This window comes from Actinacidiphila bryophytorum, from assembly GCF_016916835.1.
Lineage (GTDB): Bacteria > Actinomycetota > Actinomycetes > Streptomycetales > Streptomycetaceae > Actinacidiphila > Actinacidiphila bryophytorum.
The window spans coordinates 1-56,246 of sequence record NZ_JAFFIX010000024.1; the positions used below are offsets into that span (position 1 = coordinate 1).

At 73.9% G+C, this 56,246-nt stretch carries 53 protein-coding genes and 1 riboswitch; of the genes, 32 read left to right on the forward strand and 21 right to left on the reverse strand.

Annotated elements, in window-relative coordinates:
• From JT723_RS27540 to JT723_RS27555, 4 genes are all read right to left on the reverse strand, one after another.
• On the reverse strand, positions 1–448 hold a 448-nt coding region (locus tag JT723_RS27540; protein WP_205047518.1), incomplete at its 3' end, for an alcohol dehydrogenase catalytic domain-containing protein.
• A 354-nt stretch (positions 449–802) separates the two neighbouring features.
• Positions 803–1,594, reverse strand: coding sequence for a TetR family transcriptional regulator (locus JT723_RS27545; protein WP_205047519.1), 792 nt, complete (start codon positions 1,592–1,594; stop codon positions 803–805).
• A 91-nt stretch (positions 1,595–1,685) separates the two neighbouring features.
• Complete coding sequence (locus JT723_RS27550; protein WP_205047520.1) at positions 1,686–3,536, reverse strand: 3-hydroxyacyl-CoA dehydrogenase family protein; 1,851 nt, start codon at positions 3,534–3,536, stop codon at positions 1,686–1,688.
• 459 nt (positions 3,537–3,995) lie between these two features.
• Positions 3,996–5,060 carry an Rv2578c family radical SAM protein gene (locus JT723_RS27555; protein ID WP_205047521.1) on the reverse strand — a complete coding sequence of 355 codons (1,065 nt, stop codon included), beginning with the start codon at positions 5,058–5,060 and terminating at the stop codon, positions 3,996–3,998.
• Between the two features lie 125 nt (positions 5,061–5,185).
• Here JT723_RS27555 and JT723_RS27560 point away from each other — a divergent pair, with 125 nt between their 5' ends.
• Positions 5,186–5,644, forward strand: a complete 459-nt coding sequence (locus JT723_RS27560; RefSeq protein WP_205047522.1) for an SRPBCC family protein — start codon at positions 5,186–5,188, stop codon at positions 5,642–5,644.
• Positions 5,645–5,790: 146 nt separating this feature from the next.
• Complete coding sequence (locus tag JT723_RS27565; protein WP_205047523.1) at positions 5,791–8,277, forward strand: MFS transporter; 2,487 nt, start codon at positions 5,791–5,793, stop codon at positions 8,275–8,277.
• 306 nt (positions 8,278–8,583) lie between these two features.
• Here JT723_RS27565 and JT723_RS27570 read toward each other — a convergent pair whose 3' ends face one another.
• Positions 8,584–10,182: a DUF8823 domain-containing protein gene (locus JT723_RS27570; RefSeq protein ID WP_205047524.1), complete on the reverse strand. Its 1,599-nt coding sequence runs from the start codon at positions 10,180–10,182 to the stop codon at positions 8,584–8,586.
• A gap of 359 nt (positions 10,183–10,541) precedes the next feature.
• Here JT723_RS27570 and JT723_RS27575 point away from each other — a divergent pair, with 359 nt between their 5' ends.
• The 7 genes from JT723_RS27575 to JT723_RS27605 all read left to right on the forward strand — a co-directional run bounded on the left by JT723_RS27575 (position 10,542) and on the right by JT723_RS27605 (position 20,054).
• Positions 10,542–13,019 carry a SpoIIE family protein phosphatase gene (locus tag JT723_RS27575; RefSeq protein ID WP_205047525.1) on the forward strand — a complete coding sequence of 826 codons (2,478 nt, stop codon included), beginning with the start codon at positions 10,542–10,544 and terminating at the stop codon, positions 13,017–13,019.
• 79 nt (positions 13,020–13,098) lie between these two features.
• Positions 13,099–13,821, forward strand: coding sequence for a class I SAM-dependent methyltransferase (locus JT723_RS27580; RefSeq protein ID WP_205047526.1), 723 nt, complete (start codon positions 13,099–13,101; stop codon positions 13,819–13,821).
• Between the two features lie 11 nt (positions 13,822–13,832).
• Positions 13,833–14,669: a M55 family metallopeptidase gene (locus JT723_RS27585; protein WP_205047527.1), complete on the forward strand. Its 837-nt coding sequence runs from the start codon at positions 13,833–13,835 to the stop codon at positions 14,667–14,669.
• Entirely contained in the window at positions 14,662–16,020 is a 1,359-nt protein-coding gene (locus JT723_RS27590) for a M20/M25/M40 family metallo-hydrolase (protein WP_205047528.1), read from the forward strand. Before JT723_RS27585 ends, JT723_RS27590 begins: the two co-directional genes overlap by 8 nt.
• Complete coding sequence (locus JT723_RS27595) at positions 16,017–18,011, forward strand: prolyl oligopeptidase family serine peptidase (RefSeq protein ID WP_205047529.1); 1,995 nt, start codon at positions 16,017–16,019, stop codon at positions 18,009–18,011. Before JT723_RS27590 ends, JT723_RS27595 begins: the two co-directional genes overlap by 4 nt.
• Positions 18,008–18,943: a S66 peptidase family protein gene (locus JT723_RS27600; RefSeq protein ID WP_251513484.1), complete on the forward strand. Its 936-nt coding sequence runs from the start codon at positions 18,008–18,010 to the stop codon at positions 18,941–18,943. Before JT723_RS27595 ends, JT723_RS27600 begins: the two co-directional genes overlap by 4 nt.
• Positions 18,944–19,013: 70 nt before the next feature.
• Positions 19,014–20,054, forward strand: a complete 1,041-nt coding sequence (locus tag JT723_RS27605; protein ID WP_205047530.1) for an NAD-dependent epimerase/dehydratase family protein — start codon at positions 19,014–19,016, stop codon at positions 20,052–20,054.
• 620 nt (positions 20,055–20,674) lie between these two features.
• On the opposite strand, the gene JT723_RS27610 is transcribed toward JT723_RS27605, so the two are convergent.
• Together JT723_RS27610 and JT723_RS27615 are read right to left on the reverse strand one after the other, a co-directional pair.
• On the reverse strand, positions 20,675–21,808 hold the full coding sequence (locus JT723_RS27610) for a sensor histidine kinase (RefSeq protein ID WP_205047531.1): 1,134 nt from the start codon (positions 21,806–21,808) through the stop codon (positions 20,675–20,677).
• Complete coding sequence (locus JT723_RS27615) at positions 21,801–22,535, reverse strand: response regulator transcription factor (protein ID WP_205047532.1); 735 nt, start codon at positions 22,533–22,535, stop codon at positions 21,801–21,803. The genes JT723_RS27610 and JT723_RS27615 overlap by 8 nt, the downstream gene beginning before the upstream one ends.
• 130 nt (positions 22,536–22,665) lie before the next feature.
• Between JT723_RS27615 and JT723_RS27620 the strand changes: the two genes are divergently transcribed.
• Genes JT723_RS27620 through JT723_RS35490 form a run of 3 tightly spaced genes read left to right on the forward strand, consistent with a single transcriptional unit; the run spans position 22,666 to position 24,850 of the window.
• A complete protein-coding gene (locus JT723_RS27620) occupies positions 22,666–23,451 on the forward strand; it encodes a glycosyltransferase family 2 protein (RefSeq protein WP_205047617.1) in 786 nt (261 codons plus the stop codon).
• A complete protein-coding gene (locus JT723_RS35485; RefSeq protein ID WP_240166284.1) occupies positions 23,448–24,119 on the forward strand; it encodes a TIGR04282 family arsenosugar biosynthesis glycosyltransferase in 672 nt (223 codons plus the stop codon). The genes JT723_RS27620 and JT723_RS35485 overlap by 4 nt, the downstream gene beginning before the upstream one ends.
• Positions 24,120–24,124: 5 nt before the next feature.
• On the forward strand, positions 24,125–24,850 hold the full coding sequence (locus JT723_RS35490) for a class I SAM-dependent methyltransferase (protein ID WP_307864025.1): 726 nt from the start codon (positions 24,125–24,127) through the stop codon (positions 24,848–24,850).
• Here JT723_RS35490 and JT723_RS27630 read toward each other — a convergent pair.
• Positions 24,792–25,691, reverse strand: coding sequence for an alpha/beta fold hydrolase (locus tag JT723_RS27630; protein ID WP_205047533.1), 900 nt, complete (start codon positions 25,689–25,691; stop codon positions 24,792–24,794). The two genes, JT723_RS35490 and JT723_RS27630, sit on opposite strands and share 59 nt — an antisense overlap.
• A 111-nt stretch (positions 25,692–25,802) precedes the next feature.
• On the opposite strand from JT723_RS27630, the gene JT723_RS27635 reads away from it, so the two are divergent.
• From JT723_RS27635 to JT723_RS27645, 3 genes are all read left to right on the forward strand, one after another.
• A complete protein-coding gene (locus tag JT723_RS27635; protein WP_205047534.1) occupies positions 25,803–26,039 on the forward strand; it encodes a hypothetical protein in 237 nt (78 codons plus the stop codon).
• Between the two features lie 289 nt (positions 26,040–26,328).
• Positions 26,329–27,561, forward strand: a complete 1,233-nt coding sequence (locus JT723_RS27640) for a M14 family zinc carboxypeptidase (RefSeq protein ID WP_307794031.1) — start codon at positions 26,329–26,331, stop codon at positions 27,559–27,561.
• Positions 27,562–27,675: 114 nt separating this feature from the next.
• Complete coding sequence (locus JT723_RS27645; RefSeq protein WP_205047536.1) at positions 27,676–27,909, forward strand: lipopolysaccharide assembly protein LapA domain-containing protein; 234 nt, start codon at positions 27,676–27,678, stop codon at positions 27,907–27,909.
• A 41-nt stretch (positions 27,910–27,950) separates the two neighbouring features.
• On the opposite strand, the gene JT723_RS27650 is transcribed toward JT723_RS27645, so the two are convergent.
• A complete protein-coding gene (locus JT723_RS27650) occupies positions 27,951–28,442 on the reverse strand; it encodes a GNAT family N-acetyltransferase (RefSeq protein WP_251513476.1) in 492 nt (163 codons plus the stop codon).
• A gap of 92 nt (positions 28,443–28,534) precedes the next feature.
• Here JT723_RS27650 and JT723_RS27655 point away from each other — a divergent pair, with 92 nt between their 5' ends.
• The 7 genes from JT723_RS27655 to JT723_RS27685 all read left to right on the forward strand — a co-directional run bounded on the left by JT723_RS27655 (position 28,535) and on the right by JT723_RS27685 (position 34,441).
• Positions 28,535–29,353: an exodeoxyribonuclease III gene (locus JT723_RS27655; RefSeq protein WP_205047537.1), complete on the forward strand. Its 819-nt coding sequence runs from the start codon at positions 28,535–28,537 to the stop codon at positions 29,351–29,353.
• 99 nt (positions 29,354–29,452) lie between these two features.
• Positions 29,453–30,199 (forward strand): Mut7-C RNAse domain-containing protein, encoded by a 747-nt coding sequence (locus JT723_RS27660; protein WP_205047538.1) that lies wholly within the window; start codon positions 29,453–29,455, stop codon positions 30,197–30,199.
• Between the two features lie 96 nt (positions 30,200–30,295).
• Positions 30,296–30,946, forward strand: coding sequence for an ArsR/SmtB family transcription factor (locus tag JT723_RS27665; RefSeq protein ID WP_205047539.1), 651 nt, complete (start codon positions 30,296–30,298; stop codon positions 30,944–30,946).
• A gap of 73 nt (positions 30,947–31,019) precedes the next feature.
• Positions 31,020–31,748 carry an SRPBCC family protein gene (locus JT723_RS27670; RefSeq protein ID WP_205047540.1) on the forward strand — a complete coding sequence of 243 codons (729 nt, stop codon included), beginning with the start codon at positions 31,020–31,022 and terminating at the stop codon, positions 31,746–31,748.
• A 198-nt stretch (positions 31,749–31,946) separates the two neighbouring features.
• On the forward strand, positions 31,947–32,639 hold the full coding sequence (locus JT723_RS27675; RefSeq protein WP_205047541.1) for an alpha/beta fold hydrolase: 693 nt from the start codon (positions 31,947–31,949) through the stop codon (positions 32,637–32,639).
• A gap of 123 nt (positions 32,640–32,762) precedes the next feature.
• Positions 32,763–33,689: a L,D-transpeptidase family protein gene (locus JT723_RS27680; RefSeq protein ID WP_205047542.1), complete on the forward strand. Its 927-nt coding sequence runs from the start codon at positions 32,763–32,765 to the stop codon at positions 33,687–33,689.
• Between the two features lie 359 nt (positions 33,690–34,048).
• Positions 34,049–34,441, forward strand: coding sequence for a nuclear transport factor 2 family protein (locus tag JT723_RS27685; protein ID WP_205047543.1), 393 nt, complete (start codon positions 34,049–34,051; stop codon positions 34,439–34,441).
• A gap of 112 nt (positions 34,442–34,553) precedes the next feature.
• On the opposite strand, the gene JT723_RS27690 is transcribed toward JT723_RS27685, so the two are convergent.
• From JT723_RS27690 to JT723_RS27700, 3 genes are all read right to left on the reverse strand, one after another.
• Entirely contained in the window at positions 34,554–35,651 is a 1,098-nt protein-coding gene (locus JT723_RS27690; protein WP_251513473.1) for a phosphatidylinositol-specific phospholipase C domain-containing protein, read from the reverse strand.
• A 147-nt stretch (positions 35,652–35,798) separates the two neighbouring features.
• A complete protein-coding gene (locus tag JT723_RS27695; RefSeq protein WP_205047544.1) occupies positions 35,799–36,122 on the reverse strand; it encodes an AzlD domain-containing protein in 324 nt (107 codons plus the stop codon).
• Complete coding sequence (locus tag JT723_RS27700; RefSeq protein WP_443608269.1) at positions 36,119–36,814, reverse strand: AzlC family ABC transporter permease; 696 nt, start codon at positions 36,812–36,814, stop codon at positions 36,119–36,121. Before JT723_RS27700 ends, JT723_RS27695 begins: the two co-directional genes overlap by 4 nt.
• 141 nt (positions 36,815–36,955) lie before the next feature.
• Here JT723_RS27700 and JT723_RS27705 point away from each other — a divergent pair, with 141 nt between their 5' ends.
• Positions 36,956–37,528: a helix-turn-helix domain-containing protein gene (locus JT723_RS27705; RefSeq protein ID WP_205047546.1), complete on the forward strand. Its 573-nt coding sequence runs from the start codon at positions 36,956–36,958 to the stop codon at positions 37,526–37,528.
• A 49-nt stretch (positions 37,529–37,577) separates the two neighbouring features.
• Positions 37,578–38,390, forward strand: coding sequence for a crotonase/enoyl-CoA hydratase family protein (locus JT723_RS27710; protein ID WP_251513471.1), 813 nt, complete (start codon positions 37,578–37,580; stop codon positions 38,388–38,390).
• A 24-nt stretch (positions 38,391–38,414) separates the two neighbouring features.
• Here JT723_RS27710 and JT723_RS27715 read toward each other — a convergent pair whose 3' ends face one another.
• Positions 38,415–39,572 (reverse strand): phosphoribosylaminoimidazolecarboxamide formyltransferase, encoded by a 1,158-nt coding sequence (locus JT723_RS27715; protein WP_205047548.1) that lies wholly within the window; start codon positions 39,570–39,572, stop codon positions 38,415–38,417.
• 62 nt (positions 39,573–39,634) lie between these two features.
• A riboswitch (ZMP/ZTP riboswitch) is annotated at positions 39,635–39,719 on the reverse strand.
• 31 nt (positions 39,720–39,750) lie between these two features.
• Positions 39,751–40,257, reverse strand: coding sequence for an anthrone oxygenase family protein (locus JT723_RS27720; RefSeq protein WP_205047549.1), 507 nt, complete (start codon positions 40,255–40,257; stop codon positions 39,751–39,753).
• Positions 40,258–40,419: 162 nt separating this feature from the next.
• On the opposite strand from JT723_RS27720, the gene JT723_RS27725 reads away from it, so the two are divergent.
• The 3 genes from JT723_RS27725 to alc all read left to right on the forward strand — a co-directional run bounded on the left by JT723_RS27725 (position 40,420) and on the right by alc (position 43,721).
• Positions 40,420–41,424 (forward strand): AraC family transcriptional regulator, encoded by a 1,005-nt coding sequence (locus JT723_RS27725; RefSeq protein WP_205047550.1) that lies wholly within the window; start codon positions 40,420–40,422, stop codon positions 41,422–41,424.
• A gap of 73 nt (positions 41,425–41,497) precedes the next feature.
• The gene (locus tag JT723_RS27730) at positions 41,498–42,436 is read left to right on the forward strand and encodes a LysR family transcriptional regulator (RefSeq protein ID WP_205047551.1); all 939 of its coding nucleotides are present in this window, start codon (positions 41,498–41,500) and stop codon (positions 42,434–42,436) included.
• Between the two features lie 79 nt (positions 42,437–42,515).
• Entirely contained in the window at positions 42,516–43,721 is a 1,206-nt protein-coding gene (gene alc / locus JT723_RS27735) for an allantoicase (RefSeq protein WP_205047552.1), read from the forward strand.
• 10 nt (positions 43,722–43,731) lie between these two features.
• On the opposite strand, the gene JT723_RS27740 is transcribed toward alc, so the two are convergent.
• From JT723_RS27740 to JT723_RS27750, 3 genes are read right to left on the reverse strand one after another with little or no spacing between them, the layout of a single operon-like run.
• Positions 43,732–44,169, reverse strand: a complete 438-nt coding sequence (locus JT723_RS27740) for an ankyrin repeat domain-containing protein (protein ID WP_205047553.1) — start codon at positions 44,167–44,169, stop codon at positions 43,732–43,734.
• Between the two features lie 9 nt (positions 44,170–44,178).
• Positions 44,179–44,826, reverse strand: a complete 648-nt coding sequence (locus tag JT723_RS27745) for a hypothetical protein (RefSeq protein ID WP_205047554.1) — start codon at positions 44,824–44,826, stop codon at positions 44,179–44,181.
• Between the two features lie 32 nt (positions 44,827–44,858).
• Positions 44,859–45,635 carry a maleylpyruvate isomerase family mycothiol-dependent enzyme gene (locus JT723_RS27750; RefSeq protein WP_205047555.1) on the reverse strand — a complete coding sequence of 259 codons (777 nt, stop codon included), beginning with the start codon at positions 45,633–45,635 and terminating at the stop codon, positions 44,859–44,861.
• A 201-nt stretch (positions 45,636–45,836) separates the two neighbouring features.
• On the opposite strand from JT723_RS27750, the gene JT723_RS27755 reads away from it, so the two are divergent.
• A complete protein-coding gene (locus tag JT723_RS27755; protein WP_205047556.1) occupies positions 45,837–47,930 on the forward strand; it encodes a DUF5107 domain-containing protein in 2,094 nt (697 codons plus the stop codon).
• A 103-nt stretch (positions 47,931–48,033) separates the two neighbouring features.
• Entirely contained in the window at positions 48,034–49,101 is a 1,068-nt protein-coding gene (locus JT723_RS27760) for an RNA ligase (ATP) (RefSeq protein ID WP_205047557.1), read from the forward strand.
• 21 nt (positions 49,102–49,122) lie between these two features.
• Here JT723_RS27760 and JT723_RS27765 read toward each other — a convergent pair whose 3' ends face one another.
• The gene (locus JT723_RS27765; RefSeq protein WP_205047558.1) at positions 49,123–49,728 is read right to left on the reverse strand and encodes a GNAT family N-acetyltransferase; all 606 of its coding nucleotides are present in this window, start codon (positions 49,726–49,728) and stop codon (positions 49,123–49,125) included.
• A gap of 155 nt (positions 49,729–49,883) precedes the next feature.
• Between JT723_RS27765 and JT723_RS27770 the strand changes: the two genes are divergently transcribed.
• Positions 49,884–50,312: an SseB family protein gene (locus tag JT723_RS27770; RefSeq protein ID WP_205047559.1), complete on the forward strand. Its 429-nt coding sequence runs from the start codon at positions 49,884–49,886 to the stop codon at positions 50,310–50,312.
• A 34-nt stretch (positions 50,313–50,346) separates the two neighbouring features.
• Here the strand turns inward: JT723_RS27770 and JT723_RS27775 are convergent, their stop codons facing one another.
• The gene (locus JT723_RS27775; protein WP_205047560.1) at positions 50,347–51,819 is read right to left on the reverse strand and encodes a bifunctional phosphatase PAP2/diacylglycerol kinase family protein; all 1,473 of its coding nucleotides are present in this window, start codon (positions 51,817–51,819) and stop codon (positions 50,347–50,349) included.
• A 423-nt stretch (positions 51,820–52,242) separates the two neighbouring features.
• Between JT723_RS27775 and JT723_RS27780 the strand changes: the two genes are divergently transcribed.
• The gene (locus JT723_RS27780) at positions 52,243–53,457 is read left to right on the forward strand and encodes an aminotransferase class I/II-fold pyridoxal phosphate-dependent enzyme (protein WP_205047561.1); all 1,215 of its coding nucleotides are present in this window, start codon (positions 52,243–52,245) and stop codon (positions 53,455–53,457) included.
• Positions 53,458–53,502: 45 nt separating this feature from the next.
• Entirely contained in the window at positions 53,503–54,501 is a 999-nt protein-coding gene (locus JT723_RS27785; protein WP_205047562.1) for an MBL fold metallo-hydrolase, read from the forward strand.
• Between the two features lie 284 nt (positions 54,502–54,785).
• On the opposite strand, the gene JT723_RS27790 is transcribed toward JT723_RS27785, so the two are convergent.
• Together JT723_RS27790 and JT723_RS27795 are read right to left on the reverse strand one after the other, a co-directional pair.
• Positions 54,786–55,409, reverse strand: a complete 624-nt coding sequence (locus tag JT723_RS27790; RefSeq protein WP_251513465.1) for a DedA family protein — start codon at positions 55,407–55,409, stop codon at positions 54,786–54,788.
• Positions 55,406–56,206, reverse strand: a complete 801-nt coding sequence (locus tag JT723_RS27795) for an MBL fold metallo-hydrolase (protein ID WP_205047563.1) — start codon at positions 56,204–56,206, stop codon at positions 55,406–55,408. Before JT723_RS27795 ends, JT723_RS27790 begins: the two co-directional genes overlap by 4 nt.
• Between the last annotated feature and the right edge of the window lie 40 nt (positions 56,207–56,246).

Genomic DNA, 56,246 nt, shown 5'->3' on the forward strand with positions numbered 1-56,246 from the left:
ACTCCACCGACAGGCAGTGAGCGACGACCCGGTCGCCGGGCTGCCACTTGTTCACCCCGGGGCCGGTGCGCAGTACGACGCCCGACAGGTCCGAGCCGATCACGTGGTACGGCAGGTCGTGCCGCCGGCCCAGCGGCGACTGGCGGCCGTACCGCTCCAGGAAGGCGAAGGTCGACACGGGCTCGAAGATCGAGGTCCAGACGGAGTTGTAGTTCACCGAGCTGGCCATGACAGCGATCAGCGCCTCGCCGGGGCCGATCTCCGGCACCGGCACCTCGTCCAGGTGCAGCGAGGTGCGAGGGTCCTTGTCGCGGGTTTCGAGGCCGGCGAACATCTCGGCCTCGTCCTTGTGCACGGTGACCGCGCGGTACGACGCCGGCAGCTTCAGCGCCGCGAAGTCCGCGGCCGTACTGTCCGGTGCGAGGACGGCGTCCAGGATTTCCTTCATATGACTCGCCTCCGGCGATGCGTTCCGCGTGGCGGAGCGTACGGGAACGCTGGGGTCGGGTGGGGATGGAGGTGCCGTCGTCGGTCCGGCGGAGGTGTGGCGGTGGTGCGAAGGAGCCGCGCGGTGGCGCGGGGTGCCTGGTGACGCAGGCGTCCGGGCCTGGGGGACAGTCGGCCTGCGAGGGATCACCGCATGCCGTCCGCCCGGACTGGGGATACCGTATGGCACCGCGTGCCAGTCGTAAAGACACTGCGTGCCATTTTTTCTTCTCAGTGTGGACCCGGTGCCCCCAACGGGCAACAGCGGCCGCCCGGAAAGCCGGACAGCCGCTGGTGAGGGGGTTTCCACGCCTTCTCAGGCCTTGCGCAGCGCCTCCTCGATGCTGTGCAGGATCTGCGCGGGCGAGGCGTCGGTGCGCGCCACGGCGACCACCACCTCGCCGTGCCGGGAGACGGTCGCGGGGGTCGTGGAAGCAGCCCTCGACGGTATCCGCCCCGCGCCGATGCCGGTGCCGAAGGTCGCCTTGATGACGTCGAAGGCGTGGTCGAGCTGCGCCTCGACGTCGCCCTTGCCGTCCGCCCGCAGCCAGCGGCGCAGCACGTGGTTGTGCGCGGCGACCACCGCGGAGGCGGCGACCTCGGCCAGCAGCGGGTCGTCGTCGCCGTAGCCCTGCGCGCCCTCGTCGAAGTGGCCCAGCAGGTAGCGGGTGAAGAGCCGCTCGTAACGGGCCACCGAGGCGATCTCGCGCTCCCGCAGCGTCGGCACCTCGCGGGTCAGCCGGTAGCGCTCCACCGACACCTCGGGCACCTGCGCGTACATCCGCAGCACCTCGGTGATGCCGCGGCACACGGTGTCCAGCGGGTGCTCGTGCGGGTCCGCGCAGTCCAGGACGGCCTGCACCCGCACCAGCGTGTCGTCGTGGTCGGGGAAGATCGCCTCTTCCTTGGACCTGAAGTGCCGGAAGAAGGTCCGCCGCGCCACCCCCGCGGTGGCCGCGATCTCGTCGACCGTGGTCGCCTCGTAGCCCTGCGTCGCGAACAGGTGCATCGCCGCCGACGCGAGATCCTGCCGCACCCGGTGGCGCTGGGCGGCGGCTCGGCGGACGGTCGCGGTCTCGGGGGCACCGGACTTCGCGGGCTGGGACATGTGGGGAACGTAACACGGCGGACCGCCCCGTCCGGCGGCCGGGGGGAAAACGCCCCAGCTCGCCGTACGGTTTCCGCGGCCGGCGGGCCGGTCAGCGGCGGGCATACTCGCGGAAGCCGCGGCCGGTCTTGCGGCCGAGGCAGCCCGCGGACACCAGGTGCTCCAGCAGCGGCGCGGGCGCCAGGCCCGGGTCGCGGAACTCCTCGTGCAGCACCTGCTCGATCGCCAGCGACACGTCCAGGCCCACCACGTCGAGCAGTTCGAAGGGACCCATCGGGTATCCGCCGCCGAGCTTCATCGCCGCGTCGATCGCGTCCACGCTCGCGTAGTGGTCCTGCACCATCTTCACCGCGTTGTTCAGGTACGGGAAAAGCAGCGCGTTGACGATGAAGCCCGCCCGGTCGCCGCAGTCCACCGGGTGCTTGCGCAGCTGCCCGCACAGCTGGTGGACGGTGGCCCGCACGTCGTCCGCGGTGAGCACCGTGTGCACCACCTCGACCAGCTTCATCGCCGGCGCCGGGTTGAAGAAGTGCATCCCGACGACGTCCTGCGGGCGCGAGGTGGCCCGGGCGATCGCGACCACCGGCAGCGACGACGTCGTGGTCGCCAGCACCGCGCCGGGCCTGCACACCTTGTCCAGCACCCGGAAGAGCTGCTGCTTGACGAAGAGGTCCTCGGCGACCGCCTCGACCACCAGGTCGGCCTGCCCGAGCGCGTCGTAGGAGGCCGCGGGCGTCACCAGGGCCACGGCCGCATCGCGCTGCTCGGCGGTCAGCCGGCCCTTGGCCACCGAGCGGTCCAGCGACTTCGCCAGCCGCGCCACCGCCTGCTCCGCCTTCTCCGGGCTGCGCGCGGCCAGTTGCACCGGGAAGCCGGCCTTCGCGAAGACCTCCGCGATACCTGTCGCCATGGTCCCCGAGCCCGCCACCCCGACGCTGCGGACGGTACGGCCCGCGGCCTGCCCGCGCCCCGCCGCCGGGGTCTCCGCGTCCGGCACCACCACGGAACCGCCCGGCGCCTCGTAGCTGTAGAAGCCGCGCCCGGACTTGCGGCCCAGCAGCCCGGCCGCGGTCAGCTGCCGCAGCACCGGCGCGGGCGCGTGCAGCCGGTCCCTGCTCGCCTCGTACATCGCGTCCAGGACGGTCGTCGCGGTGTCCACGCCGATCAGGTCGAGCAGCGCCAGCGGCCCCATCGGCAGGCCGCAGCCCAGCCGCATCGCCGCGTCGATGTCCTCCCTGGTGGCGTAGCGGGCCTCGTACATGGCCGCGGCCTGGTTCAGGTAGCCGAAGAGCAGGCCGTCGGCGATGAAGCCCGGCCGGTCGCCGACCGGCACCGGTTCCTTGTCCAGGCTGCGCACCAGCGCCGTGACCGCCGCGGTGGTCTCCGGCGAGGTCAGCACGGTGGACACCACCTCGACCAGCTTCATGGCCTGCGCGGGTGCGAAGAAGTGCAGCCCGAGCACCCGGTCCGGGCGGCCTGTCTCGGCGGCGAGCCGGGTCACCGACAGGGCGTTGGTGCCGGTGGCCAGGATCGCCGTCGGCTTGACGATGCGGTCCAGCGCGGTGATGACCTCGCGCTTGGTGTCGTAGCGCTCGTCGACCACCTCGATCACCAGGTCGGCGGCGGCCGCCGCCTGCAGGTCGGGGAAGGTGCGGAAGCGGGCCAGCACGTCGCCGCGCTCGGCCTCGGTGCATCGCCCGCGCTCCACGGCACGTGCGGTGGACTTCTCCAGGGCGGCGACCGCGCGGCGGGCGGCGGCCGGGTCGAGGTCGATGCCGACCACCTCGTGGCCGGCCCTGGCCATGATCTCGGCGATGCCGGTGCCCATGGTGCCCAGGCCGACCACGGCGATCACGGACGGGGGAGTGGCGGCGCTGTCGTGGGCTGCTGCGGGTGCGGTCGTCGGTGCTGCGGCCTGCGAGGCTGCTGAGGGACGGTCCATCGCGTGACTCCAGACGCTGAGGAGACCGGGCGCGGCGGTGCGCGCACGGCTGAGGAGTGTGGTGGTGAGGTGGAGTCGCGGGCGGGCCGCAGAGGTGTGCGCGCCCGGCGCCCGCGTCGACTGCCGGCCGGCCCTGTCCCGGGGCCGCGCCGCGATGATGCCGTACCGACGTGGTGGTGCGGTGCTCGGCGGCTGCGTCACCAGCCCGCCGTTCACGGTGCTTTCGAGCGTAACTGGCGGGTAACTTGAGCGCCACCCCTGCGCGCATGTGATCTGCACCGCCGACAGATGAGCGCGGTGGGTACTCCGGATGGGTGAGCCTGACGGGTGGGTGCGCGGGCCGGGAACTGCCGGCCGCGCGCCCCCGTGGCGTACGGCCGGCAGCAGTCGTGGCGGCCCGGGTGCGGGCCGGATGCGGCCCAGAGCGATCCGGAGCGGCCGGTGCGGGTCCGGGCGGTGTCAGAGCAGGGTCAGCTGGGTGCCGCCCGGCTCCGACGGCGGTCGCGGCGCCGGCACCCGCTCCTGCTGCGGAGGGCCAGCGGGCTGGGCCGGGGGCTGCTCGGGCTGCCGGAAGCCGGTCCTGCGGGCCGGGCCGCAGCCGAACTCCGCCGCGAACTCGTGCACCTGGCGGGTGATCCGGCGCTGATACCACGTCGGCGCATACGAGCCGCCCGCGTACATCGCCTCGTAACGCCGCACGAGATGCGGGTGGTTGCGGGCCAGCCACGCCATGTACCACTCCCGGGCGCCCGGGCGCAGATGCAGCACCAGCGGGGTGATCGACCCGGCGCCGGCCGCGGCGATGGCCCGCACCGTCGCCCGCAGCTGCTCGGGCGAGTCGCTGAGGAAGGGCAGCACCGGCGCCATCAGGACCGCGGACGGTATCCCGTTCTCGCTGAGGGTGCGGCAGACCGCGAGGCGCGTCTGGGGGGAAGGCGTGCCCGGCTCCACGCTGCGCCACAGCTCGCCGTCCAGGAAGCCGACGGACAGCGCGATGGACACCTCGGTGACGCGCGCGGCCTGCCGCACCAGTTCGAGGTCGCGCAGGATCAGCGAGCCCTTGGTGAGGATCGAGAAGGGGTTGGCCCGGTCCCGCAGCGCCGCCAGGATGCCGGGCATCAGCTGGTAGCGGCCCTCCGCCCGCTGGTAGCAGTCGACGTTGGTGCCCATCGCGACGTGCTCGCCCTGCCAGCGCGGCGCCGCCAGCTCCCGGCGCAGCAGCTCCGCGGCATTGGTCTTCACCACGATCTGGGTGTCGAAGTCGTGCCCGGTGTCCAGGTCCAGATAGCTGTGCGTCCTGCGCGCGAAGCAGTAGACGCACGCGTGGCTGCACCCCCGGTAGGGGTTGACCGTCCACTCGAAGGGCATCCGCGACGCTCCCGGCACCCGGTTCAGGATCGACCGGGCGCGCACCTCGTGGAAGGTGATGCCGCGGAACTCCGGAGTGTCGAAGCGGCGGGTGACCGCGTCGGTGCCGAAGAGCGCGGCCGTGGCGTCGTCCCGCCCCAGCTGGTCCCAGCGCATCGCGCCCTCCTTCGGTCGTCCGGTGTGCGTCCTGCTCCCACAATAGAACACAGATTCGAAAAGCGGGTGTGGTTGGCTTGTGCGGCGCGTGAAGAACGTGCACGGACACGGACCGAGGAGAAGTCATGGCGCAGGTCGAGGCCACCACGGAGCGGATCGTCGCGGCGGAGCCGGAGCGGGTGTACGACGCCCTCGCCGACTACGCGGGCACCCGCGGCCGGGTGCTGCCTGAGCAGTTCAGCGAGTACGAGGTGCGCGAGGGCGGCAAGGGCGCCGGCACCGTCGTGCACTGGCGGCTGCAGGCCACCAGCAAGCGCGTGCGCGACTGCCTGCTCGACGTCACCGCGCCCGCCGCGCTGCAGCTGGTCGAGACCGACCGCAACTCCACCCTCGTCACCACCTGGACGGTCACCCCGTCCGGCGCGGGCGGCAGCAAGGTGGTCGCCACCACCCGGTGGCAGGGTGCGACCGGCGTCGGCGGCTTCTTCGAGCGCACCTTCGCCCCCAAGGGCCTCGGCCGGATCTACGACGCGATCCTGGCCTCGCTCGCCGCCCAGGTCGAGGGCGGCGCCCCGCAGGCGTAGCACCCGGCGCCGTCACCCGGTTGGTTTCGTGATCTTTCACTGATACGGGTGGTTTTGCCTACTTCCTGAGAATCGCCGCGCCCCTTCTTCGTTGTCGCCTACTGCGGGAGACGCTGGCGCAACAGGTGTGACGAGGGGAGTGAAGGGTGGCTGGCAGCACGCTGACCGACCGGACGGCGGCACTGACCGAGGACGGAGGCGGGGGCGGAGGCGGCGGCAAGGGCGCCGCCCTCGCCGGCGAGGCACCGCCGGGCACCGGGGGACCCGAGGCGGCGGCCGACCTGACGCCCCGCCGGGTGCGGCTGGTCTTCGTCGGCCTCATGCTGGCGCTGCTGCTGGCCGCCCTCGACCAGATGATCGTGGCCACCGCCCTGCCGAAGATCGTCGGCGAGCTGCACGGCCTCGACCAGATGTCCTGGGTCGTCACCGCGTATCTGCTGGCCTCCACCATCGGCCTGCCCATCTACGGCAAGCTCGGCGACCTCTTCGGCCGCAAGGGCGTCTTCCAGTTCGCGATCCTGACCTTCGTCGTCGGCTCCGCGCTGGCCGCCTGGTCGCGCTCCATGAACGAGCTGATCGCCTTCCGTGCGATCCAGGGCATCGGCGGCGGCGGGCTGATGATCGGCGTGCAGGCGATCATGGCGGACATCGTCCCGCCCCGCGAACGCGGCCGCTACATGGGCCTGATCGGCGCCGCCTACGGCCTCGCCTCGGTCGCCGGGCCGCTGCTCGGCGGCTTCTTCACCGACCACGCCTCCTGGCGCTGGTGCTTCGCCATCAACATCCCCTTCGGCGTCGTCACCCTGGTCGTCATCACCCTGGTCCTCAAGCTGCCCAAACCCACCGCACGCCCCCGGCTCGACGTCCTCGGCGCACTGCTGCTGGCCGCCGGGTCCACCTGCCTGGTGCTCATCACCACCTGGGGCGGCTCGAAGTACGACTGGCAGTCCCGGCAGATCCTCGGCCTGGCCGCGGGAGCCCTCGCCTGCGCCCTGCTCTTCGTCCTGGTCGAGCGCTTCGCCGCCGAGCCGGTCATCCCCCTGCGGCTCTTCCGCGACGGGGTCTTCAACGTCACCGCGGTGGTCGGCTGCGTCGTCGGCATCGCCCTCTTCGGCGCCGCCAGCTACCTGCCCACCTTCCTGCAGATGGTGGACGGCGCCAGCGCCACCGGCTCCGGCCTGCTGATGCTGCCCATGATGCTCGGCGTCGTCGCCGCGTCCATCCTCGGCGGCCAGCTGATCAGCCGCACCGGGCGCTACAAGATCTTCCCCGTCGTCGGCGGCGCCCTGTCCGCGGCCGGCATGTGGCTGCTGTCCCTGATGGACGCGCACACCTCACAGCTCACCTACAGCGTCTACATGGCGGTGCTCGGCCTCGGCATCGGCCTGGTGCTGCCCGTGCTGGTGCTCGCCGTCCAGAACTCGGTGCGCCCGGCCGACATCGGCGCCGCCACCAGCGCCAACAACTACTTCCGGCAGATCGGCGGATCGGTCGGCGCCGCCGTCTTCGGCACGCTCTTCGCCGACCGGCTCGGCAAGCGGCTCGCCGTCGAACTGCCGCACGGCGCCCACCTGCCCGACCCGCAGTCGGTCACCCCGCAACTCGTCCGCACCCTGCCCGCAGCGGTACGCGACGGCTATGTGCAGGCGTACGCCGACGCCATGCCGCGGATCTTCCTCTACCTGGTGCCGGTGCTCGTCCTCGGCTTCCTCTTCGCCTTCCTGCTCAAGGAGAAACCCTTGGTCACCCAGCACGGCCCGGCCCCCGCGACGGCGGCCACCACCGCCTACGACGCCCCCACCGCGGACCACATCGACGGCACCGCCGCCGAGACGCCGCTGCCGGGCGCCCGCCGGCTGTCCACCCCGCCGCACGGCGGCGTCGCCGTCTGCGGCACCGTCCAGCACTCCGACGGCAGCAGCGTCGGCCGGGCCGCGCTCACCCTCATCGACGTCACCGGGCGGCAGATCGGCCGCGGCGCCACCGGCGAGGACGGCCGCTACGCACTCAGCACGCCGGGCGCCGGAAGCTACGTCCTGATCGCCGCGGCAGGCGGCCACCAGCCGCAGGCGGTCAGCGTCACCGTCGGCGACCACCCCGTCGACCTCGACGTGGTCCTCGGCGGCGCCGGGCGGCTGGCCGGCGCGGTGCGCACCGCCGACGGCACACCGGTGCGGGACGCCATCGTGACCCTCACCGATGTGCGCGGCGACGTCGTCGCCACCTCACGCAGCGGGCGCGAGGGCGCGTACGTCCTGGCGGAACTCGTCGCCGGCGAGTACACCCTGGCCGCCAGCGCCCCCGCCTACCGGCCCGCCGCCCTGCCCGTCACCGTCCAGGCCTCCCGGGAGACCCGCCAGGACGTCGAACTGGCCGGCGGCGCCGTCCTGCGCGGCACCGTCCGCGCCCCCGGCGGCCGCCTCGTCGAGGACGCCAGGGTCACCCTCCTCGACGCCGCAGGCAACGTCGTCGACTCGGTCACCACCGGGGCCGACGGCCACTTCCGCTTCGTCGACCTCGCGGCCGGTGAGTACACCGTCGTCGCGGCGGGTTATCCGCCCGTCGCGACCGTTCTCCAGATCGCCGGCGGCGGCCGCACCGAACGCGACCTCCAACTCGGCCACCCCGACTAACCTCCCCCTTCACGCAGGGGGCGAGCATCCCCCGGCTGCGGTGGCTTGCGGGTGCCCTTCCGCAGGTGGCGAGCTTCCCGCCGGCCGCGGTGGCTGGGGGTGTCCTTTCGCCTGGCGGCGAGCGTTTTCAGGGGTGCGGGGAACTGCGCGCCCAGCTCCCCACCGGCCGGTGGCCCGTCTCCGACAGAAACAGCCCCTTCGGGCCGGTGACGACCCGCGCCCCCGGTGGGGGCTGGCCGCGCAGTTCCCCCCGGGGGCTCGGCCCCGCCGAAGAGGTGCCCCCGCGGGCGGGGGAAAGGCGGCGGGCTAGGGGGTTTTGGGGCACTGAGTGCCCCGGATGTCGGCGTACGTACCACCGATCTGGTACCTACCTGCCGTAGGTACGTACAACCGCGTCCACTCGCCGTCAGGCATAAGGCACCCGTGATGGTTGTCCTTGGCCCCTTCGATGCCGAGCACCGGCGACCAGGGGATGCGCAGGAGCACCGTGCCGGGCGCCGGCATGGAGACGGTCAGCGAGGCGGGCCCGGCCTCCTCCACCGTCGCGGGCGGGTCGGCCAGCGGGTCGACGGCCCCGGCGACCCTGAAGATCTGCCAGTTCGCGTCGTGCCACACCGGCTGCAGCCAGTCCGGCGCGGAGCGTACGAGCTTGGCCTCGGCCACGGCGGCCCCGTCCGGCTCGTCGGAGGGCAGCACCACGTAGTAGACGCTCCAGTGCTGCAGCCACTGCCGGTAGCTGTCTGCGGTGAGCGTGCCGTCGTAGAAGAGCGGGTTGCGTTCGACGTCGGCCTGCCGGTTCCAGCCGCGGGCCAGGTTGACGTAGGGGGACAGGCCCGACGCCTCCCAGTGCGAGCGCAGCGGTACGACCTCGACGCGGCCCTTGTCGGCCCGCACCTTCTGGAGCTCGGCGATCAGCGGCGGCGCGTGCCGTACGGTCGAGCTGACCGCTGAGGTGTTGACCTGGTCGACGATGGGCTTGGTGATCTGCCAGGCGGCCACTCCGGCGAAGGCCAGCCACAGGGCCAGCAGGCGCTTGCCGGTCCAGTTGCTGCCGCGGGCGACCAGCAGCAGCACGGTGCCGCCGAAGAGCAGCGCGAGGCGTTCCACGTTGCTGCCGATCGGCGAGGGGATCACCCAGGTGAGCGCGACACCGAGGGCGTACACCCAGGATCCGGTGCGCATCACCCGCCAGGTCTTCGGCACCACCAGGGCGGTGACGACGGCCACGGCGAAGGGGATGATCGCGAAGTACCAGGCGAAGGGCTGCACCCCGTAGAAGGGGAAGAGCAGCGAGGTCGCGCCGACCACCAGGGGCGGCACCGCGGTCAGCACGTAGCTGTCGGCCCTGCGCCCGGTCAGGAACAGCGCGGCGGCCACCACGAGCATGAACAGGCCCGCGACGGGGCTGCACATGGTGGCGAGCCCTGTCATCATCGCGGCGGTGGCCAGCCGGGGGGAGCGGCCGCGCGGGGTGGGGGTGTCGGGGAAGAGCACCAGGACGGCGACCATCGCGAAGAGCATGCCGAGCGCGAACGTGACACGGCCGGAAACGACGTCACACCAAAGGGCGAACGTCGTCCACAGTGCGGGCACCATCGGCCGGCGGATGCCGCCCCGCATGAGCAGTGCCGCGCCGACCGTCCCGGACAGGGTGCCGGCGATCACCGCGGTGGTCCGCACCCCCAGTGCGGCCATGATGTAGGGCGACAGGATGCTGTAGGAAGCGGGGTGCATACCGCCGTACCAGGACAGGTTGTACGACGCCGAGGGGTGTGCCCGTATGAAGTCGGTCCACGCGTACTGCGCGGCCATGTCGCCGGAGTCCTTGGCCAGGTAGAGCGCCCACAGCAGGTGCAGCACCGCGGCCACGGCGGTCGCCACGACGACCGGGTGGCGTACGTTCACCCGTCGCAGCAGGTCCCTCGGTTTCCTGGGTGAGGAAACACGCGCAGGCTGCCAGGTCGTCACGGTGCCTCTTCCGGTGGCGGTGCGGTGCGGATGTTGCCGGCCGGCTGACACCCGGCGGGGTTCCGAACTCCCACCCGTGACCGGCTCGGATCAGAGTTCGAACACAGAGTTTGGACGCTAGCACGGCTCGTGCGGTTGCTCGCGCGCGGGCGTACGCCCGGATTCCCGCTTTGCCGCCCCGCGGACCCCGCACGGGTCGTACCGTGGTATCGGCATCGCAGACCCTGCGCCGGACGGGTGCGCCCACACCCGCCGGAACAGCCTACGCGGCGCCGGGGGAAGGAGCCCAACGAACCATGGACCGGCGTAATCCGACAGGGCTTTCCGGCCGGATCCCGCTCGCGGTGATCGTCGTGGACGCCGCGGGACTGGTGTCGCACTGGAGTACGGGCGCACGGCGGCTGTTCGGCCGCTCCCGGCAGGACGCGGTGGGGCGGCCCGCGGTCGACCTGCTGCCGGTGGTCGGCGCCCTGGAGGGTGCGGCGGGACATGACGGCGGATTCCCCGCGGCGGGCGGAGCGGCGTACCCGGCGGAGGACGACTACGGCCGCGGCCTGGAGGCCTCGCTGGCCGGTGCCAGCTCCTACCCCACAGCGGGCCGCGCCCGGCTCTTCGAACCCGCCGGGGGAGACGCCGAGGGGGTCGGGCCGCAGGCCGGTGCGGACGACGCCCTGGACGTCCTGTGGTGGGCCTACCCGCTGGTCGGTCCTGGACCCGAGCGGCTGCTGGTGCTGGCCGCCGACGCGGGCCGGCTGCAGCCCGGCGGGCCTGACGCGCCGGCCGAGGCCTTCGAGCGGATCGCCCCGGGCTTCGCGCTGCACACCGAGTTCGCCGGCGCCGAGGGCCTGGCCAAGCAGCTCCCGGAGATCCTGCCCAGCATGAATCCGCTGGAGAGCGCGCGGATCGTGGCGCAGGTCCTGGACCTCGGCTACCCCGTGCTGGAGATCAGCCAGCACGACCGCGTCCCCGTCACACCCGACTGGGGTGTGCCGCGCAGGACCGAGCGGCAGGCCAGGCGGCGGGCCGCCGAGCAGGCCGCGGCGCTCGACCCGGAGTCCGTGCCGGCCGAGGAGCTGGCGCCCGACCTCGAATACGCGGCGGTGCGCGAGCACCTGGAGTTCCTCAACGAGGTCAGCGGCCGCATCGGCACCTCCCTGGACCTGGCCCGCACCATCGAGGAGGTCAGCGCGGCGGTCGTGCCCCGCTTCACCGACGTCGCCGGCACCTATCTGCGCGAGCAGGTGCTCGCGGGCGAGGGTTTCCCCGACGGGCCGCCGGACGTCACCACCATGTGGTATCGCGTCGCTGTCGAGCACACCGACGAGCCGGGCCGCTGGGACGACGTCGTGCCGGTGGGCGAGTCGATGCCCTTTCCCGCGCAGACCCCGTTCTTCCAGTGCATGACCACGGGCGAGCCGGTCATGGTGCCGCGGATCAGCGAGCAGATGGGCAACGCCATCGCCGCGCAGTTCCCCAAGCGCGACATCAGCCCGCTGATCAACAACCGCTCGATGCTGGTGGTGCCGCTCAAGGCCCGCAACGTGGTGCTGGGCTTCATGATCCTGCTGCGGCACCGCGAGCGCCCGGCCTTCAACGACATGGACCGCGTCACCGGGGCGGAACTGGCCGCCCGCGCCGGTCTCGTGCTCGACAACGCGCGCATGTACACGTACCAGGAGAACGTCGCCGACACTCTCCAGGACAGCATGCTGCCGCACATCGCGCCCCGCATGCCCGGCTGCGACGTGGCGACCCGCTACCTGCCGGGCACCCGGCTCGGGCGGGTCGGCGGCGACTGGTTCGACAGCATCAAGCTGCCCGGCTCGCGGCTCGCCCTGGTCGTCGGCGACGTCATGGGCCACGGGCTGAACTCGGCGGCGATGATGGGGCAGTTCCGCACCGCCGTGCAGACCATGGCGCAGCTCGGCCTCCCGCCGGCGCAACTGCTGCGCAACCTCGACGACCTGGCGCAGCGGCTCGGCGAGCAGTACCTGGCCACCTGCCTCTACGCGGTCTACGACCCGGTCGGGTCCGAGGTGCTGATCGCCAACGCCGGGCACATCCCGCCGGTCCTGGTGCGCGCCGACGGCCGCAGCGAACTGCTCGACGTGCCGACCGGGGCGCCGCTCGGCGTCGGCGGCGTGCCCTTCGAGACCGTCAGGGTCCCGGTGAACCCCGGCGACCGGCTGGTGCTGTGCACCGACGGCCTGGTCGAGGTCCGCGGCCAGGACATCGGAGCGGGCCTTGCCGCGCTGTGCGAGAGCGCCGCGCACCCGGCCGCGTCCATGGACGACGCGTGCGACACGATCATCCGCGCCCTCAACCCGCGCGGCGGCCGCAAGGACGACGTGGCCCTGCTGATGGCCCGGCTCAACGGCATCCCGCGCGAGGACGTCGCGGTCTGGGAGCTGGCCGCGGAGCCCGCCGAGGTGGGCAGGGCCAGGTCCCTGGTCCGCGACACGCTGCGGGCCTGGCAGCTGGACGACGTCGCCGAGACCGCGGAGCTGCTGGTCGGCGAGGTCGTCACCAACGCGGTGCGCCACGCGCACGACCGGCCGGTGGAGCTGCGCCTGGTGCGCGCCGACGCGCTGCTGGTCGAGGTCTCCGACGACGACCACGGCGTGCCGGTGCTGCTCAGCGCGGGCCCCGAGGACGAGGGCGGGCGCGGCATGCGGATCGTGAGCCGGCTGGCGCGCGAATGGGGCACCAGCCGCTCCGCGCAGGGCAAGACCGTGTGGTTCGAGCAGGCCCTGCCGCCGCGCCGCAGGCGCTGAGACCGGGCACCCCCGGCGGGCCGTCCCTGCGGCCGCCGGCCTTTCCGTACGATCACGACGTGGGGAGTGGTGAGTACGTGTGAACGTCTCCAGCGGGTACGCGCATGCGTGGGAGAGCTTCTGGGAGGACGCACCGTACGAGCCGGGCGGCGTCTTCTGGGACGCGGAACCGGCCATGACGGCGCAGCAGCACCTGGCGTACTTCGAGAAGCACTTCGACCCCGGGCTGCCGCTGGTGGACCTCGGCTGCGGCAACGGCACCCAGACCCGCTTCCTGGCCGGCCGCTACCCGCGGGTCGTCGGGATCGACCTGGCGCACGCGGCCATAGAGCGGGCCAGGCGCGACGACCCGCACGGGCTGGCCGGCTACCAGCAGCTGGACGCCGTCGACACCGACGCGGTGCGCGCGCTGCACGAGGAGCTGGGCGACGCCAACGTCTACATGCGCGGGGTCCTGCACCAGTGCGAGCCCGCCGACCGCAGCCGGCTGGTCGACGGCATCGCCACCCTCACCGGGCAGCGCGGCCGGGCCTTCGCCGTGGAGCTGGCCGAGGCCGCCAAGGGCGTGCTCATGGGCCTGGCCCAGGGTCCCGCGGGGCCGCCGCCCAAGCTCGGCGCGATCTTCGCGCACGGCATCGCCCCCGGCGAGGTCCACGACGCGGCCGTGCCCGGGTACTTCACCTCCGCGGGCCTGGAGGTGCTCGCCGAGGGCGAGGAACCGCTGAGGACCACCGAGTTCCGGCCGGACGGGGCCCGGATAGAGGTGCCCTCACGCTGGCTGGTGGCGGGGCTGGCCGCGTAATGTGATCTCGCATGCGGAAGATCCTCATCTCGGCCGACATGGAGGGCGCCACCGGTGTGACCTGGCCGGCCGATGTGCTGCCCGGAACCGAGCAGTGGCAGCGCTGCCGCCACATGTTCACCTCTGACGTCAACGCCGCCGTCGCGGGCTTCCTCGACGGCGGCGCCGACCAGGTGCTCATCAACGAGGCGCACTGGACGATGCGCAACCTGCTCCTTGAGCAACTGGACGAGCGCGCCCAGATGCTCACCGGGCGGCACAAGGAACTGTCCATGGTCGAAGGCGTCCAGCACGGCGACGTCGACGGCATCGCCTTCGTCGGCTACCACACCGGCGCAGGCACCGAGGGCGTCCTGGCACACACCTACCTCGCCAACTCCATCACCGGCGTGTGGGTCAACGGCGAACCCGCCAGCGAAGGCCGGCTCAACGCCCTGGTCGTCGCCGAGTACGGCGTCCCCGTCGTCCTGGTGACCGGTGACGACCGCACCGGCGTCGACGCCCGCGGCTACGCCCCGCAGGCCGTCACCGTCGCCGTCAAGGACTACGTGTCCCGCTACGCCGCCGTGTGCCGCCCGCCCGCAAGGACCGCCGCCGACATCCGGGCCGCCGCCCAGCAGGCCGCACCGCTGGCCGTACGGCACGAACCGGTGCAGGCGGGGCCGTTCACCGTCGAGGTCGAGTTCGACGCCTGGCACCTGGTCGGCGCTGCCACCGTGGTCCCCGGGGTGGAGCGGACGGGCGAGCGGCGGGTGGCGTATACGCTGCCGACGATGTACGCGGCCCTGCGCGCTTTCAAGGCCGTGACCACGCTCGTTTCCCAGGCGGTGGAGGAGCAGTATGGCTGAGCGGACCGCGGCGGCACAGGGCGGAGCGGTCGTCGACGGGCAGGCGCTCGACGAGGTGGTGCGCTTCACCTCCGACCTGATCAGGATCGACACCACCAACCGCGGCAGCGGCGACGGCAACGAGCGGGCCGCCGCCGAATACGTCGCCGAGCGCCTCGCCGAGGCGGGGATCGAACCCGCCGTCCTGGAGAAGGCGCCGGGCCGCACCAACGTGGTGGCCAGGATCCCCGGCACCGACCCCGCGGCCGACGCGCTGCTCGTGCACGGCCACCTCGACGTGGTGCCCGCGCAGGCCGACGACTGGACCGTGCACCCCTTCTCCGGCGAGGTCCGCGACGGCGTCGTGTGGGGCCGCGGCGCCATCGACATGAAGAACATGGACGCGATGGTGCTCGCCTGCGTCCGCGCCTGGGCCCGCTCCGGGCAGCGCCCCCCGCGCGACATCGTGCTCGCCTTCACCGCCGACGAGGAGGACAGCGCCGCCTACGGCTCCGGCTTCCTCGCCGCCGAGCACGCCGCCCTCTTCGAGGGCTGCACCGAAGGCATCAGCGAGTCCGGCGCCTACACCATCCACACCGACAACGGGCTGCGGCTCTACCCGGTCGCCGCGGGCGAGCGCGGCACCGCGTGGCTCGAGCTGACCGCCGAGGGCAGGGCAGGACACGGCTCCAAGATCAACAACGAGAACGCCGTCGTCCACCTGGCCGCCGCCGTCGCCAGGATCGGCGAGCACCGCTGGCCGCTGCGCCTGACCGCGACCGTCAGGGCCGCCCTGACCGAACTGGCCGCGCTCTACGGCGTATCCGCCGACCTCGACGACGCCGACGCGCTGCTCGACCGGCTCGGCACCGCCGCCGCGTTCGTGCGGCCCACCGTCCGCAACAGCGCCAACCCGACGATGCTGCAGGCCGGCTACAAGGTCAACGTCATCCCCGGCACCGCCACCGGATACGTCGACGGGCGCATCCTGCCCGGCGGCCAGGACGAGTTCACCGCCACCATGGACCGGCTCACCGGGCCGCACGTGCGCTGGGACTACCACCACCGCGAGGTGCCGCTGGAAGCCCCCGTCGACTCGGCCTCCTTCGCCGCGATGCGCGAGGCCGTCGAGCACTTCGACCCGGGCGCGCACGTGGTGCCCTTCTGCATGTCCGGCGGCACCGACGCCAAGCAGTTCTCCCGGCTCGGCATCACCGGCTACGGCTTCTCGCCGCTGCGCCTGCCGCCGGGCTTCGACTACCAGGCGCTCTTCCACGGCGTGGACGAGCACGTCCCCGTCGACGCCCTGCACTTCGGCGTCCGCGTACTGGACCGCTTCCTGCGCGGAGCCGCAGGGGAGGAGACCGCATGACCGCCACCGCACAGCGGGACACCGGATACGGCAGCTGGGCCTCGCCCATCGACGCCGCCACCGCCGCCGCCCACGACGGCAGCCCCGACAGCATCGGCATCGTCGGCGACGACGTGTGGTGGACCGCCCCGCGACCCGCGGAAGGCGGCCGGCGCGCCCTGGTCAGGCGCCGCCCCGACGGCACCGAGGAATGCCCGCTGCCCGCGCCCTGGAACGTCCGCAACCGCGTCATGGAGTACGGCGGCACCCCATGGGCCGGCGCGCTCGTCGACGGCACCCCGCTGATCGTCTTCACCCACCACCTCGACCAGCGGCTCTACGCCTTCCGCCCGGACCGCCCGCAGGAACAGCCCTACCCGCTCACCCCGGTCTCCGCCGTCGGCGGCGGGCTGCGCTGGGCGCAGCCGTCCCTGCACGCCGACCGCGGCGAAGCATGGGCCGTACTGGAGGAGTTCACCGGCGAGGGGCCGGGCGACCTGCGCCGCGTCCACGCCGCCGTGCCGCTCGACGGCAGCGCCGCCGGCGACCGCTCCCGCATCCGCGACATGGCGCCCTCCGCGCACCGCTTCGTCACCGCCCTGCGGCCCTCGCCTGACGGGTCGCAGGCCGTCTGGCTGGCCTGGGACCACCCGCGGATGCCCTGGGACGGCACCGAGCTGCTGTGCGCAGACCTCCGCGCCGACGGCACCCTCGGCCCCGCCCGCACCCTGATCGGCGGCCCCGAGGAGTCCGTCAGCCAGGCCGAGTGGACCGCGGACGGCACCCTGCTGGCCGCCACCGACCGCACCGGCTGGTGGAATCTGCACCGCGTCGACCCCGCCACCGGCGAGGCCGTCAACCTGTGCCCGCGCGAGGAGGAGTTCGCCGGACCGCTGTGGAAGCTCGGGCAGCGCTGGTTCGCGCCGCTCGACCACGGCCTGGTCGCCGTCCTGCACGGGGCGGGCGCCGCCAGGCTCGGCCTGCTCGACCCCGCCACCGGGCAGCTCACCGACGCCCCCGGGCACTGGACCGAGTGGAGCGGCACCCTCGCCGCCACCGGCAGCCGCGTCATCGGCCTCGCCGCGAGCGCCCGCAGCTCGCACGAGATCGTCGAACTCGACGCCGCCACGGGCCGCACCCGCGTCATCGGCAACCCGCACCACGACCCCGTCGACCCCGCCTACGTCCCGCAGGCGCAGGACCGCGTCTTCACCGGCCCCGGCGGGCGCGAGGTGCACGCCCACGTCTACCCGCCGCGCCACCCCGGCCACCCCGCGAGCGGACCCGCCCCCTACGTCATGTGGGTGCACGGCGGCCCCACGAGCCGCACCTCCATGGTCCTCGACCTGGAGATCGCCTACTTCACCTCGCGCGGCATCGGCGTCGCCGAGGTCAACTACGGCGGCTCCACCGGCTACGGCCGCGCCTACCGCAACCGGCTGCGCGAACAGTGGGGCGTCGTCGACGTCGAGGACAGCGTCGCCGTCGCCGAGGGCCTGGTCGCGGAAGGCGCCGCCGACCCGCAGCGGCTCGCCATCCGCGGCGGCAGCGCCGGCGGCTGGACCACGGCAGCCGCCCTGACCACCACCTCCACCTTCGCCTGCGGCGCCATCAGCTACCCCATCCTCGACCTGGCCGGCTGGTCGCCGGCCGGCGGCGAGACCCACGACTTCGAGTCCTGGTACCTGGAGTCGCTCATCGGCCCGCACCTGGAAGTGCCGCAGCGCTACCACGACCGCTCCCCGGTCCACCACGCCGACCAGGTCACCGTCCCCTTCCTGCTGATGCAGGGCCTGGACGACGTGATCTGCCCGCCCGCCCAGTGCGAACGCTTCCTCGCCCAGCTGGCCGGACGCGACCTCCCGCACGCCTACCTCGCCTTCCCCGGCGAAAGCCACGGCTTCCGCCGCCTCGACACCCTGGTGACCTGTCTGGAGGCCGAACTGTCGCTCTACGCCCAGGTCTTCGGCTTCACCCCGCCAGGGGTGCCCGTCCTCGACCTGGCCCCGTGACGCCACCCGCGGCCGGGCTCTTCAGACCCCGGCGGCTCGCCGCCGGGGACCGGGTCGGGGTCGTCGCACCCGCGGGGCCTGTCCCGCGGGCGATGCTGGACGCCGGGCTCGACGTGCTGCGCGACTGGGGCCTCGACCCCGTCGTCGGGCGGCACGTTGTGGACGACCACCCCTCCGGCTACCTCGCGGGCGCCGACCAGGCCAGGGCCGACGACCTGCGGGACGCCTGGTGCGACCCCGCACTTGCCGCCGTGGTGTGCGCCCGCGGCGGCTACGGCACACAGCGCATGGCCGACCTGCTGGACTGGGACGCCATGCGGCAGGCCGCCCCCAAGGCCTTCCTCGGCTACAGCGACATCACCGTGCTGCACGAGGCCTTCGCCACCCGCCTGGGCGTCGCGACCCTGCACGGGCCCATGCCCGGCACCCCCGCCTTCCTCGCCGACACCGCAGGCCGCGACCACCTGCGCCGCACCCTCTTCGCCCCCGAGGAGGTCCAGGTCCTGCACGCACCCGCCCCCCGCGCACTGGTGCCCGGCAGTGCCGCGGGCGTCACCCTCGGCGGCTGCCTCAGCCTGCTCGCCTCCGACATCGGTACGCCCACCGGCCGGCCGTCGGCCGCGGGCGGCATCCTGCTGCTGGAGGACACCGGCGAGGAGGCCTACCGGCTGGACCGCTTCCTCACCCAACTCCTGCGCAGCGGCCGGCTCGACGGGGTCGCCGGCGTCGCCCTCGGCTCCTGGGAGGACTGCGGCCCGGCAGACGAAGTGCGCGCCCTCCTCCTCGACCGGCTCGCACCGCTCGGCGTGCCGGTCCTGGACGGCCTCGGCTTCGGGCACTGCCTGCCCGCGCTGACCGTTCCGCTGGGGGTGCCCGCCGTCCTCGACGCCGACGCCGGCACGCTGACCGTGCAAGTCCCCGCCCTGAGCTGATTCTTACCGACCCCTGACGGGACGGCGGCCCGACCGCCGTTCGGGCGCCTGCCGCCGTACGGTCGGCCGCATGCTGATCCTCGTCACCGGCGGCGCCGGCTTCATCGGCTCCCACATCGTCACCGCCCTGCACGCCGCGGGGCACCGCGTCCGGGTCCTCGACGCACTCCTGCCCGCAGCCCACGGGACCGACCCGGCACCGCCCGCACTGCCCGACGGCGTCGAATGGCGGCACGCCGACGTCCGCGACCGGGCCGCCGTGGACGAGGCGCTGGCCGGCGTCGGCGCCGTATGCCACCAGGCCGCGATGGTCGGCCTCGGCAAGGACTTCGCCGACGCGCCGCACTACACCAGCTGCAACGTCCACGGCACCGCCGTCCTCCTCGCCGCCATGGCCGCGGCCGGCGTCCCGTCACTGCTGCTCGCCGGGTCCATGGTCGTCTACGGCGAAGGCCGCTACGACTGCGCGCGGCACGGCGTCGTACGCCCCGGGCCGCGGCTCGCGGCCGACCTCGACGCCGGCCGCTTCGAACCGCCCTGCCCCCGCTGCGGCCGCCCCCTCACCCCCGGGCTCGTCGACGAGGACGCGCCCACCGACCCGCGCAACGTCTACGCCACCACCAAGCTCGCCCAGGAGCACCTGGCCGCCGCCTGGGCGCGCGACACCGGGGGCCGCGCCATCGCCCTGCGTTACCACAACGTCTACGGCCCCGGCATGCCACGCGACACGCCCTACGCGGGCGTCGCCGCCCTCTTCCGCTCCGCCCTCGCCCGCGGCCAGGCCCCCACCGTCTACGAGGACGGCGGCCAGCGCCGGGACTTCATCCACGTCACCGACGTCGCCGCGGCCAACGTCGCCGCGCTCGACGCGCTGCCCGACATCGCGCCCGGCACGATGCGGCCCTACAACGTCGCCACCGGTGCCGCCCACACGGTGGGCGAACTCGCCACCCTCCTCGCCGCCGCCTGCGGCGGCCCCGCCCCCCGCATCACCGGCGCGTACCGGCTCGGCGACGTCCGCCACATCACCGCTTCCGCGGCGCGCATCCACACGGATTTCCCCTGGACCCCTCTCACCCCCTTCCACACCGGCATCCCCCTCCTCCTCTAACCCACCCCTGCGGGGGGCCTCCCGCCACCTCCGGTGGCGGCGCATCCACCCCGCCCGCTCGTGCCGGCGCCCCCCGCCCCTGCCCCTTGCGGCGGGCGCCCGCCGTGCCCGCCGCGGGAGCTGGTCGCGCCGTTCCCCGCGCCCCTTCAGGTCCTGCCACCTGCGGTGAGCTTGCACCTTTCGGTGGGTGGGTGATTGGTCGCGCCGTTCCCCGCGCCCCCAGGTGGGTGCCACGTGCCGTGGCGTTGCTTTCGCTCCTCGGGCTGGGCGCGCAGTTCCGCCCCCAGAGCTTCGCCTGGGGGTACCCCCAGCGCCCGCTGAGGGGTGCCCCCTTCCCGCAGGGTGAGCGTTTTCTGGCGGCGCCGTCTGGCTGGGAGGGTGAGCGTTTTTCAGGGGCGCGGGGAACTGCGCGCCCCGTCACGACGCACCGAAAGGTGCGAGCCAAGCGCAAGTGGCAATCACAGAGGGGCGCGGAGAACGGCGCGACCAGCCCACGCGGCGGGAGAGGCGATCGCCCACCGCAAGGGGCAGGACCTCACGTGGCGCCGGGGCGGCAAGCCCACCGCAGGTGGGGAGTGGCCGGGGGCCGAGGAGGCCGGGCCGGGGGCGGGAGCGGCCCCCTAAAGCCCCCCAGGCAAGGGAGTGGCCGGGGGGAGGACGACCTCGAAGCGGCAGCCGCCGGGGACGTTGCGAACGTCCGCCCGGCCGTGGTGCGCCTCGACGATGCCGCGGACGATCGCAAGCCCGAGCCCCGCCCCGGCCGGCGGCGTCCGCGCCCCGCTTCCCCGCCACCCCGTGTCGAAGACACGGGGAAGATCCGCCGCCGGAATCCCCCCGCACCCGTCGGTGACGGACACCACGACCGCCCCCGACGCGGTGTCCCGCAGCGCGGACACCGCGACCGTGCCGTCCGCCGGCGTCCGGTGAATCGCGTTGGTCAGCAGATTCGCCAGCACCCGCGTCATCTCCCGCCCGTCGACCTCGACGGGTATCCGCTCGACCCGTTCGCCGACCAGCCGCACCCCGTGCTCGGCGGCGAGCGGATCCGCCCCGGCTATCGCGTCGCCGACCAGGTCGTACACCGACATCCTGGACGGGCTGAGTGGCAGCACCCCCGCCTGGATGCGGGACAGTTCGAAGAGGTCGCCGACCATCCCGCTGAGCCGGTCGACCTCGGCGCGGATCTGCCGGTGGTAGCGGCCGGGGTCCTCCGCTATGCCGTCCTCCAGCGCCTCGGTCATGGCGCGCAGACCGGCCAGCGGGGTGCGCAGGTCGTGGGAGATCCAGGCGACCAGTTCGCGCCGGGATGTCTCAAGCGCCCGCTCCCGCTCCCTGGAGGCCTCCAACTTCGCACTGGTGGCGGCCAGTTCCCGTCCCAGCTCGGCCAGTTCGGCCGTCGGGGCGCCGGCGGGCGCGGCGAAGGCGTCACCGTCGCCGAACGCGCGGGCCGCGGCGGTGAGCGCCCGGCTGCCGGCGACCACGGTGCGGCCGAGCAGCAGCGCCACCCCGAGGGAGACGGCCGCCGCTATCGCGCACACGGTGGTGACGACGCCAAGGTCGTGTTCCGACAGGAACATCGCCCAGGCCACGGACAGTGTCCCGGCGAGCATCGCGCACACGGCGACGGCGACGACCACGGCGAGGGAGAGCGCGAGCGAGCGGTTGCGCAGCAGACGCAGGGCGGCGGCGCCGAGCAGTCCGACGACGGCCGCACCGGCCGCGGCATACGCGGCGATGACCAGCAGGTCACTCATCGGCCGCACCTCCCTCCGGCGCCGGGTCGAAGCGGTAACCGACACCCCACACCGTGCTGATCAGCCGGGGCCTTGCCGGGTCGTCCTCGATCTTCTCGCGCAGCCGCCGCACGTGGACGGTCACCGTCGACAGGTCGCCGAACTCCCAGCCCCACACCCGCCGCATCAGCTCCTCGCGGCCCAGCACCCGCCCGGGATGGCGCAGGAAGAAGGCCAGCAGGTCGAACTCGCGGATCGTCAGCGGCACTTCCGTCCCGTCCCGCAGCGCCCTGCGGGCGGCAGGGTCGAGGGCGAGCGTGCCCGACCGCAGCCACGGCCCGGGCGCGGGCGCGGCGCCGGCGCGGCGCAGCACCGACTCGACCCGCAGCACCAGCTCGCGCGGCGAGAACGGCTTGGTCACGTAGTCGTCCGCGCCGACCTCCAGGCCGAGGATGCGGTCGTCCTCGTCACCGCGTGCGGTGAGCATCACCACGGGAAGCGGGCCGTCCTCCCGTATCGCGCGGCACACCTCCAGCCCGTCCATGCCCGGCAGCATCAGGTCGAGGACGACCAGATCGGGGCGTGCGGCGGCCGCGCGGGCGACGGCGGTCGGGCCGTCGGCGGCCCGGTCGACGGCGAAGCCTGCCCGGTCGAGGTAGCCCGCCACGACCTCGGCGACGGTCGGATCGTCGTCCACGACGAGGATCCGCCGGCGCGGCGGCGGTACGGAAACGGATGCGGTGCTCATGGAAGAGAGTCTGGCACCCACCACTGACAGTGACCATGGACCGGCGGCCCGCAGCGGCCGCCGTCCCTGTTTCGTAAGGTTCCGCCGCCTTCTCAGCCGCTCCTGGATTCGTAGGGTGAGGCGGGTGACCATGACACCCCCCGCTGTCGCCGATGTCGTCCTGCCCTGCCTCGACGAGGCCGCGGCACTCCCCGGCGTGCTGGCACGCATCCCGCCGGGGTGGCGTGCGGTGGTGGTGGACAACGGCTCGACGGACGGTTCCGCGCGGATCGCCGCCGGCCTCGGCGCGCATGTCGTCCACGAGCCGCGGCGGGGCTTCGGGGCCGCTTGTCACGCAGGGTTGCTGGCCGCGACCGCGGACCTGGTCTGCTTCTGCGACTGCGACGGCTCCCTCGACCCCGCGCTGCTGCCGTCGCTCGCGGCGCCGGTGCTCGCGGGGGACGCCGACCTGGTGCTGGGCCGCCGCAGACCCACCGCCCGTGGCGCCTGGCCGCTGCACGCCCGGCTCGCCAACCTCGAACTGGCCCGCCGCATCCGCCGCCGCACCGGCCTCCCCCTGCACGACCTCGGCCCCCTGCGTGCCGCCCGCCGCACCGCCCTGCTGTCCCTGGCCCTCACCGACCGCCGCTCCGGCTACCCCCTGGAGATGGTCGTCCGCGCCGCTGACGCCGGCTGGCGGGTCCAGGAGACCGACGTCCCCTACGCCCCCCGCCTGGGCCGCTCCAAGGTCACCGGCACCTGGCGCGGCACCTGGCAGGCAGTCCGCGACATGTCCCCCCTCCTCACCCCCCGCCCCGCCGGGCCGCAGGCGCCCATGGACCCGCCCGAATCCCCGCCCCCGGCGTCCGACCGGGCCCGTACGGCCCCGCGGCAAGGGGCACCCCTTGCCGGTACACGCGGGGAGGGGGCGCGATGAGCGGGGGAACGGTGTTGCTCGTCGTCGCCAAGGCGCCGGTCGCCGGGCGGGTGAAGACGCGGCTGACGCCGCTTTTCTCGGCGGAGCAGGCGGCCGCGCTGGCCGAGGCGGCGCTGGGGGACACGCTGGCGGCGGGGCTCGCGGTCGGCGCTGGGCGCCGCGTGGTCGTGCTGGACGGGGCGCCGGGGGCGTGGCTTCCGCCGGGCTACGAGGTCGTGCCGCAGGTCGCGGGCGGTCTCGACGTGCGGCTCGCCGCGGCCTTCGAGGGGTGCGCGGGTCCTGCGCTGCTGGTGGGCATGGACACCCCGCAGGTGACCGCAGAGCTGCTGGCGGCCCCGTTCGGCCCGGGTGGCTGGGACGGCTGCGACGCGTGGTTCGGCCCGGCCGCGGACGGCGGCTTCTGGGCGCTGGGCCTGGCCGACCCGGCCCACGCGGGGCTGCTGCGGGGCGTGCCCATGTGCACGGACCGCACGGGCGCCGTTCAGCGCGCGCGGCTGGCCGAAGCGGGCCTTCGGGTGCGCGACCTGCCCGTGCTGCGGGACGTGGACACACCCGCGGACGCCGCGGAGGTCGCCGGTCTGGCCCCGCACACCCGTTTCGCCCGCGCCTTCCGCACGTTGCGGGCGCCCGTCCCGGCGCCCACCGCCCTCGCCGTGGAGGCCAGGTGACCGCGGTGACGGCTGCCCTCGCAGCGGAAACCGGGTGGAGCGCCGACCCGTACGCCTGGGCAATCGCCCGCGGTAGCGGACCGCTGTTCCTGCGCCGCACGGACGGCTGGCTGCTGCCGCTCGACGTGGAGCGCTGGTGCGCGCCACCGGACGCGGCGGACCGCACGCTGCTGCACCGCTGCCGCGGTCCCGTCCTGGACATCGGGTGCGGCCCCGGGCGGCTGGTGGCGGAACTGGCCGCGGACGGCGTGCCGGTGCTGGGGCTCGACGTGAGTCCTGCCGCCGTCGCCCACACCCAGCGTTCCGGCGGCCCCGTGCTGTGCCGGTCCGTGTTCGAGCCGCTGCCCGCGGAGGGCAGGTGGGGGACGGCCCTGCTGGCCGACGGCAACATCGGCATCGGCGGCGACCCGTGCGCCCTTCTGCACCGGGTCCGCCGGCTCGTGGCACCGGGTGGCCGGCTGCTCGCAGAGGCGGCGCCTTACGACGTGGACGAGCGGCTGACCGTACGGGTGGAGGACGCGCACGGGCGCCGCGGCGGTGACTTCCCGTGGGCCAGGCTCGGGGCGGGTGCGCTGGCCGCCGCGGCGGCCGCGACGGGGTGGGTGGTCGAGGAGGAGTGGTCGGCCGCCGGGCGGCGCTTCCTCGCACTGGGGAGCGCCGCCGCGGGCCGGGTCAGCGGCCGGCAGCTGCTGCCGTCCCCTGCCACGTACGGTCGAGGAAGTCAGCGATGAGCGGCGCGATCTCGCCGACCTTCTCCTCCAGTGCGAAGTGCCCGGTGTCGAAGAGGTGGAGTTCGGTGCCGGGCACGTCGCGGGCGTAGGCCCTGGCGCCGGCCTCGGTGAAGAACGCGTCCCCGGTGCCCCACACCACGAGCAGCGGCGGCCGGTGCTGCCGCAGCCACTCCTGCCACTGCGGGTAGAGCGCCACATTGCTCCGGTAGTCGAAGAGCAGGTCGAGCTGGATGCCGTGCCGCCCCGGCAGGTCGAGGAAGTGCTGGTCGAGCGTCCAGCCTTCGGGTGCGACGGCGGCCGGGTCCGCGGTGCCGCCCTCGTACTGTCCGCGGGTCGTCTCCAGGGTCAGCAGTGCGCCCACCCGCTTCCGTGACGTCTCGTCCTCGGGGTTCTCTGCGACCAGGCCGCGGGCCATCTCACTCAGCCCCTCCTCGTAGGCGTTGCCGTTCTGCACGACCAGGCCCGCGATCCACTCCGGGTGCCTGGTGGCCAGCCGGAAGCCGACGGGTGCGCCGAAGTCGAAGGCGTAGAGCGTGAAGCGGTCCAGTCCGAGCACCCGGCAGAAGCCCTCGACGGTGCCGGCGAGCCGGTCGAAGGTCCAGCCGTCGTCGGCGGGCAGCTCGCTGTGCCCGAAACCGGGGTAGTCGGGTGCGACGACCCGGTAGTGGCCGCCGAGCGCGTCGATGAGCCGGCGGTATTGGTGGGAGGCCGACGGGAAGCCGTGCAGCAGGAGCAGGACGGGCGCGTCCGCCCTGTCGGGACCCGCCTCGCGGTAGAAGATCCGCAGCCCGTCGACCTCGACGAAACGGTGTGCCACTCGCGGCAGTTGCAGTGCGGGCATGATCGCGTACGCCTCCCGGGTGCAGAGCGCGGCTCGTTGCCGCCACTACCGAGACTAACGGATAGATGGCTGTCTTTCCATGAGAAATCGAGGGCCGGTGCGCCGCCCCGGGTGCCCCGGGGCGCTTTCCGTCGCTGCCCGCGCGAGGCGCTGCGGGCCGTCGTGCCCGCCCTGGCGGAGACCGCCCTCGCCCATCTGGCGTACGTGCTCGCCTCGGGCGGCGGAGTGCTGGGGTACCTTCCCGGCTACCAGCACGAGGAGGGCTACGAGCTGGGCGGCGTATGCCGCTTCGCCCAGTTGCTGCTGGTGCTGCCGACGATGCGGCGGAGCCTGTCGCAGCCGCCCTGATCCTTGCGACGGCGGTGTACGTACTGCTGCGCGGCGACCCGCGCTGCCCGTGGGGCGTCCGCGGCGCCACCCTCCAGGAGGTCGCTCACGGGGCCGCGGCGACGTGTGTGATCTGCGGTGCGGGGCTCCGCCGCCGCGCCGGCAACGGCCCGCGGAAAAGCCGCGGTAGCACCGTTGACACCCCCGCGGCGGCCGTGTCGTACTAACGGGATCGAACTCGATGTCGTAATGCGGCCCGGCCTTCCGCGCCCGGGCTCCTGGGGGGATTGCGGTGGCGAGGATGGCGGGGATGATCTACCCGACGACCGACGAGATTACTGCGAGTGCACGTGCTTTAACCCTGAGTTATCCGGAGATCTGCCGGCTGGGGAGGGTGGGCAGATCGCGGGCGGGCCGCCCGCTGCTGATGCTGACGGTGGGCCAGGGCTCCCGCAACGTCCTGGTGGTGGCCGGTCCGCACGCCAACGAGGCCGCCGTGGGCGGCGCCACGGCGCTGCGGCTGGCCCGCGGCATCGCCCGGCAGCGGGCGCGCGGCGAGGACGACGGCAGCAGCTGGCACTTCCTGCTGTGTATCGACCCGGACGGCGCCGCCCTCAACGAGCCCTGGCTGTCCGGCCCCTACACCCTGCGGGACCACTACGAGCACTTCTTCCGGCCCTGCACCGCGGAGCAGCCCGAGTGGCTGCCGCACGAAGGCGACACCCGCTGCCCCGCACTGCCCGAGACCCGCGCCCTGGTCGGCGTGCTTGACGTGCTGCGGCCGGTGCTCCAGTGCTCGCTGCACGGCATCGACATCGGCGGCAGCTTCGTCCAGCTCACCAGTGACGTGCCGGGGGTGCCGGAACGCATCGGCAAGTCCGCCGCGGAGCTGGACATACCACTGGAGAGCGGCTCGTCCGACGCCTTCCAGTGGCCGAGCCCCGGCCCCGGCGTCTATGTGATGCCACCCTGCGGCGACCCGGCGGCCGGCGACGGCGCCCACTCCACCTGGGTGCACGCCAGGCGTTACCACGGGGTGACCGCGGTCGTCGAGGTCCCGATGTGGGCCTGCGACCGCAGCGCCGACACCACACCCCACCCCGACCCCGACCGGGCGCTGCGCACCGCGGGCGCCGCCCTGCGCCGCGACCTGCCCACCGTGGCGCGGCTGCTGGACGCCGTACGCCCGCAGATCAGGGGCACGGACGGCGGCGCTCTGCTGCGCACCGTACGCGAACTGGTGGGGCTCGGCCCCGCACTGACCGCCGACTGGGACCCGGCCGTCCGCGCGCCCGGGGCCGCGCCGCTGCCGGACATGACCACCGCCCTGGTGAACAGCATCGAGGTCTACGCCCAGCGCATCCCACTGCGCGCGGCCGCGATGCTCCGCCAGGTCGCCGACGTCCCCCTGGTCTCCCGGCTGGTCGACAGGTGGTGCGAGGCGTACGAGCGCGCCTACCGCCCGCGCTGGGTGCCGGTCACCGACCAGGTCGAGCAGCAGGCCCGCAGCGTGATGGCCGTCTACGAGGAACTGCACGCCTGACCGCCCCCGCGCCCTCCACGTTCACCCGGGCGGAGCAGCAGCAAGACGCGCCCCGGGCACTTCCCGGGGATCATGAACGGCACGGGGACCGGCAGCCGACAGCTGGAGGGCGCCATGACTTCCGACAAAGCAGCCGGCAGCGGCCTGCGCGAACGCCTGACACCGGGCAGGATCGTCGTCCTGGTGCTCGGCGCGCTCGCACTGGTCTTCGTCTTCGAGAACACCCAGGACGTCCGCATCCGGCTGCTGGTGCCCGAGGTCACCATGCCGCTGTGGCTCGCGCTGCTCGCCACCTTCGTCGTCGGCTGGCTGTGCGGGCGCTTCCTGCGCGGCTCCCGCAGGCGGTGAGGGCGTCGGGGTAGGGGCGGAGGCGCAGAACCCGGCGGAACTCAGGGCTGCGGGACGGCCACCAGCGACTTGCCCATGCAGATGCTCAGCTCCTCGTGGCGGTAGTAGCCGAACTTCTTCACCGGCGCATAGCCGCACGACTCGTACAGTGCGATCGCCTCGGGCTGCCGCGAGCCGGTCTCCAGCACCATGCGGGTCCGCCCGGCAGCCGCAGCACTGGCCTCCAGCTCCGCCAGGATCGCCCGGGCCAGGCCCCGGCCGCGGGCCTCCTTGACGACGAACATCCGCTTGATCTCGGCGTCCCCGTCCTCGTGCCCCTCGTCCGAGGCGTCCTGCGCCCGCCACCCGCCGCTGGCGACCGGCTGGCCGTCGGCGTCGTAGGCCACCAGGTACAGCCCGTGCGGCGGGTCGAAGTTGTCGGCGGCCATCGGGGTGGCGTCCCCGTCGCCGTACCGCTCGACGTACTCCATCTGCACCAGGTCGTTGAGCCGGACCGCGGCCGGTTCGTTGTAGCGCGTCCTTCTGATCTCCACACGGCCATCTTACGTGGTCCCAGGCCCCAAATGTCGCACATATGTGCGATACGACTTTCTGCCGCCGTGCCGCTGCGGGTATCGTCCGCCGGGTGCTGACCGTGACCTCTGTGAACGTGAACGGACTGCGGGCTGCCGGGAGGAAGGGCTTCCTGCCCTGGCTGGCGGCGACCGCGGCCGACGTGGTGTGCCTGCAGGAAGTCCGCGCGGAGCCCGACCAACTCCCCGACGAACTGCGCGACCCCCAGGGCTGGCATGCCTACCACGCCCCCGCCGCCACCAAGGGCCGCGCCGGCGTCTCCATCTACTCCAGGACGGCGCCCACCGCCGTTCGTGTCGGCTTCGGCTCCGCGGAGTACGACGCCTCAGGCCGCTACATAGAGGTCGACCTGCCGGTCGGGGGCACCGCGGCCGGGCTCACCGTCGGCAGCCTCTACCTGCCCACCGGCGAAGCCGAGACCGAGCGCCAGGACGCCAAGTACCGCTTCATGGCGGAATTCCGCGCCCACCTCGACGCCCTGCACGAACGCGCCGCCCGCACCGGCGGCCACGCCCTGGTCTGCGGCGACTGGAACATCGCCCACCAGGAGGCCGACCTGCGCAACTGGCGCGGCAACCGCAAGTCCTCCGGCTTCCTGCCCGAGGAGCGCGCCTGGCTCACCGACCTCCTGGACCCCGCCACCGGCTGGACCGACGTCGTCCGCAGCCTGCACCCGGGCGTCGAGGGCCCGTACTCGTGGTGGTCCTTCCGCGGCAAGGCCTTCGACAACGACACGGGCTGGCGGATCGACTACCACATGGCCACGCCCAAGCTCGGCGCCGCGGCGGCCACCGCCGCGGTGGAGCGCGCCGCCACATATGCAGAGCGCTGGTCCGACCACGCCCCGGTCACGGTGACCTACACCATCTGACGGCGCGTCGCACGCAGCAGGAGCCCGCGCTTCGCGACTCGGCATGGCAGCGGAAAAAAACGGCATACGTGCCGCGCCCGCGCCTGGCATTGTGACGCCGTGACCCGACCAGAAGTAACCGTCAAGATCCCCGCGGAACTGCGCCTGTTCGTCCCCGCCGACCGCCGTGCCGCCACCACCACGCTGACCACCGACGGCTCGTCCTCGCTCGGCCATGTCGTCGAGTCGCTCGGCATCCCGCTGACCGAGGTCGGCGGTCTGGTTGTCGACGGCCGCGAAGTGCCCGCGGGGCACGTGCCGGCGGCGGGCGAGGTCGTGGAGGTCCGCGCGGTGACGCGCCCGCAGCAGATGCCCGGCGCCCCGCTGCGCTTCCTGCTCGACGTGCACCTGGGCACGCTCGCGCGGCGGCTGCGGCTGCTCGGCGTGGACGCGGCCTACGAGAGCGAGGACATCGGCGACCCGGCGCTGGCCGCGCTCTCGGCGAAGGAGCGCCGGGTGCTGCTCTCCCGCGACCGCGGCCTGCTGCGCCGTCGCGAACTGTGGGCGGGCGGCTACGTCTACAGCGACCGCCCCGAGGAGCAACTGCAGGACGTGCTGGGCCGCTTCGAGCCGGCGCTTGCGCCCTGGACCCGCTGCGTGGCCTGCAACAGCCCGCTCAGGGACGCGGACAAGGAGTCGGTCAGGGACCGGCTCGCCGACGGGACCCGCAGGACCTACGACGTCTTCGCCGAGTGCACCGGCTGCGGGCGCGTGTACTGGCGTGGCGCCCACCACACCCGCCTTGCCGCGATGGTGGAGCAGGCGCTGCGCGACCACGGGGAGCGCCGCCTGCCGGACGGCGGCTGACCCGCACCCTTTGCCGCCGGCGCCGAGCCGCCGCCGGCGTTCACCGAAAAGAGTTTTGTGCTGGACAAAAAAAGTTTTCGGTGAGACGGTGGAGACATGTTGGACGTGAGCGTGATCGAGGACGCCGAGGCGGCAGCCGTGTCGCTGGACCCGATCCGGGCCAGGCTGCTCGCCGAGCTGGCCGCGGGGCCGGCCTCGGCGGCGATGCTGGCCGGACGGGTGGACCTGCCCCGGCAGAAGGTCAACTACCACCTCAAGGCACTGGAGAAGCACGGCCTGGTCGAGCTGGCCGGCGAGCGGCGCAAGGGCAACGTCACCGAGCGGCTGATGCGCGCCACAGCCGCGTCGTACGTCATCTCGCCGCTGGCGCTGGCCGCCGTGCAGCCCGACCCGGCCCGCTTCCGCGACCAGCTGTCCGCGCGCTGGCTGCTGGCACTCGCCGCCCGGCTCGTCCGGGACACCGGTGCGCTGATCACCGGCGCCGACCGGGCAGGGAAGCGGATCGCCACCTATGCGCTGGACGGCGAGGTGCGCTTCGCCTCGGCGGCGCAGCGCGCCGCCTTCGTCGAGGAGCTGACCCGCGGCGTCAGCGCCCTGATCGCCAAATACCACGACGAGGACGCGGTCGGCGGTCGGCCGCACCGGGTCGTCGTCGCCCTGCACCCCACGGTCAAGCAGACGACGGCCGAGGCGGCGCAGGCCCGCCCCGAGGTCTCCGCCGCCCCCGCGGACGAGGATCCGGCGTGAACCACGACGTATATACGCGCACGTGTTCCTGAACCCCTGCCAGACCCCTGAATCCCGAGAGAAGTGGCCCACCATGCCGAAGCCGTTCGAGATCGTCCGCGAGTTCGAGGTCGAGTCCACCCCCGAGGAGGTCTTCGCCGCCATCACCTCCGGCACCGCCGGCTGGCTGTGGCCCTCCGAGTACGAGCCCAAGGAGGGCGGTGCCGCGCCCTTCGGTGCGACCATCACCGCGTGGGACCCGCCGCACCGGCTGACCGCGCGCGCCGAGATGCCCGACGGAGTGCACGGCCAGACCCTCAACCAGCTCGACCACCTCATCGAGTCCCGCGAGGGCGGCGGATCGTGGGTGCGCTACGTGCACAGCGGGATCTTCGTCGACGACTGGGAGAACCAGTACGACGGCGCCAACCACCACACCGACTTCTACCTGCACACCCTCGGCCAGTACCTGAAGCACTTCAACGGCCGCCCCGCCGCCTACGCGTCGGTGATCGGGCCTGCCGCCTCCGGCACCCCCGACGCCCTGGAGCGGTCCTGGCAGGCGCTCGGGCTGCCCGCAGGCGCGGCCGAGGGCGCCGCGGTCGACGTCGAACTGCCGGGCGCGGGACGGGTCCAGGCCGTGGTCGACTACCGCGACGAGTACTTCTTCGGCCTGCGCACCGGCGACGCGATGTACCGCTTCTTCGGCCGAAACCACTGGGGTGCGACCGTCGGCGTGGCCGTCCACGACTTCGCCGCGGGCGCGGACGGGGAGCGTATCGGCGCCGACTGGACCGCGTGGCTCGGCAAGGTCTACGCCTGACCTGCCGGCGCCCCCGGCGGCCTGCGGCTCCGACCGTGCCACGTCCCGTAGATTGGCACCGAGAGTTGGGAGCACGTATGTCCGCACACGTCCCGCACGGGCCTTCCCGGGGCGTCCCGGGAAGGCCCGGCACCCTCCGGCGGCCCGGCGGCCCTGAGTCCGCGCGCACGCGCGCTGCGCGCACCGGGGGCTGACGCCGTGGCGACCTACATCCTCGTGCCGGGCGCCGACGGCTCCGCCTGGTATTGGCACCTGGTCGTACCGGAGCTGCGCGAGCGCGGCCACACGGTGGTCACCGTGGACCTGCCGGGCGAGGACTCCGCCGGGCTCGACGCCTTCGCCGACGCGATCGTCGCCGCCGTGCACCAGGCGGCGCCGCTGCCCGATGCGCGCATCGTCCTGGTCGCCCAGTCGCTCGGCGGCTTCTCCGCCCCCCTGATCTGCGACCGCGTCCCGGTCGACAGCATCGTCCTGGTCAACGCGATGGTGCCGCTCCCCGGCGAGACCGCGGGGGAGTGGTGGGACAACACCGGGCAGGCCGCGGGCAGGTCGGCCTATGCCGAGGCGACGGGGCGCGCCGCCGGCGCCGAGTTCGACATCCTCACCGACTTCTTCCACGACGTACCGCCCGAGGTGGCGAAGGAGGCGATGGCGGCCCCCCGGACAGGGCCGCCGGCTGCGGTCTTCGCCCAGCCCTGGCCGCTCGCGGCCTGGCCGAGGGTGCCGACCCGCTTCCTCCAGGGCCGCGACGACCGCTTCTTCCCGCTGGAGTTCCAGCGGGACGTCGTGCGTGAACGGCTCGGTATCGACGTCGAGACGGTGCCGGGCGGGCACCTGGTGGCGCTGAGCCGCCCGCGCGAACTGGCCGCGGAACTGCTCAAGGAAGCGTGACGCCGCCGCGCGGGCCGCGTGACATCCCATCGGGCGACACGAAATGCGGACGTGCGGGATGAAACGGGCGCCCGCGGGGGCTGGGTGACGGATGGGAACCGGGGGTTTGCGAGGATCGTGGCGATGACTGCCACACCGTCCGACGCATACGCAGACCGCCAACCGGTCCCCGCACCTCGCTCCGACGCCGACGGCCTGGGCGGCCGTGACGCCGACGCGCGGGGCGGCAACCGGCACCGCAGGCCCCGCCGCAGACGGCGCGCGAAGGTCCTGGCGGTGGTCGGCGTGGCCGGGCTCGCGGTGGTGGGCGCCGGCTACACGGTGGCGACCCGGCACTCCGACGCCGCGACCGCGGACGCCGCCGACCGCGGCAAGGACGGCGCGCCGAGGGCGTCGGCCGCCGCCGTGCCCGGTGCGGCAGCGGCGAGCGCGAGCCCGACCACGGCTCCCGGCGGCCCGGTCGCGGCGATCGCCGGTCTCGGCCCGAAGACCCGTTCCGAGATCCCCGCCGCCACCCGGCAGGTGCTGGTCGCCTCGGGCAAGGCGAAGAACTCCTCGGACACCGTCGTCACCCTGTGGACCAGGACCGGCAGCGGCAGCTGGCAGCCGGGCGCGGCCTGGCCGGCCCACAACGCCCTGCGCGGCTGGACCGGCGGCCACCGCGTGGGCGATCTGCACAGCCCGATCGGGGTGTTCACGCTCAGCGACGCCGGCGGCTTCGACCCGGACCCGGGCTCGAAGCTGCCCTACCACCACTCCGCCAAATTCCGGGCGGGCGGCGTCGGCTTCAACGGCGAACCCCTCGACCAGGCCTTCGACTACGTCATCGCGATCAACTACAACCGGGTGCCCGGCACGTCCCCGCTGGACGGCACGCAGCCGATGGGCGCGAGCCGCGGCGGCGGCATCTGGGTGCATGTGGACCACGGCGGCCCGACCCACGGCTGCGTCAGCATCTCGGCGGCCCACATGGTCGACCTGCTGCACACCCTGCAGCCCGCCGACCACCCGGTGATCGTCATGGGCGACCGCGGCTCGCTGGCGGCCTAGGCCGTGTTTTGGAAGTAGCGCCGTCCGCCCACAGGGCGGGCCCCGCGGCGTCTGGTGCGTGCGATCGCAAGGCGGAGGGTCGTCCTCGTAGTGGGCCTACTCGGACGACTCCGACAACGCAGCGAGCGTGCGTGCCAGGCGTCGCGGGGCAGGCGGGACTTCCAAAACACGGCCTAGGTGCAGTGACCGAGTTTGCCCCTGCGGCGGTTACTCCCGGGGGAGTACGCCGTCCCGGTGGCGGCGCTCACCGCGGGAGTAGACACAAGCCCTACTGCAGGTCGATGTCACATCCGGGCAGTTCCGGGAGTCTAGATGGCAGGAGGGGTTGCCAACTCCCGGGGTGCAACGGAGGTAACGGCATGGACCACGACCAGGAACTGGCCGACTTCGGGCGGCGCTGGACCGAGGCCGAGCGGCTGGGCGACGTCGCCGCGCTGGACGCGCTGCTGACCGAGGACTTCACGGCTGTCGGTCCGCACGGCTTCGTCCTGGACAAGAAGCAGTGGATCGACCGCTACGCCTCCGGTGCGCTCATACACGATGCCTTCACCTGGGAAGAGGTCACGGTCCGCAGGCACGGGCGGGCGGCGGTCGCGGTGGGCGTGCAGGGCCAGCAGAGCATCTACGACGGGCGGGACGCCGACGGGTACTTCCGGGTCACCCAGATGATCGTCGCGGACGGGGCGGACTGGAAGCTCGCCGCCGTGCACCTGAGCCCGACGGGTGTCCGGCAGGCCGGCCCGGAGGCGTAGCGGCGGCGCCAGGGCAGTGGTCGGTCAGGGCCTGCGGTCCGCCGGTGCGCCCCGCGGCGGACCGACCACCGCGGGGCGCTGTCAGGGGGCGGCGGACCGCCGGGGTGCGGGCTCAGCCGCGCGGCAGCACCATCGACTGGACCTGGGGCAGGCCCTTCCAGTCGTTGGAGGCCACGGTGGCGTGCGCCTTGGCGAGCTGGGCGACCCTGGCCTGGGCGTCGGCGGGCGCGGGGTTCACGTCGTCCAGCGCGGGGGCCACGTTCTGCGAGTCGGTCATGAAGAGCAGGTAGTGGTGGGTGTCGTACCAGCTCGTGTCGATGCTGCCGTTCAGATACGTGGCGGCGTCACCGTCGAAGGCCACGAACCACGGCCGCAGCGAGGTGTCGGAGTAACGCGTCCTGGGGTCGCCCGCCTGCGCGTTGTGGACCGAGGGGAAGACGTTGGCCTGTGCGGTCTTGCCCTGGCTGTGCAGGTCCCGCAGGTAGCCCGCGTACTCGCGGTCGGTCCACAGCGAGTCGGTGGGGTTGGACTCCTCGACCGTGCCGGGGATGACCTCGAGCAGCACCTTGCCCGCGAGCTGTGCGCGCGTCGGCCAGTTGCCGGCGTTCGCCGCCTCGTCCAGGGTGACGTACTGCCCGCCGCCCGGCTTGTTCAGCAGGTCGTTCGGCTTGAACACCAGGCTTCCCAGGTGGGCGCTGATGGACTGGTCGAGCTTGGCCGGACTCATCCCGAAGCTGGCCTGGAAGCCCGCCTTCATCTCCAGCTTGATGATCAGCGGACCGTGGCCGGGGCGCGCCCCGAGCCAGACCCGGACGTCGTCCAGGCAGCTCTCCAGGTCCTTGTTGGCCCCGCCGGTGTAGAGCTGGTCGGGGGAGGAGGCGTTGACGCAGTTGTTGCCGTTCCCGGTCGGGTTGGAGTGGCTGACCTTCCATTCCTGGGTGAAGAAGTCGTCCCACACGTCGAGTTCGATCATCGAGGTGCCCGAGTCGAGCGCCTGCGCCAGGTAGCTGAACGCGGCGGGGTCGTAGGTGTTGTGCAGTCCGGACATGGTGGTGCCGGACAACGGCAGCGCATCGGTGTCCGCGGCAGCGGCGCTGCCGTCGGGGCCTGCGGCGGTGAAGGCGAGGCAGGCGGCGAGCGCGCCGAGCAGAGCGGTGCGCGCGGTGGCGCGCGGGCGGAGCGTAAGGCGGCGGGTCAGCGGACCGGTCACGTGTGTCCTCCTGTGGGGGTGGCTCTCCGTCAGGACGGTGACGTCCACGTGTGAATCGACGGAGACATGACACGTAACACGGCCTGCATTCCTGCTGTCACCTCCGAGTTCGGCCACATTGCCGCGCGTCCGGCCGGCGGACGGGGCTCAGGAGGCGCCGAGCAGCCGGAGGACCGCGGTGGTCGCCGCGGCGGCGAGCACCACCACGAGGAAGGGCGCCCTGCGCCAGGCGCACAGCGCGCCGACGGCGACCCCCGCGGGCCGCGCCGGTCCTGCGAAGCCGTGGCCCTGGGTCAGCGCCGAGGTCGCCACCAGCGCGGCCAGCAGCACCACCACCGCGACGGTGAGCAGGTGTTCGGCCCGCGCCGGCAAGGTCACCCGGGAGCGCAGGACGGGTCCCGCGAGGCGGAAGGCGTAGGTGCCGGCGCCCAGCACCGCGGTGGCGGCCAGCAGTTGTGTTCCGCTGCTCATCGGGAGTCCTTGCTGCTCATGGCGGATCGTGGGTGTCCTTCGCGGTCGTCGGGTGCGGGGTCGGCGGCGGCGGCGCCCGCACTACCGGTGCCGGCTGCGGCGACCCCGGCGAGTGCGAGCAGCACCGGCAGGCCCGCGGGCAGGAAGGGCGTGGTGGCCAGTGCGACCGCCGTCCCTGCCAGGGCCGCCCAGCGGGTCCGCGGGAGCCGCAGGTTGGGCAGCACCAGCGCGAGCAGCACGGCGGGGAAGGCGGCGTCGAGACCGAGGGCGTCGGTGTCGCCCACCGCCCGCCCGCCGTAGGTGCCCAGCACCACACCGGCGTTCCAGCTGAGGAAGAGGCTCGTTCCGCACAGCCAGTAGGCCTTGTGCCGGCGCGCCGGCCCGGTCTGCGCCAGCGCGAAGGCGACCGTCTCGTCCACCATCAGGTGGCTGCCGGCGATCCGCCGCAGCCACCCCGTGCCGAGGGCGTCGCCCACCGCGAACCCGAAGGGCACATGACGGGCGTTCACCAGCAGCCCGGCGGCGACCGCGGCGATCGGGTTGCCGCCGGCCGCGACCAGGCCGACGAAGAGGAACTGCGCGGCCCCGGCGAAGACCACCGCCGACATCAGCATCGGCAGCCAGACCGGCAGTCCGAGTCCGACCGTGATCGCACCGAAGGAGGCGCCGACCACGGCGTCGGCCGCGCACACCAGCGCAATGTCCCGCGACAGACTGCGTGTTGGGAGCTTCTCTGTTCGCCATATCGAACGCATCGCCGCCTATACTGAACACCGAGGAAGTCGTTCGTCAAGGCGAACACATGGACTTCTCCAGCGAACGAAGGAGCGGGTGTGGCACACGACGAGAACCCTCCCGGCGGTCCGCCGCTCGCGGTCATAGCCGCCTCGCTGCAGCGCGAACGGCGCCGTGCGGGCCTGTCGCTGGCCGAGGTCGCCCGGCGGGCGGGAATAGCCAAGTCGACGCTGTCGCAGCTGGAGTCCGGCACGGGCAACCCGAGCGTGGAGACGCTGTGGGCGCTGAGCGTCACCCTCGACGTGCCCTTCGCCCAACTCGTGGAGCCACCGCGCCCCCGGGTGCAGGTCATCAGGGCCGGCGAGGGCCCCGCCCTCGCCGCCGAGCGCGCCGACTACGTGACCACGCTGCTCGCCTCGTCCCCGCCCAACACCCGGCGCGACATCTACCTGGTGTCCGCGCAGCCCGGCGCCGCCCGCGAGTCGGACCCGCACATGCCCGGGGTCGTCGAGCACGTCGTGCTCAGCACGGGGCGGGCGCTCGTCGGCATCGCGGAGGACCCGGTCGAACTCGCCCCCGGCGACTACGTCACCTATCCCGGCGACGTCTCCCATGTCTTCAGGGCGCTCGAACCGGACACCCTCGCGGTCCTCGTCTCAGAACACCGCTGACCCGCTGATCAGAACACCGCCGACCGGCCGACCGGAAGGAGCCACCGCCGTGCCGCAACCACCCCGACCTGCGGAAGGGCACGGGCCGTCCGTGCGGACCGAGCGCAAGGGCGCGGTGACCACCGTCGTGCTCTCCCGCCCCGCGGCCCGCAACGCCGTGGACGGCCCCACCGCGCAGGCGCTCGCCGACGCCTTCCGCGCCTTCGACGCCGACGACGAGGCGTCGGTGGCGGTCCTGTGGGGCGAGGGCGGCACCTTCTGCGCGGGCGCGGACCTCAAGGCGATCGGCACCGAGCGCGGCAACCGCGTCGCCGACATCGCGAACGCGAGCCATGGCGACGGCCCCATGGGGCCGACCAGGATGCGGCTCGGCAAACCGGTCGTCGCGGCCGTGTCCGGCCACGCCGTGGCGGGCGGTCTCGAACTGGCCCTGTGGTGCGACCTGCGGGTCGTGGAGGAGTCCGCCGTCCTCGGCGTCTTCTGCCGCCGCTGGGGCGTCCCGCTGATCGACGGCGGCACCGTACGGCTGCCGCGGCTGATCGGCGCGGGCCGCGCCATGGACCTGGTCCTCACCGGCCGCCCGGTCGGCGCGGCCGAGGCGCTGGCCATCGGCCTGGCCGACCGGGTCGTGCCCGACGGCACCGCACGCGCAGCCGCCGAGGAACTGGCCGCGCAGATCGCCGCCTTCCCGCAGACCTGCCTGCGGCACGACCGGCTCGCCCTGCTCGAACAGCAGGGACTGCCGGAAGACGCGGCTTTGGCCGTGGAGTTGGCCCATGGCCGGATCTCGCTGGCCCAGGCGGCCCAGGGCGCCGCCCGCTTCGCCGCGGGCGAGGGACGGCACGGAGCCTTCGGCGGCTGACCGCGGCCCCGCCCGCCACCCCGTTCAGTGCCGGAAGAGCCGCAGCCTGGTGTGCGCCAGGGCGATGCCGTACTCGCGGCAGGCCTCCGCCACGTCAGCCGAGCGGATGGAGCCGCCCGGCTCGGCGATCCAGCGCACACCGTGGCGGGCCGCGTGGTCCACGTTGTCCCGGAAGGGCAGGGCGCCGTCGGAGGCGAAGGCGACGCCTGTCAGAGCGGCGGCCCACTCCTGGCGCTGCCCGTGGCCCAGCACGTCGGCGGGCGTGGCCAATGCGCGGCCGAAACGCCTGCGCTCGTCGTCGGTCATGTCGCCCTCGACGAAGCGGACCTGCCAGTTGACGCGGTCCTGACGGCGTGTCCCCGGTACGAAGTCCAGCGCCGCCACCGCCGGATGCCGCCGCAGCCACCAGCTGTCGGCCTTGGCACCCGCCAGCCGTGTGCAGTCCACCCGCGACTGCTGCCCGGCGCCGATGCCGAGCGTGACCCCGTCCCGTACGTAGCACACCGAGTTGGACTGCGTGTAGCGCACCACGGCGAGCCCCAGCAGCAGGTCCTCCACGGCGTCGTGCGGCAGCGGCCCGCCGCACACCACGTCCTCCAGCAGCGACGCGTGCAGCGGTACGTCGTCGCGCTGCTGGGTCAGGCGCAGCCCGTGCACCTCGCGGTCCTCCTGGGGCGGCGGCACGAACCCGGGATCCGCCTCCAGGACCAGGAAACGGCCCTTCTTCTTCCGGGTGAGCGCCGCGACCGTCCCGGGCGCATAGCCCGGGGCGACGATGCCGTCGCACACCACATGCGCCAGCAGCGCCGCCAACTCCTCGTCCACCGGGTGCGACACGGCGGCGATGTCCCCGTAGGACGACTTCGGATCGGCGTCCCTGGCGCGTACGTAGGCGCTGGTCAGCGGGCCGGCGTGGGGGTCGGCGCGGTAGAGGGCGGCAGTGGCGGGGTCGAGCGGTCCTGCGAGCGCGGCCCCGGCGGGCGACACATGCTTGAAGGACGCCGCCGCGGGCCTCCCCAGCGCTTCCGCGGCGTCTCTGACCAACTGCCAGCCGCTGAGCGCGTCCAGCAGGTTGATGTACGACGGTTCGCCGCCCAGCACCTTGAGCGGCCATGCACCCGCCTGCACAGGCGTGGCACTTGCCACGTGCTGCTGGGGATTGGTCCCGTAGCGCAATTGCACGTCCTGGCCTCCTCGGTCAGAGCCCGCGACCCCGCACGGCGGAGTCGACGGGCTGCGGTGACGAGAGGCGCCCAGGCGGTCGACGCTCACGGATGCAGTCGGCCGCTCCCCGGTGGTGTCCCACCCTCGCCAGTCGCGACCGCGACCGACTCTAGCGGAGCCGGCCGGCAACCGGGCGTCATATGCGGCCGGTACTGCCCGCCACCCGCATCGCCCATGCCAGGCAGCCGAGCGCGCCGGTCGCGACCAGGGTCCGCACGATGTTCCAGTGCACCCACGCGGACTCGAACTGCGCCCGCACCGCAGCGGGATCGTGGATACGGGACGGCGCCCCCGCGTCCGCCAGACGGTTGTTGAGCGGCACGTTGAAGCCCATCGTGACCACGAGCGAGGTCACGTAGAGCACGACGCCCGCAATGATCCACGGCAGCGCGGGCCTGCCCTCACCGCCGCGGTGCAGCACCGCGGCGACCACGCCGAGCACGAGGGCGCCGCCGAAGGCCAGCGTGAACCACCCGTTGAGTATCGCCACGTTGACCCGCTGCATGGTCTCGACGAAGGTGCGGTCGCCCGCCTTGGCCAGACCGGGCATCACGGCGACGGAGAAGGCGAAGTAGATCCCCGCCGTCAGGCCGGTGGTGAGAGTGGCGGCAAGCAGCACCAGGCTGCGGAGGTCGCCGTTCATGGCAACTCCTCGGGTCGGGCGGCGGGACGGGGCGGGGGCCGGTGCGAACGGGGCGAGCGGCGTGTTCTGCGTCATGACCTCAGTGAATCCGCGCGTCCCATGCCCCGGCCATCGCCGAGAAGCTCATCCCCATACGCGGGCGTCCAGACCTAGGCTGTGGCCATGGACGCACTGGCCACCCTCCTCGACGGCCCGCGGGCGCGCGGCGCCTTCCTGCTGCGGTCCGTCCTCACCCCGCCCTGGTCGGTCAGGATCGCCGACCTCGCGCCGCTCACCTTGGTGCACATGGTCAGGGGCGACGCCTGGATCAGGACCGACGACGGGCAGGCGCGCCACCTGCGGCCCGGCGACATCGCGGTGATCCGCGGCCCCGAGCCGTACGTCGTCGCAGGCGACCCGCAGACGGAACCGCAGATCGTCATCAGGCCCGGCCAGGTCTCGACCGACACCGAAGGCAACGAGCTGTGCGAGCAGATGGACCTGGGCGTGCGGACCTGGGGTGACGACCCTGGCGGTGTCGACGGCTCGGGCGGGTCGGACGGTGCCGGGAGCCCGGCGGCGGGGGAGCCGCCGCAGTCCGCGGTGATGATCAGCGGCACCTACCAGATGCGCGGCGAGATCAGCAGCCGGCTGCTGTCGGCGCTGCCGCAGGTGCTGGTGATGGCGGGGGACGAATGGTCCAGCCCGCTGCCCGCGCTGCTGGGGGAGGAGATCGTCCGCGACGAGCCGGGCCAGGAAGTGGTGCTCGACCGGCTTCTCGACCTGCTGCTCATCGCGGTGCTGCGGACCTGGTTCGCCCGGCCCGAGGCCGGCGCCCCCGCCTGGTACGCCGCACAGAGCGACCCGGTCGTGGGACCCGCGCTGCGGTTGCTGCACAACGACCCCGCCCACCCCTGGACCGTCGCGGATCTCGCCGCCAGGACCGGTGTGTCGCGCGCGGCGCTCGGCCGCCGCTTCACCGACCTGGTCGGTGAGCCGCCGATGGCGTACCTGACCGGCTGGCGGCTCGCCCTGGCCGCCGACCTGCTGCGCGAACCGGACGCCACCATCGCCTCCGTCGCCCGCAGGGTCGGCTACGGCAGCCCCTTCGCGCTCAGCGCGGCCTTCAAACGCGTCCGCGGTGTCAGCCCGCAGCAGCACAGGGAGCGTACTGCCGCGGCTTCGTAGGCGCGCTCCGTCCGGCAGGGGTGTTCGCTGCATCTGGCAGAACATTCCGGCGTGGAATGTTTAGGCTGGCTGCATGAAGGACTGGGATCTCCGCAAACTGCAGATTCTGCGCGCCCTGCACGACACGGGAACCGTCACCGCGGCGGCAGCGGCGCTGCGGATGACCCCTTCGGCGGTGTCGCAGCAACTGGCCGCACTGTCAAAGCAGGTCGGCACACCTGTCATCGAGGCGCGCGGCCGCGGCGTCCGGCTCACGGGTGCCGCCCATGTGCTGCTGCGGCACTCCGAGATCGTCTTCGCACAGCTCGAACGCGCAGGCGCCGAGATCGACGGCTGGGCGCAGGGCGAGGCGGGTGTGGTGCGGATCGGGACCATCGCCACCGCCATCACCCGGCTCGTGGTGCCGGCCGCCGCGCTGCTGCGGCGCAGCGCCCCGGGCATCACGGTGTCGGTGCGGGAGGCCGAGGCCGCGGAGGCATACGAGCGGCTGGCGGCGGGAGACGTCGACCTGGCGCTGTCCCTCGCCGTCGACGCGCCGACCGCCGGGGACCCGCGCTTCGTCCTCTTCCCGCTGCTCACCGACCCGCTCGACATCGCGCTGCCGCCCGGCCACCAGCTGGCTGCGGCGCCCGGGCTGCGGCTCGCGCAGCTGGCCGAGGAGCCGTGGATCTTCGGCAGCCGGGGACCGTGGCGCGACCTGACGCTCGCGGCCTGCGCCGACGCCGGTTTCGTGCCGGAGCAGGCGCACGCGGCGGCCGACTGGCCGGCCATCTTCTCGCTGGTCGCGGCAGGGATGGGGATCGCGCTGGTGCCGCGGATGGCGACCGCGGGCGGCCTGCGGCAGGAGGTGGTGGTGCGGGCACTCGACGCCGACCGGCCGCGGCGCCGGATCGTCGGGGCGGTGCGCGGCGGGGGGCAGGACGCGCCGCTGCTGCGCAGGACGCTGGACGCGCTGCGGCAGGCGGCGGACCTGGATCCACTGTACAGCTCAACTGAAAGTTCTGTTCAGTAAGTTTCGATGGACGTGAACGGTGGGGAGGCGGAGAGTGGAGGCACAGGGGATCGGAGCACACGAGAGGGGCTGACAGACGATGACGAGCACGAGTGCGGGTGCAGCTGTGGGAGCGCACGCGGATGCGAGTGCGGGAGGCGGCGCGGGGGCAGAGGGCGGTAAGGCCTGCACGCCGCTGACGTCCTACACGGGGGACGCACTCCCCTACGCGGGGGGCAATCCGTTCGCGGACTACCGGCGTGCGGACCTGACCCGGGCGGGGCTCGGCTCGCTCGCGGACCTGGCCGACCGCCGGCTGGGGGCAGGGGTGGTCGTCGCCAACGACGAGTTCTTCGCCGAGCGGGAGAATCTGCTGGTGCGCGGCCCCGCGGTCTTCGACCCCGAGCGCTTCGGGCACAAGGGCAAGATCATGGACGGCTGGGAGACCAGGCGGCGGCGCGGCGCCTCGGCCGACGTCCCGCACCCGGACCCGGCCGACCACGACTGGGCGCTGATCCGGCTGGGGGCGCCCGGGGTGATCCGCGCGATCGTGGTCGACACCGCCCACTTCCGGGGCAACTACCCGCAGGCGGTGTCGGTGGAGGCGGTGGCTGCCGCCCCTTCGGCGTCGCCGGACGAGCTGCTCGACCCGGAGCTGCGCTGGACCGAGGTGATCACCCGGAGCGCGGTGGGCGGCCACGCGGAGAACGCCTTCGCGGTCCATCTGGAGCGCCGCTTCACCCATCTGAGGCTGCGCCAGCATCCCGACGGCGGCATAGCGCGGCTGCGGGTCCTGGGGGAGGTGGCGCCCGACCCGGAGTGGCTGGCGGGCCTGGGCACCTTCGACCTGGTGGCGCTGGAGAACGGCGGGGTCGTGGAGGACGCCTCCGACCGCTTCTACTCGCCCCCCGAGCACACCATCCTGCCGGGCCGGTCGCAGAAGATGGACGACGGCTGGGAGACCAGGCGGCGCCGCGACACCGGACACGACTGGATCAGCTACCGGCTGGCGGAACAGGGTGAGATCCGCGCCGTCGAGATCGACACCGGGTATCTCAAGGGCAATGCGGCCGGCTGGGCCGAACTGTGGGTCAGGGACGGCGAGGCAGCCGAGTGGATCCGGCTGCTGGACCGGACGCGGCTGCAACCCGACACCGTGCACCGCTTCCTGGTCGAGCCCCAGGCGGCCACGCACGCCAGAGTCGACATATTCCCCGACGGGGGGATAGCCCGGCTGCGGCTGCACGGCTCGCTGACCGCGCAGGGCACCGACCGGCTCGTCCGCCGCACCGCGGCGCTCGGCTGACCGGGCGGGGTCAGGCGGCGCCGAAGAGGGCGAGCAGGTCGTCCTTGCCGAAGAGCCGGGCGGTCTCGACGGCCGAGGGGGTGCCGGCCGCAGGGTCGGCGCCGCCCGCGACGAGGGCGGCGATCACCTCGCGCTCACCCTTGAAGACCGCGCCCGCCAGCGGGGTCTGGCCGCGGTCGTTGGCCCGGTCGGCCTCGGCGCCCCGCTCCAGCAGCGCACCGACGGTGTCCGCGTGGCCGTGGTAGGCGGCGAGCATCAGCAGGGTGTCGCCGCGGTCGTTGGTCAGGTTCGCCGGGACACCGGCGTCGATGTAGGCGGCGAGCTTGTCGGTGTCGCCCTGCCGGGCCAGATCGAAGACCTGCGCGGCCAGTTGCAGGACCTCGGGGTCGTGGGCGGGCTCGTGCTCGGTGTCGGGCTCGTGGCTCTGCCCAGGTGTCGGCTCGGTCATGGACCCACCCTATGCAGCGCACTCGCCGTCGAAGAAGGAGATCACCACCCGCCGGGGTGCGCTGTCACCCACCCGGATGTCCAGCGGGACGCACGCCTTGCCGTCACCGGCGACGAAGAAGGCACCGAGGAAGGAGGTCGCCGCATCGGCACAGGCGGAGAAGGTCACCGCGGGCGCAGGCCCCATGTGGTCGCCTCCGCCGAACTCCAGGCCCGCGCGGGCGCGCTGCTCGGCTCCGATCGTGACGGTCGCCGACCCGCCGAGCCGGACGGAGGCGCCGACCAGATAGTGCCAGCCGTCGGAGTTGTGCACACCGTGGGCCTCCTGGTCGCCGCGGACCAGCCCGTGCAGGCCTTCCAGGGTCAGCGGACCGACCGTGACGTCGTCGCCTCGCGCGCGGGGGGAGGAGGAACCGGGTGGCGACCAGGGGCGGCCGGCGGTGGCGGTGGAGTCGCCCGGGTGGCCGGGCGCCGTGGTGGCGCCGTCGAGGCAGTCGACGGGGCGGGGGTGCTCGACGCTGCCGACCGGAGGGCCGGGGGCTTCGGTGGGTTCGGCTGCGCGGGGCGGATCCTTGGGGCCGCCGCCGAAGGTGCAGCCGACGGCTAACAGCAGTGCCCCAACCGTCACACCGGCCGCGTGCCACGCTCGACCTGACATGGGCATCACCCCTTCATCAGGACGGTACGTCCTCAGTCCAGCGGCGGCCAGACCACCAACTGCCGTACGAGGGCGGCGTCGCCGGTCAGCCGCAGGGTCCCCTCGTCCCAGGGGGCACGGCGGTAGAGGGCCAGCAGGAGGTCGCCGGCCGGGGCCGACACCGTCGCGTCGGCCTCCGGGCGGCCCTCGCCCGCGGAGCTGCGGACCGCCGAGGCGCCGGTCTCGTCCAGGATCAGCGTCCAGGCCCGGCCCTCGTCCGCGACCAGCGCGACCCGGGCGGGGGAGTGCGGCCAGCCGTCCATCGAACCGAAACCCACATGGAGGAAGTCATCGACAGCATCGACAGCAAGGTCGGGCGGCAGCGGCTCGGGCGCACCCGCGGCGTCCTGGGCGTCCCTGACGTGGACCGCGATCTCCCGCACCTGGTGCCGGGCGACGGCGCCTGCGGTGGCGGAAACACCCGAGTCCGCCCACCAGGTCCAGCACCGCCCGTCGGCGCCCGCGCCGCGCAGCGCGTCGAGCAGGGCAGCCGTCGAGCCGGCCGACCACTCCAGCAGGTCGCCGGTCGGCAGCCGACCCGGCACCTGGTCGTCGGACGGCGGGCGCGGCGCGGGACCCGCGCTGACGGCGGCGGCCCAGAAGCGCTGGTTGGCGCCGACATGGGCCAGCAGGTCAGGCACCGTCCAGTCGGGGCAGGCCGGGATCCTGGCGTCGGACGGCGCGTCCCGGGCCGCGGAACGCAGTGCGGCGGACCGCTCGGCTATCTGGTCGAGCCATTCATCGAACCGCGGAGCCGGCGAAATCGTCATGGGCTCCGTTGTAGCAGCGAACACCGACAAGCAACCCGCGCGCGGGCGAGTCCGCCACGTGGGCGCCCGAGCTGACCGTTTGCGGCAGTTTTGCCCAACCCTGACGGAGGCGGGGCCTGTTCAGGGCGCGGCGAAGGCTGTTCCATGGTGATCGTCAGTCCTGTCTGTCCCGTCAGCCCCGACGAACCGGATGAGGTGGCCTTGGCTACGACCGTGCGCAGTACGAAGGTGACGCTTCCGGCCGCCCCGCTCGGACCGGAGAACCCGCTGCCCGCGCTGCGCCCGCAGAGCGAAGTACACCGGCTGGACCCCGCCGACCTCGAAGGGCTGCCGGCCGACATGCTGCGGCAGATCGGCTACGCACCCCTGCGGACGGTGCTCCCGGTCCGCCTGCTCGACGGCTACGGGCGGGAGCGCGAGCCCGCGCAGCTCGACGCGCTGGTGATCGAGAACAGCAGGCTGCGCGCGACGGTGCTGCCGGGGCTCGGCGGGCGGCTGCACTCGCTGTTCCACAAGCCGACCGGGCGGGAACTGCTCTACCGCAACCCGGTGTTCCAGCCGGTCGACTTCGGGCTGGCCGGTGCGTGGTTCTCCGGCGGGGTCGAGTGGAATCTCGGCGCCACCGGGCATGCCGCGCACACCTGCGCCCCGCTGCACGCGGGCCGGGTACCGGCGCCCGACGGCGGCGAGATGCTGCGGCTGTGGGAGTGGGAGCGGCTGCGCGACCTGGCCTTCCAGGTCGACCTGTGGCTCCCTGAGGGCTCCGACTTCCTCTATGTCGGCATCCGGGTGCGCAACCCGCACGACCGCACCGTCCCCGCCTACTGGTGGTCCAACACCGCGGTGCCCGAGACCGACCGCACCCGGGTGATCGCCCCCGCGGAGGCCGCCTGGCACTTCGGGCACCAGCGCCGGCTGCGCCAGGTCGGGCTGCCCGCCCCGGGGGGCGCCGACCACACCGCGGGACCCGACGTCAGCTACCCGGGCGGCTCGCAGCATCCCGCCGACTACTTCCTGGACGTCCGCGGTGACGACCGGCGCTGGATCACCGCACTGGACGGCGACGGGCACGGCCTGGTCCAGACGTCCACCGACCTGCTGCGCGGCAGGAAGATCTTCTGGTGGGGACGCGGCAGCGGCGGACGGCGCTGGCAGGAGTGGCTCACCGAGCCCGGTACCGGCGGCTATCTGGAGATCCAGGCCGGGCTGGCGCGCACCCAGTTCGAGCACATCCCGATGCCCGCCGACACCGACCTGTCCTGGCTGGAGGCCTACGGCCCGCTCAGCGCCGACCCGGACCTGGTGCACGGGGCGGACTGGGACACCGCCCGCGCCGAGGCGGCCGCCCGCCTGGAGGCGGTGCTGCCCCGCGCGGCCGTCGACACCGCCTACGCCGACTGGCTCGCGCAGGCCGACGCCGAGCCCAAGGAGATCCTGGCCACCGGTTCCGGCTGGGGCGCCCTGGAGGCCGAGCGCAGCCACTTCCGGCTGCCCGGCACCCCCTTCGAGGCGACCACCCTCGGCGACCCGCAGAAGCCCTGGCTGGAACTGCTGCTGGCCGGCGTCTTCCCCCGGCCGCCGGTCGGCGCCCCGCCCGGCCCCGCCCTGGTCTCGCCGCAGTGGCGCGAACTGCTGGAGTCCGCCGACACCTACCCGGGCAACGAGTGGTTCCGCGACTACTACCTCGGCCTCGCCCAGTGGGCCGCCGGCGACCGGGCGCAGGCCGTCCGCAGCTGGGAGCGCTCGCTGGCCGCCCACCCCTCGCCCTGGTGCCATCGCGCACTGGCGGTCGCCGACGCCGCAGAGGGCAGGACCGGCCAGGCCGCGGAACGGTATGCCGCGGCCTGGGAAAGCCTGCTGGCCACCGCGGAGCAGTACGGACCCGGGGCAGGCACCGCCCAGCGCGCGCTGCTGGTCGAGGCGGTGCCCGCCCTGCTCGACGCCGGCCGTGCCGCCGACGCCGAAGCGATACTGGCCGAGCCCGCGGCCGGCGGCGGCGCACCCTTCGACGACGGACGCATCCGGCTGCTGCGGGCACGTACGGCACTGGCGCTGGGGGACACGGCCGCCGCCCGCGCCCTGCTGGACGCCGGGATCGTCGTCGCCGACCTCCGCGAGGGCGCCGAGGAGCTGAGCGACACCTGGCACGCCGTCGCAGAGCGGCTGGTCGCGGGCGACGGCGAGATCACCGACGCGGTGCGGGCCGCGGCCAGAGCCGCGCACCCGCTGCCCGCCCGCTACGACTTCCTGATGCGCCCCGACGACACCGGCCCCGCACCCGCCGGCCCCGCGTAAACCGGTGGCCCGGGCCGCGCCCGCCCGCCACAGTGGTCGCTGCGCCCCGGGTCAGCGGGGTGATCGCCACACCGACGGGGGAGTCGGGGGGAAGGGGACAGCCATGTCCACACTGCGGGTGACCGCCGAGCAGTTGACCATCGTGGAGCACCCGAACGCGGATGCCCTGGAGCTGGCCCAGGTCGGCCTGTACCGTGCGGTGGTCGCCAAGGGCGCCTACCGCACGGGGGAGTTCGCGGTGTACATCCCCGAGCAGGCGGTGCTGCCCGACCCGCTGATCGCCGAACTCGGCCTGACCGGCCGACTCACCGGGGGCGCGGCCAACCGGGTCAAGGCGGTGCGGCTGCGCGGCGAGCTGTCCCAGGGCATCGTGTGCCGCCCGGCCGCACTCGACGGCACCGACCTGGAGCGGGCCGCCGCGGGCGGCGAGGACTTCGCCGAACGCCTCGGCATCACCAAATGGGTGCCGCCGGTCCCGGTCTCGATGAGCGGCGATGTGGCGGCCGCGCCCGACCTGCTGCCCTGGACCGACATCGAGAACCTCAAACGCCACCCGGACATCTTCGCGCCCGGCGACCTGGTCACCGTCACCGAGAAGCTGCACGGCACCGCCTGCTGCCTGACCTACCACGCCGGAACCGGCGCGCTCGACGTCACCTCCAAGGGCCTGGGCGCCCAGCGGCTGGCCCTGATCGAGGCGCCCGGCAACCTCTACTGGCGTGCCGTGCGCGGCTACGGCCTGCCGCAGCTCGCCGCGGACCTGGCCCGTACGCTCGGCGCGAGCCGCGTCGGCATCTACGGCGAGGTCTACGGCGGCGGTGTGCAGGACCTCGGCTACGGGATCGACGCCCGCCGCGAACTGCCCGGATACGCCGCCTTCGACGTGTGCGCGGACATCGGCGGGCAGCTGACCTGGCTGGACCCGGCCGACCTCCCGGTCGGCGAACTGCCGCTGGTGCCCCGCCTCCACCACGGCCCCTTCGACCTGGACCAGGTGCTCGGCCTGGCCCAGGGCCGGGAGACCGTCTCAGGCCGCGGCGCCCACATACGCGAGGGCGTCGTCGTCCGCACCGCCGACGGCACCTACAGCCCCGTCGTCGGCGGCCGGGCCATTGCCAAGGTGGTCAGCGACGCCTATCTGACCCGCAAGGGCGGCACCGAGTACGAGTGACGGCGGCAGACCCGCGGGAGGTCAGTCCACCAGCCGGGCGCGCAGCCGCTGCCGCGCGTCCGGCCACTCGTCGGCCAGCATCGAGAAGAAGACGCTGTCCCGCCACGTCACCCCGTCCGAGCGCAGCCGGTGCCGCCGCCACACCCCCTCCCGCACCGCGCCGAGCCGCGCGATGGCCTGCTGCGAGCGGGTGTTGAGCCGATCGGTCTTCCAGCAGATCCGGCCGTAGCCCAGGTCGTCGAAGGCATGGCCCATCAGCAGCAGCTTCGCCTCTGTGTTGACCGCGGTGCGCCAGTGGTCGCGCCCGTACCAGGTCCAGCCGATCTCCAGCCGCTCGTCGACGGTGCTCACGTCGCAGTACGTCGTCCAGCCGACCGCCCGGCCGCCGGCCCGCTCGACCACCGCGAAGGCCAGCCCGCCGGACTCCTCGGAGCCGGCCACGACCCGGCCGGCCAGCTGGCGTATCTCCTCCTCGCTGCGCGGCGGCTCCACCGGCAGCCAGCGCCACACCTCCTCGTCACCGCCGCCCGCGGCGAACAGCGCGGCGCTGTGCGCGGCCGGATCCAGCGGTTCCAGCCGGACGTGGCGGCCTTCCAGGACTGTGTGCACGGGGCTCTTCGCAACCATGCGCGCACGCTAACCGGCCGACCGCATGCCTGGTCAACGCCATTTCACCGGGTGGACGGCATGGTCTGCCGATCCATGGGTACGCGCGGGGTTCAGCGAGCGGAGACCCCCGACCCGAGATCCGTACGACCGGCCCTGGAGAGGACACACAACCGATGACCGACGACATCAGTCCCAACGGCGCCCTGCCTCCGGCGCAGCGCGCGCTGCACGAGATCGCGCACGGCAGCGAGAACGTCATCGCGCTCAGTACCCTCGCGGTCAGCGAGGTGCTGCTGCCGGTGCCCGCCGTCGACGAGTACCCGGAAGGGGTGGACGGCTCGGAACTGCCCCGGGAGATCCAACTGCCGGTCTACGAGCAGGAGGACGGCAGGCAGCTGGTGCCGGTCTTCACCTCCGAGACGCGCATGGCCGAGGCGCTGCCGACGACCCGCAGCTACCGGCTGGTGCAGCTGGCGGCGCTCAGCGGCGCCTGGCCCTCCGACGAGCTGATCCTGTCGATCGACACCGGCAACGAGGATTCGCTGAGCATCTCGGGCGAAGGCGTGCGCGCCCTGGCCGGGCTGGTCGGCGGCAGCAACTGACCGCCGGCCACCCGGCCCTGCGGCAGAACCCCGCTCAGCGCCGCCCGCGGTAGACCACCAGAGCGCCGGCGGCCTTGTCGAGCAGCAGTTCCCCGGGCGCGGGCGCCACCTCGCCGTCGCAGGCCAGGTGGACGCCCGCGCCGGGCACGCGCACCCGCAGCCGCGGCACCGACGCCGCCTCGTACACCGGCGACCTGGTCAGCACCCCGGTCAGCGCCGCCCCCAGCAGCCGGGTCCTGGCGAAGGGGCCGCCGTCCACGATCCGCACGTCGAGCCGCCCGTCCGCCAGGTCGCGGCGCCGCACCGGCGCCAGGCCCACGCTCGAATAGCGGCAGTTCCCGGCGAAGAGCAGCCACACGGAACGCGGCCTGCCGTTGATCTCGATGTCCACCGGCGTGCAGGTCCGCAGTACGTGCACCGCCGCCAGAACGCTCGCCGGCCACGAACCGACCCGCCGCGACCAGCGCTCCCTGACCCGTACCAGGTCCGGGTAGGAGCCGATGCTGAAGGTGTTCAGAAAGGGTTCAGCGGCCGCGCCGGGGGCGTCGAGCCCGGTGGTGCGGGCCACGTCCACCCGGGCCGCGGTGCCGTCCAGCACCGCCGTCGCCGTGTCCTCGACCGTGCTCAGGCCCAGGTCGAGCGCGAAGTGGTTGCGCGTGCCGCCGGGGAAGACCGCGAGCGGCAGCCCGTACCGCAGCGCGACGGCCGCAGCCAGCCGTACGGTGCCGTCGCCGCCGCACACCCCCAGGGCGCCGCCCCGCTCGACCGCGGTGCGCGCCGCCTTCTCCAGCAGCTCCGCCAGGTCGTCGTCCTCGGTGCACTCGGTGACGTCGGCCTGCGGCAGCGCCGCCGCGATCCGCACCTCGGGCGGGGTCAGCAGCGGCGGCGGCCCCGACGCCGCGTTGACCACCACCTGGAGCCCGCGCCCGCCCGGCAGCGCCGGCGCCCGAGCCGCCGGTCCCGGACGCGGAACGCCAGGCGCCGGCGGCAGCAGCGCCCGTACGGTCAGCGCGGCGCCCGCGCCCAGCGCGCAGCCCACCAGCACATCGCTCGGGTAGTGCACCCCGGTGTAGATCCGGGAGAAGGCCACGCTCGCCGCCAGCGGCGCCACCGCCGCGCCCCAGCCGGCCGACTCCATCCCGGCGCCGACCGCGAAGGCGGCGGCCGAGGCGGAGTGCCCCGAGGGGAAGGAGGAGGTCACCGGCTGCCGGTGCAGCTGCCGTATCAGCGGCACGGTGTCCAGCAGCGGCCTGGCCCGGCGCACCGCTCCCTTGCCCACGGTGTTCACCGTCAGCGACGCCAGTGCCAGTGAGCCGAGGCCGCGCAGCGCCGCCCGGCGGCCGTCCCTGCCGCCCGCCACCGCCATGCCGGCCGCGACCGCGCACCACAGCCGGCCGTGGTTCGCCGCGCGGCTCAGCCGCGGCAGCACGGGTTCCGCGCCGGGCCAGTGCCGGCCCGCGACCTCGGCGAACAGTGCCACGTCCCAGCGCTTCCATGGGTAGCTCATGCCACCCGATTACCCTGCGCGGCGCCGCGCACGCCCAGCGCTTGCAGCGCGCCTTCAGGCCCTGCCCCTTGCGGTGGGCCTGCACCTTTCCCCTGGCGGTGGGACGGTCTCGCAGTTCCCCGCGCCCCTGGGTGATTGCCCCTTGCCGTGCGTTGCTTGCCTGCGGCTGCATCGTGATTGGGCGCGCAGTTCCCCGCGCCCCTGAAAACGCTCCCCCTCCTGCGCGGAGGGCGCCGCCTGAAAGCGCCCGCTCTGCGCGCAGAGGGCAGCCACCAGGGGCGCGGGGAACTGCGCGACAAGCCACCCACCCACCGAAAGGTGCAAGCTCACAGCAAGGGGCACCCACCTGGGCAGCCCCCGGCCAGGGACTTGGCAAGGTGCGGGAAAGGGCGGGGAGGGGGAAGGTTGTGGCGGAGGTGCGCAATGCCGATCAGCCTGCCGCACGGCGTGAGGCCGGAACCCGGCCTCCCGGTTCCCCCCTACTGGCATGCCCACCTGTCCGCGGCCTCGCCCGGCACGGAGGAGGCGGGCGGCGGGCCGCGCCTGCTGGACGCCGCGTGCGGCTACTTCACACGGCGCGGCATGTGGAGCGGCCCCGGCCAGGTCCTCGCCGCGCCCGGCGCGGAACCGCTGCTGCTGGCGCTGCTCGCCGCCGCGGGCGGCGACCCGGTGCTCGCCCGCCCGGCCCCGGCCTGGCAGGCGCCGGTCGCGGAGCTGGTGGGCCGGCCCGTGCACGCGGTGCGCAGCGCGCCGGAGGGCGGCGGGGTGCCCGACCCGTTCGCGCTGCTCGAAACGGTCCGCAGGGCCAGGGCGGCGGGCGCCGACCCGCGGCTGCTCGTGCTGTCGGCCGCGGACGACCCGACGGGCACGGTGACCGCACCGGAACTGCTGCACGAGACCTGCGAGGCCGCGGCGGAGGGGGGTCTGCAGATCGTCTCGGACGAGACGTACTCCGACACACTGCACCACCGCGACACCGTGCTGCTCAGCCCCGCCGAGATGCTCCCCGACCACACCGTCGTGCTCGCCGACCTGGGCGCCACGCTCGTCCCGGCGGCCGTGCCGGTCGCCATTGCCCGCTTCCCCGCGACCGCGCACGGCACGGCCTGGCGGCAGCGCACCGCGGCGGCGCTCGCCGCGGTACGGGCCGTGCTGCCCGCGCCTGTCGCCGCGGCCACCGCGTACGTCCTCACCGAGCCGTCGGAGGTCGTCGAGCGGGTCGCCGCCGCGAACCGGCTGCACGCCAGGACCGCTGCCGCCGCCTACCGGGCCGTGACCGGGACCGGTGCGGTGTGCCGGCCGCCGCAGGCCGGCTTCCAGCTGTACCCGACGCTGCGCAGCCCCGACCTGGACGCCGCCGCCCTCGAAGAGCGCCTGAGCGCCGCGCTGGGCAGGTCCGTGCCCGGCGGCCACCGTTTCGGCGACGACCCGGCGGAGCCCCGGGTGCGTATCGACACCGGCGCGCTGCACGGCCGTACCGAGAGCGAACGGCGTACGACGCTGGCCGCCGCCGACCCGCTCGCCGTCCCCCATGTGGCGGCGGCCCTCGACGCGCTCACCGCCGCGTTCGCCGCGCTGACCGGCCCGGACGTGGTCAGCGGTTCGGCCGATGTGCGATCGCGGGGCGCGGCGGGCTGACTTACGTTCGAGGCGTCGCCCCCGGACCGCACGGACGGAGTCCCGATGACCGATCAGAGCGAACGGACCCTGGCCGCGCCACGCCCGCCCGGTGAGCACCGGGTCTGGCCCAGGTCCTTCGCCGACCGGCTCACCGAACCGCTCCCGGGCCTGCGCACCCTGGTGCGGGCCGTGCGGGAGTGCGTCATCCGCCCGCCCGCCCACACCCTGCGCCAGGTGCCGCTGCTGCCCTTCGCGCCCGGGCCGCTGCCGGAACCGGGACCCGGCGCCGTCTCCGTCACCTGGGCGGGACACGCCAGCTGGGTGATCCGCGTCGGCGGGCTCACCGTGCTGACCGACCCCGTGTGGTCGCGCCGCATCCCCGCCACCCCCGCCAGGATCACGCCGGTGGGCGTGCCCTGGGAGAACCTGCCGCCGGTCGACGCGGTCGTCATCAGCCACAACCACTACGACCACCTCGACGCCCCGACGCTGCGGCGGCTGCCCCGCGGCACCGCGCTCCTGGTCCCGGCCGGGCTCGGCGCCTGGTGCCGGCGCCGCGGATTCACCCGGGTGACCGAGCTGGACTGGTGGGAGGCCGCCGAGATCGGCGGCGTCCGCTTCGACTTCGTGCCCGCGCACCACTGGAGCCGGCGTACCCTCACCGACTCCTGCCGGTCGCTGTGGGGCGGCTGGGTCCTCACCGACCGGGCCGGCGGCCACCGCGTCTACTTCGCCGGCGACACCGGTTACGGCGACTGCTTCACCGAGATCGGGCGGGCGCACCCGGGGATCGACCTGGCGCTGCTGCCGATCGGGGCGTATGCGCCGCGGCGGCTGCTCAAGGCTGTGCACATGGATCCGGAGGAGGCGGTCCAGGCCTTCATGGACCTCGGGGCCGCGGTCATGGCGCCCATGCACTGGGCGACGTTTCTGCTGTCGAGCGAACCGCCGCTGGAGCCTCTCACCAGGCTGCACGCGGCCTGGGCCGCGGTGGGCCTTCCGGCGGAGTCCCTGTGCGCCCTCCCGATCGGGGCGTCCCACGTCGTGCCGCCGCTGCCGTAGGCGACTGCCCCCTGCGGTGGGTGGTCGGCTTTCCCCGGTGGTGGGTGCGTCGGTGATTGCCACTTGCTGTGGCGTTGCTTCTTTCCCGCTCGCCGGGCTGGGCGCGCAGTTCCCCGCGCCCCTTGAAGACGCTCACCCTCCCAGGCGGACGGCGCCGCCTGCCTGCGCCGGCCCTGCGGAAAGAGAGCACCCCCCAGGGGGAAGGCGACGCCACAGCAAGTGGCACCCTCCTGGCCACCCGCCCGGGGGAAAGGCGAGCGCCCAGCGCATGTGCACCCGGGGGATCAGGAGTGGCGGAGGCGCTTGAGGACGGCGGGGGCAGAGGCGATCGTGAAGGTGAGGGCGACCGCGAGGGCGACGCCCTGCCAGGGCTCGGGGAAGAGGGAGCCGCCCAGGATCCCGATCAACTGGTACGTCGCGGCCCACGCCAGGCATGCGGCGACATCCCCGCGCACGAACCGCCGCAGTGGCATCTCCGACATCAGGCACGCGACCATCACCGGGATGCGTCCGCCGGGCAGCAGCCGGGAGAGCACGAGAACGGCGGCCCCGTGCTCGTCGAGGCGCCGCTGGGCCGTGTCCAGCGTGTGCTCGTCGACCCGGTCCTGCAGTCGCCGCAGCCAGCGAGAGCCGCCGCGCGACCGTACGCCGCGCAGGCCCAGCAGATACAGCCCGACGTCGCCGAGCAGCGCGGCGAACGCGGCCACGCAGAAGACGCCGAGCAGTGCGAAGGGGTCGGTCTGGTGGAAGGCGACGACGGCGGCGCTGGAGACGATCGCCCCGGTGGGTACGACCGGCACCAGGGCGCCGAGGGACACCAGCAGGAAGAGCGAGGGGTAGCCGACGGCCTGCTGGGTGCTCTCGGAGGGCGGCGGGTTGGCGGCGGCCGACGCGAGGAAGGCGATCACCCGGTCGTCCCCCGCCCCGCGGCATCTGCGTCCGCGACGGTGACGCTCTGGCCGTGGTCGAGCCGGTGCACGGTGACGCCGGGTGCGGTGTCGGCGGCGAGCCGGGCGAACTCCGCACCCGGGGTGTGGAATTCGTGCGGCCGGACCGCGTCCATCCCGATCGGCCAGAAGGTGCCGTAGTGCACGGGGACCGCGACCCGCGGGGCGAGCTGCGCCACGGCCTGGGCCGCACGTGCCGCGTCGAGGTGGCCGTGGCCGAGGAAGGGTCCCCATCCGCCCACCGGCAGCAGCGCGATGTCGCAGGCGTCGACCGCGTCCGCCATGCCGTCGAAGAGCCCGGTGTCGCCGGCGAAGTAGGTGCGGGCGGCGCCCTCCACGACGTAGCCGAGCGCGGGCGCGCGCTGCGGCCCGTACGGCAGCCGCCGGCCGTCGTGTGCGGCGGGTACGACGCGTACGGTCAGCGCGCCGAAGTCCAGGGTCTGGCCCGCCTCGACCTCGGTCAGCCGCAGCCGGTCGCGCACCCTGCGCAGTCCGGGGACGGCGGCCTGGGCGCCGCGCGGCAGCAGGACGGGGGTGCCGGGGGCGAGTCCGGCGAGCGAGCCGACGTGCAGGTGGTCGGCGTGCAGGTGGGAGACGAGGACGAGGTCGGCGGCGGCAGCGGCAGGCGGCGGCACGGGGCCGCGGCGCCGCCGCAGGTGGGCGAGGCGCCTGGCGAACAGCGGGTCGGTCAGCACCCGCATCCCGGAGTCCCGCACGGTCACCGTGGCATGGCCCCACCACGTGATCTCCACCGCCACCGTGCCCGTCCCTCCGCCGATTCCCGCCCGCGCACACCCT

What these genes read in the sequence shown, in the direction of transcription:
- JT723_RS27630 (WP_205047533.1), bottom strand. Translation starts at nt 25,691, where the DNA reads ATGCCCGCACTGCAACTGCCGCGAGTGGCACACCGTTTCGTCGAGGTC.
- JT723_RS27615 (WP_205047532.1), bottom strand. Translation starts at nt 22,535, where the DNA reads ATGAGCACCGCATCCGTTTCCGTACCGCCGCCGCGCCGGCGGATCCTC.
- JT723_RS27595 (WP_205047529.1), top strand. Translation starts at nt 16,017, where the DNA reads ATGACCGCCACCGCACAGCGGGACACCGGATACGGCAGCTGGGCCTCG.
- JT723_RS27585 (WP_205047527.1), top strand. Translation starts at nt 13,833, where the DNA reads ATGCGGAAGATCCTCATCTCGGCCGACATGGAGGGCGCCACCGGTGTG.
- alc (WP_205047552.1), top strand. Translation starts at nt 42,516, where the DNA reads ATGACGAGCACGAGTGCGGGTGCAGCTGTGGGAGCGCACGCGGATGCG.
- JT723_RS27720 (WP_205047549.1), bottom strand. Translation starts at nt 40,257, where the DNA reads ATGAACGGCGACCTCCGCAGCCTGGTGCTGCTTGCCGCCACTCTCACC.
- JT723_RS27590 (WP_205047528.1), top strand. Translation starts at nt 14,662, where the DNA reads ATGGCTGAGCGGACCGCGGCGGCACAGGGCGGAGCGGTCGTCGACGGG.
- JT723_RS27610 (WP_205047531.1), bottom strand. Translation starts at nt 21,808, where the DNA reads ATGAGTGACCTGCTGGTCATCGCCGCGTATGCCGCGGCCGGTGCGGCC.
- JT723_RS27560 (WP_205047522.1), top strand. Translation starts at nt 5,186, where the DNA reads ATGGCGCAGGTCGAGGCCACCACGGAGCGGATCGTCGCGGCGGAGCCG.
- JT723_RS35485 (WP_240166284.1), top strand. Translation starts at nt 23,448, where the DNA reads ATGAGCGGGGGAACGGTGTTGCTCGTCGTCGCCAAGGCGCCGGTCGCC.
- JT723_RS27695 (WP_205047544.1), bottom strand. Translation starts at nt 36,122, where the DNA reads ATGAGCAGCGGAACACAACTGCTGGCCGCCACCGCGGTGCTGGGCGCC.
- JT723_RS27765 (WP_205047558.1), bottom strand. Translation starts at nt 49,728, where the DNA reads ATGGTTGCGAAGAGCCCCGTGCACACAGTCCTGGAAGGCCGCCACGTC.
- JT723_RS27750 (WP_205047555.1), bottom strand. Translation starts at nt 45,635, where the DNA reads ATGACGATTTCGCCGGCTCCGCGGTTCGATGAATGGCTCGACCAGATA.
- JT723_RS27620 (WP_205047617.1), top strand. Translation starts at nt 22,666, where the DNA reads ATGACACCCCCCGCTGTCGCCGATGTCGTCCTGCCCTGCCTCGACGAG.
- JT723_RS27665 (WP_205047539.1), top strand. Translation starts at nt 30,296, where the DNA reads ATGTTGGACGTGAGCGTGATCGAGGACGCCGAGGCGGCAGCCGTGTCG.
- JT723_RS27730 (WP_205047551.1), top strand. Translation starts at nt 41,498, where the DNA reads ATGAAGGACTGGGATCTCCGCAAACTGCAGATTCTGCGCGCCCTGCAC.
- JT723_RS27640 (WP_307794031.1), top strand. Translation starts at nt 26,329, where the DNA reads ATGATCTACCCGACGACCGACGAGATTACTGCGAGTGCACGTGCTTTA.
- JT723_RS27745 (WP_205047554.1), bottom strand. Translation starts at nt 44,826, where the DNA reads ATGTCAGGTCGAGCGTGGCACGCGGCCGGTGTGACGGTTGGGGCACTG.
- JT723_RS27605 (WP_205047530.1), top strand. Translation starts at nt 19,014, where the DNA reads ATGCTGATCCTCGTCACCGGCGGCGCCGGCTTCATCGGCTCCCACATC.
- JT723_RS27685 (WP_205047543.1), top strand. Translation starts at nt 34,049, where the DNA reads ATGGACCACGACCAGGAACTGGCCGACTTCGGGCGGCGCTGGACCGAG.
- JT723_RS27785 (WP_205047562.1), top strand. Translation starts at nt 53,503, where the DNA reads ATGACCGATCAGAGCGAACGGACCCTGGCCGCGCCACGCCCGCCCGGT.
- JT723_RS27645 (WP_205047536.1), top strand. Translation starts at nt 27,676, where the DNA reads ATGACTTCCGACAAAGCAGCCGGCAGCGGCCTGCGCGAACGCCTGACA.
- JT723_RS27545 (WP_205047519.1), bottom strand. Translation starts at nt 1,594, where the DNA reads ATGTCCCAGCCCGCGAAGTCCGGTGCCCCCGAGACCGCGACCGTCCGC.
- JT723_RS27770 (WP_205047559.1), top strand. Translation starts at nt 49,884, where the DNA reads ATGACCGACGACATCAGTCCCAACGGCGCCCTGCCTCCGGCGCAGCGC.
- JT723_RS27780 (WP_205047561.1), top strand. Translation starts at nt 52,243, where the DNA reads ATGCCGATCAGCCTGCCGCACGGCGTGAGGCCGGAACCCGGCCTCCCG.
- JT723_RS27670 (WP_205047540.1), top strand. Translation starts at nt 31,020, where the DNA reads ATGCCGAAGCCGTTCGAGATCGTCCGCGAGTTCGAGGTCGAGTCCACC.
- JT723_RS27555 (WP_205047521.1), bottom strand. Translation starts at nt 5,060, where the DNA reads ATGCGCTGGGACCAGCTGGGGCGGGACGACGCCACGGCCGCGCTCTTC.
- JT723_RS27760 (WP_205047557.1), top strand. Translation starts at nt 48,034, where the DNA reads ATGTCCACACTGCGGGTGACCGCCGAGCAGTTGACCATCGTGGAGCAC.
- JT723_RS27575 (WP_205047525.1), top strand. Translation starts at nt 10,542, where the DNA reads ATGGACCGGCGTAATCCGACAGGGCTTTCCGGCCGGATCCCGCTCGCG.
- JT723_RS27740 (WP_205047553.1), bottom strand. Translation starts at nt 44,169, where the DNA reads ATGACCGAGCCGACACCTGGGCAGAGCCACGAGCCCGACACCGAGCAC.
- JT723_RS27725 (WP_205047550.1), top strand. Translation starts at nt 40,420, where the DNA reads ATGGACGCACTGGCCACCCTCCTCGACGGCCCGCGGGCGCGCGGCGCC.
- JT723_RS27680 (WP_205047542.1), top strand. Translation starts at nt 32,763, where the DNA reads ATGACTGCCACACCGTCCGACGCATACGCAGACCGCCAACCGGTCCCC.
- JT723_RS27775 (WP_205047560.1), bottom strand. Translation starts at nt 51,819, where the DNA reads ATGAGCTACCCATGGAAGCGCTGGGACGTGGCACTGTTCGCCGAGGTC.
- JT723_RS27550 (WP_205047520.1), bottom strand. Translation starts at nt 3,536, where the DNA reads ATGGACCGTCCCTCAGCAGCCTCGCAGGCCGCAGCACCGACGACCGCA.